This is a genomic window from Streptomyces tibetensis, assembly GCF_007655005.1.
GTDB lineage: Bacteria > Actinomycetota > Actinomycetes > Streptomycetales > Streptomycetaceae > Streptomyces > Streptomyces tibetensis.
In genome coordinates this window covers 1-46,290 of sequence record NZ_SZVW01000038.1, presented here as the reverse complement: position 1 = coordinate 46,290, position 46,290 = coordinate 1, and the positions used below count along the sequence as shown (strand labels likewise).

43 protein-coding genes, 1 pseudogene and 1 riboswitch are annotated in these 46,290 nt (G+C 70.7%); of the genes and pseudogenes, 21 read left to right on the top strand and 23 right to left on the bottom strand.

All coding sequences use genetic code 11. From position 1 onward, the window contains the following. The coding region (locus FDO69_RS40300; RefSeq protein WP_145475629.1) for an ATP-binding SpoIIE family protein phosphatase at window positions 1-1,131 on the top strand (1,131 nt) is incomplete at its 5' end. Window positions 1,132-1,140: 9 nt separating this feature from the next. On the opposite strand, the gene FDO69_RS41700 is transcribed toward FDO69_RS40300, so the two are convergent. Then, entirely contained in the window at window positions 1,141-1,446 is a 306-nt protein-coding gene (locus FDO69_RS41700) for a cupin domain-containing protein (RefSeq protein WP_234388313.1), read from the bottom strand. Here FDO69_RS41700 and FDO69_RS42610 point away from each other — a divergent pair. The 3 genes and pseudogenes from FDO69_RS42610 to FDO69_RS40280 all read left to right on the top strand — a co-directional run. After that, window positions 1,445-1,616 (top strand): annotated as a pseudogene (locus tag FDO69_RS42610) (NAD-dependent epimerase); the annotation flags it as partial. The gene FDO69_RS41700 and the pseudogene FDO69_RS42610 sit on opposite strands and share 2 nt — an antisense overlap. Window positions 1,617-1,996: 380 nt before the next feature. Continuing rightward, window positions 1,997-2,188 carry a hypothetical protein gene (locus tag FDO69_RS40285; protein WP_234388312.1) on the top strand — a complete coding sequence of 64 codons (192 nt, stop codon included), beginning with the start codon at window positions 1,997-1,999 and terminating at the stop codon, window positions 2,186-2,188. A gap of 81 nt (window positions 2,189-2,269) precedes the next feature. Next, a complete protein-coding gene (locus tag FDO69_RS40280; RefSeq protein WP_104789066.1) occupies window positions 2,270-2,623 on the top strand; it encodes a cupin domain-containing protein in 354 nt (117 codons plus the stop codon). 243 nt (window positions 2,624-2,866) lie between these two features. Here the strand turns inward: FDO69_RS40280 and FDO69_RS42605 are convergent, their stop codons facing one another. The 10 genes from FDO69_RS42605 to FDO69_RS40235 form a co-directional block, all read right to left on the bottom strand. Next, entirely contained in the window at window positions 2,867-3,304 is a 438-nt protein-coding gene (locus tag FDO69_RS42605; protein WP_240806350.1) for an HAD family hydrolase, read from the bottom strand. Beyond that, complete coding sequence (locus FDO69_RS42600) at window positions 3,301-3,621, bottom strand: HAD family hydrolase (RefSeq protein ID WP_240806349.1); 321 nt, start codon at window positions 3,619-3,621, stop codon at window positions 3,301-3,303. Before FDO69_RS42600 ends, FDO69_RS42605 begins: the two co-directional genes overlap by 4 nt. A gap of 114 nt (window positions 3,622-3,735) precedes the next feature. Continuing rightward, complete coding sequence (solA, locus tag FDO69_RS40270; protein WP_104789063.1) at window positions 3,736-4,887, bottom strand: N-methyl-L-tryptophan oxidase; 1,152 nt, start codon at window positions 4,885-4,887, stop codon at window positions 3,736-3,738. 166 nt (window positions 4,888-5,053) lie between these two features. Then, on the bottom strand, window positions 5,054-6,112 hold the full coding sequence (locus FDO69_RS40265; RefSeq protein ID WP_104789060.1) for a tartrate dehydrogenase: 1,059 nt from the start codon (window positions 6,110-6,112) through the stop codon (window positions 5,054-5,056). Between the two features lie 73 nt (window positions 6,113-6,185). Further along, the gene (locus FDO69_RS40260; protein ID WP_104789057.1) at window positions 6,186-7,070 is read right to left on the bottom strand and encodes a LysR family transcriptional regulator; all 885 of its coding nucleotides are present in this window, start codon (window positions 7,068-7,070) and stop codon (window positions 6,186-6,188) included. 420 nt (window positions 7,071-7,490) lie between these two features. After that, a complete protein-coding gene (locus tag FDO69_RS40255; protein ID WP_104789054.1) occupies window positions 7,491-8,792 on the bottom strand; it encodes a poly(ethylene terephthalate) hydrolase family protein in 1,302 nt (433 codons plus the stop codon). A 170-nt stretch (window positions 8,793-8,962) separates the two neighbouring features. Further along, window positions 8,963-9,670 carry a GNAT family N-acetyltransferase gene (locus FDO69_RS40250; RefSeq protein WP_104789051.1) on the bottom strand — a complete coding sequence of 236 codons (708 nt, stop codon included), beginning with the start codon at window positions 9,668-9,670 and terminating at the stop codon, window positions 8,963-8,965. 110 nt (window positions 9,671-9,780) lie between these two features. Then, the gene (locus tag FDO69_RS40245) at window positions 9,781-10,635 is read right to left on the bottom strand and encodes a GDSL-type esterase/lipase family protein (RefSeq protein WP_104789048.1); all 855 of its coding nucleotides are present in this window, start codon (window positions 10,633-10,635) and stop codon (window positions 9,781-9,783) included. Between the two features lie 37 nt (window positions 10,636-10,672). Next, window positions 10,673-11,764: a rhamnogalacturonan acetylesterase gene (locus FDO69_RS40240; RefSeq protein ID WP_234388311.1), complete on the bottom strand. Its 1,092-nt coding sequence runs from the start codon at window positions 11,762-11,764 to the stop codon at window positions 10,673-10,675. A gap of 85 nt (window positions 11,765-11,849) precedes the next feature. After that, window positions 11,850-12,899 (bottom strand): glycosyl hydrolase 53 family protein, encoded by a 1,050-nt coding sequence (locus tag FDO69_RS40235; protein ID WP_104789045.1) that lies wholly within the window; start codon window positions 12,897-12,899, stop codon window positions 11,850-11,852. 437 nt (window positions 12,900-13,336) lie between these two features. Between FDO69_RS40235 and FDO69_RS40230 the strand changes: the two genes are divergently transcribed. The 4 genes from FDO69_RS40230 to FDO69_RS40215 all read left to right on the top strand — a co-directional run bounded on the left by FDO69_RS40230 (window position 13,337) and on the right by FDO69_RS40215 (window position 19,539). Next, a complete protein-coding gene (locus FDO69_RS40230; protein ID WP_104789042.1) occupies window positions 13,337-15,238 on the top strand; it encodes a rhamnogalacturonan lyase in 1,902 nt (633 codons plus the stop codon). Between the two features lie 142 nt (window positions 15,239-15,380). Next, window positions 15,381-17,576: an MMPL family transporter gene (locus tag FDO69_RS40225; RefSeq protein ID WP_104789039.1), complete on the top strand. Its 2,196-nt coding sequence runs from the start codon at window positions 15,381-15,383 to the stop codon at window positions 17,574-17,576. A gap of 80 nt (window positions 17,577-17,656) precedes the next feature. After that, entirely contained in the window at window positions 17,657-18,838 is a 1,182-nt protein-coding gene (locus FDO69_RS40220; protein WP_234388310.1) for a sensor histidine kinase, read from the top strand. Between the two features lie 23 nt (window positions 18,839-18,861). After that, window positions 18,862-19,539: a response regulator gene (locus FDO69_RS40215; protein ID WP_104789035.1), complete on the top strand. Its 678-nt coding sequence runs from the start codon at window positions 18,862-18,864 to the stop codon at window positions 19,537-19,539. A 23-nt stretch (window positions 19,540-19,562) separates the two neighbouring features. Here the strand turns inward: FDO69_RS40215 and FDO69_RS40210 are convergent, their stop codons facing one another. Both FDO69_RS40210 and FDO69_RS40205 read right to left on the bottom strand, forming a co-directional pair. Beyond that, a complete protein-coding gene (locus FDO69_RS40210; RefSeq protein WP_170321019.1) occupies window positions 19,563-20,696 on the bottom strand; it encodes an acyltransferase family protein in 1,134 nt (377 codons plus the stop codon). Window positions 20,697-20,841: 145 nt separating this feature from the next. Next, entirely contained in the window at window positions 20,842-21,324 is a 483-nt protein-coding gene (locus FDO69_RS40205) for a MarR family winged helix-turn-helix transcriptional regulator (RefSeq protein ID WP_104789031.1), read from the bottom strand. Window positions 21,325-21,447: 123 nt separating this feature from the next. Between FDO69_RS40205 and FDO69_RS40200 the strand changes: the two genes are divergently transcribed. Beyond that, window positions 21,448-22,809, top strand: a complete 1,362-nt coding sequence (locus FDO69_RS40200; protein ID WP_104789029.1) for a pyridoxal phosphate-dependent decarboxylase family protein — start codon at window positions 21,448-21,450, stop codon at window positions 22,807-22,809. A 16-nt stretch (window positions 22,810-22,825) separates the two neighbouring features. On the opposite strand, the gene FDO69_RS40195 is transcribed toward FDO69_RS40200, so the two are convergent. From FDO69_RS40195 to FDO69_RS40175, 5 genes are all read right to left on the bottom strand, one after another. Continuing rightward, entirely contained in the window at window positions 22,826-24,568 is a 1,743-nt protein-coding gene (locus FDO69_RS40195; RefSeq protein ID WP_104789027.1) for an amylo-alpha-1,6-glucosidase, read from the bottom strand. A gap of 33 nt (window positions 24,569-24,601) precedes the next feature. Further along, on the bottom strand, window positions 24,602-25,420 hold the full coding sequence (locus tag FDO69_RS40190; protein WP_170321017.1) for a carbohydrate ABC transporter permease: 819 nt from the start codon (window positions 25,418-25,420) through the stop codon (window positions 24,602-24,604). After that, window positions 25,417-26,400, bottom strand: coding sequence for a carbohydrate ABC transporter permease (locus FDO69_RS40185; protein ID WP_104789080.1), 984 nt, complete (start codon window positions 26,398-26,400; stop codon window positions 25,417-25,419). Before FDO69_RS40185 ends, FDO69_RS40190 begins: the two co-directional genes overlap by 4 nt. Before the next feature lie 10 nt (window positions 26,401-26,410). Next, window positions 26,411-27,652, bottom strand: coding sequence for a sugar ABC transporter substrate-binding protein (locus FDO69_RS40180; RefSeq protein WP_104789024.1), 1,242 nt, complete (start codon window positions 27,650-27,652; stop codon window positions 26,411-26,413). A 126-nt stretch (window positions 27,653-27,778) separates the two neighbouring features. Continuing rightward, window positions 27,779-28,801 (bottom strand): LacI family DNA-binding transcriptional regulator, encoded by a 1,023-nt coding sequence (locus tag FDO69_RS40175; protein WP_104789022.1) that lies wholly within the window; start codon window positions 28,799-28,801, stop codon window positions 27,779-27,781. Window positions 28,802-29,195: 394 nt separating this feature from the next. Here FDO69_RS40175 and FDO69_RS40170 point away from each other — a divergent pair, with 394 nt between their 5' ends. Next, entirely contained in the window at window positions 29,196-32,849 is a 3,654-nt protein-coding gene (locus FDO69_RS40170; RefSeq protein WP_104789019.1) for a LamG-like jellyroll fold domain-containing protein, read from the top strand. 57 nt (window positions 32,850-32,906) lie between these two features. Here FDO69_RS40170 and folE read toward each other — a convergent pair whose 3' ends face one another. Then, entirely contained in the window at window positions 32,907-33,563 is a 657-nt protein-coding gene (folE, locus tag FDO69_RS40165) for a GTP cyclohydrolase I (protein WP_104789076.1), read from the bottom strand. Between the two features lie 160 nt (window positions 33,564-33,723). On the opposite strand from folE, the gene FDO69_RS40160 reads away from it, so the two are divergent. The 4 genes from FDO69_RS40160 (at window position 33,724) to FDO69_RS40145 (ending at window position 36,737) form a co-directional block, all read left to right on the top strand. After that, the gene (locus FDO69_RS40160) at window positions 33,724-34,476 is read left to right on the top strand and encodes a helix-turn-helix transcriptional regulator (protein WP_199838365.1); all 753 of its coding nucleotides are present in this window, start codon (window positions 33,724-33,726) and stop codon (window positions 34,474-34,476) included. 158 nt (window positions 34,477-34,634) lie between these two features. Beyond that, window positions 34,635-35,582: an MIP/aquaporin family protein gene (locus FDO69_RS40155; RefSeq protein ID WP_104789015.1), complete on the top strand. Its 948-nt coding sequence runs from the start codon at window positions 34,635-34,637 to the stop codon at window positions 35,580-35,582. A 134-nt stretch (window positions 35,583-35,716) separates the two neighbouring features. Continuing rightward, window positions 35,717-36,115 (top strand): hypothetical protein, encoded by a 399-nt coding sequence (locus FDO69_RS40150; protein ID WP_104789013.1) that lies wholly within the window; start codon window positions 35,717-35,719, stop codon window positions 36,113-36,115. A gap of 31 nt (window positions 36,116-36,146) precedes the next feature. Then, window positions 36,147-36,737, top strand: a complete 591-nt coding sequence (locus tag FDO69_RS40145) for a histidine phosphatase family protein (protein WP_104789011.1) — start codon at window positions 36,147-36,149, stop codon at window positions 36,735-36,737. A gap of 40 nt (window positions 36,738-36,777) precedes the next feature. On the opposite strand, the gene FDO69_RS40140 is transcribed toward FDO69_RS40145, so the two are convergent. Beyond that, the gene (locus FDO69_RS40140; protein ID WP_104789009.1) at window positions 36,778-37,536 is read right to left on the bottom strand and encodes a CbtA family protein; all 759 of its coding nucleotides are present in this window, start codon (window positions 37,534-37,536) and stop codon (window positions 36,778-36,780) included. Between the two features lie 21 nt (window positions 37,537-37,557). After that, window positions 37,558-37,779: a CbtB domain-containing protein gene (locus FDO69_RS40135; RefSeq protein ID WP_104789007.1), complete on the bottom strand. Its 222-nt coding sequence runs from the start codon at window positions 37,777-37,779 to the stop codon at window positions 37,558-37,560. Between the two features lie 36 nt (window positions 37,780-37,815). Further along, a riboswitch (cobalamin riboswitch) is annotated at window positions 37,816-37,967 on the bottom strand. Between the two features lie 192 nt (window positions 37,968-38,159). Between FDO69_RS40135 and FDO69_RS40130 the strand changes: the two genes are divergently transcribed. Continuing rightward, a complete protein-coding gene (locus FDO69_RS40130; protein ID WP_104789074.1) occupies window positions 38,160-39,542 on the top strand; it encodes a glycoside hydrolase family 43 protein in 1,383 nt (460 codons plus the stop codon). A gap of 105 nt (window positions 39,543-39,647) precedes the next feature. Here the strand turns inward: FDO69_RS40130 and FDO69_RS40125 are convergent, their stop codons facing one another. After that, on the bottom strand, window positions 39,648-40,508 hold the full coding sequence (locus FDO69_RS40125; RefSeq protein WP_104789005.1) for a UbiA family prenyltransferase: 861 nt from the start codon (window positions 40,506-40,508) through the stop codon (window positions 39,648-39,650). A gap of 46 nt (window positions 40,509-40,554) precedes the next feature. On the opposite strand from FDO69_RS40125, the gene FDO69_RS40120 reads away from it, so the two are divergent. From FDO69_RS40120 to FDO69_RS40100, 5 genes are all read left to right on the top strand, one after another. After that, a complete protein-coding gene (locus FDO69_RS40120) occupies window positions 40,555-41,691 on the top strand; it encodes a type III polyketide synthase (protein WP_104789003.1) in 1,137 nt (378 codons plus the stop codon). A 4-nt stretch (window positions 41,692-41,695) separates the two neighbouring features. Next, window positions 41,696-42,211 (top strand): isoprenylcysteine carboxyl methyltransferase family protein, encoded by a 516-nt coding sequence (locus tag FDO69_RS40115; protein ID WP_104789001.1) that lies wholly within the window; start codon window positions 41,696-41,698, stop codon window positions 42,209-42,211. Next, entirely contained in the window at window positions 42,208-43,239 is a 1,032-nt protein-coding gene (locus FDO69_RS40110) for an NAD(P)/FAD-dependent oxidoreductase (RefSeq protein ID WP_104788999.1), read from the top strand. The genes FDO69_RS40115 and FDO69_RS40110 overlap by 4 nt, the downstream gene beginning before the upstream one ends. A gap of 231 nt (window positions 43,240-43,470) precedes the next feature. Next, the gene (locus tag FDO69_RS40105) at window positions 43,471-43,854 is read left to right on the top strand and encodes a hypothetical protein (RefSeq protein ID WP_104788997.1); all 384 of its coding nucleotides are present in this window, start codon (window positions 43,471-43,473) and stop codon (window positions 43,852-43,854) included. A gap of 59 nt (window positions 43,855-43,913) precedes the next feature. Continuing rightward, entirely contained in the window at window positions 43,914-44,642 is a 729-nt protein-coding gene (locus tag FDO69_RS40100; RefSeq protein WP_104789072.1) for an SDR family NAD(P)-dependent oxidoreductase, read from the top strand. Between the two features lie 118 nt (window positions 44,643-44,760). On the opposite strand, the gene FDO69_RS40095 is transcribed toward FDO69_RS40100, so the two are convergent. Then, entirely contained in the window at window positions 44,761-44,937 is a 177-nt protein-coding gene (locus FDO69_RS40095; RefSeq protein WP_420878586.1) for a hypothetical protein, read from the bottom strand. A gap of 317 nt (window positions 44,938-45,254) precedes the next feature. Here FDO69_RS40095 and ppk2 point away from each other — a divergent pair, with 317 nt between their 5' ends. Next, on the top strand, window positions 45,255-46,211 hold the full coding sequence (gene ppk2 / locus FDO69_RS40085; protein WP_170321016.1) for a polyphosphate kinase 2: 957 nt from the start codon (window positions 45,255-45,257) through the stop codon (window positions 46,209-46,211). The last annotated feature ends 79 nt before the right edge of the window (window positions 46,212-46,290 follow it).

Here is a 46,290-nt window from a genome sequence, read left to right as displayed (position 1 = left end):
TGCCCGGCGCCGACATCCTCCTGGCCTGGGTCACCATCACCCCGGCCATCCGCGAAGGGCGTGGGCGGCGACTGGTTCGATGTGATTCCGCTGCCCGGTGCCCGGGTCGCGCTGGTGGTCGGGGACGTGGTGGGGCATGGTCTTCATGCCGCGGCGACGATGGGGCGGCTACGCACCGCGGTGCACAACTTCTCCGCCCTGGACCTGCCCCCGGACGAGCTCCTGGGGCACCTGGACGAGCTGGTCGCGCGAATCGACGGCGCTGGAGACGGAGCCACGGAGCGGGACGGCGAGAGCGTCTCGGGCGCCACCTGCCTCTACGCCATCTACGACCCGGCCTCCGGGATGTGCTCCCTGGCCCGGTCGGGGCATCCGGAGCCGGCCCTGGTACGTCCCGACGGCACCGTGGAGTTCCTGCCGGTGCCCGGTTCTCCGCCGCTCGGTGTGGGCGGCGGCCTGCCCTTCGAGACCGCCGAACTCGCCCTTCCCGAGGGCTCCCGGCTGGTCCTGTACACGGACGGTCTGATCGAGGACCGGGAGCGGGGCATCGACACCGGTCTCGAGGCACTGCGTGAGGCGCTGGCACGCTCGGGCCGGGCTCCCGAGGAGACGTGTCAGGACGTCCTCGACGCGCTGCTTCCGGCTCGGTCGAGCGACGACATCGCCCTGCTCGTCGCCCGCACCCGGCTGCTGGATCCTTCCCAGGTCGCCGAGTGGGAGGTGCCCGGTGACCCGGCGGGCGTCCGGGCGGAGGTCACCGGGCGGCTGGGAAGCTGGGGACTGGAGGAGATGGCGTTCACAACCGAGTTGATCGTCAGCGAATTGGTCACCAACGCCATCCGCTACGGCATCGAACCCATCCGGCTCCGGGTGCTGCACGACGGCGACAGCCTGATCTGCGAGGTCGCCGACGGCAGCAGCACCTCACCGCATCTGCGTCGGGCCGCGATCACCGACGAGGGCGGACGGGGTCTGTTCCTCGTCGCCCAGTTCGCCCGGCGGTGGGGCACCCGCTACCTGGTACGCGGCAAGGTGATCTGGACCGAACAGTCCACCCGGAGCCCGGCCGCCGAGCCCGAGGAGATGTCGGCCGACGCACTGCTGGAGCAGTGGGAGGACGCGGCCTGGTGAGTCGCCGTGTCACAGGCCGATGCTGTAGACCTTGCGGATCGTCTCCTTCACGTCCCAGTGACCGGACCAGCCCTTGGGCTGGACGACGACGTCACCGGCGGCGATCTCGAAGGTCTTCCCCGTGGCGCCGTCGGTGGTGACGGCGCGGCCGCCGGCTCGACGTCCACAGCCTGTTCGACGTCGTCGACGAGCTGGGCTTCGACGGGTGGATCGGCTGCGAGTACAACCCTCGCGCCGGATGCGAGGCCGATATCGCTCGCCCGGGCCGGCCGGGGCGAGACCGTCCTGACCGTCGCCGCGCACGGCCGTCTGCATGAGCGCCGACGTGGACACGCTCCGCGCGCTGCTCGAAGCGGCCCGGACACAGTCGGCGGCCGGTGCCCACCTGATGACCGTCTCCATGCGGCCGGGGCAAGCCGGACGCGGCCGCTTCCGGCTTCCTGTCCGGCATCATCCGCGTGCCGCTCGCGGGCGTCCCGGCCATCCGGCAGGACATCCCGAGCTGATGGGCACGCTGCGGGCAGGGCGCCGGCCCGGCTCAGGAGTGCGGGAGCATACGGCGGCGGTCTCAGCATCCCTGGGCCGACGGGCCGTCGACGCCGCCCACAAGCCCGCCGCTTTACATAATGTCTGAATATCATGCCCGTAACCGACAGATCGCCCGTCGGCTCCGTGCGGGACTGCGGAGACACTCGGTGGACCGCAACGGTCGCACCATCCACGCCGCCGGGGTGCAGGCCCGTTCGAGCATCATGCCCGGGCGAGTTCGATCCGGTGCCTGCCGAAGTCGCCCATCAGGTCGCCTTCGGCTGTCGGCACGCCCTTGGAAGGCGCTGGGTCGGGTGTCGCGGGCTTTACCGGCCCCGTGACCGCCCAACTCGGACACATCGGGTCCGCTGAGGCCACCGGCATCAGCATGGAGGCCCTCGCCGCCAGCCGATGCGTGGCCGGACTCGCGCATCACAGGGACCTGTTGCCCGCCGAGACGCTCGCCGATCCGCTGCGCGCCGAGACCGTGGCCGGCAGCCGTCCGGCCCTGGTCCGAGAGGCGCGATGAGCCTGGTCGAACTCGGCCCGGTGACGCTTGACATGTCCGGTCCCGATGTGCGCAATTACCAGAACCAGTAGAGGAAGAAGCATGTCGCTCCTGAAGACCATCGATACCGACCCCTCCTTTGCTCCCCTCGAGTCCGGCCCGCTGCCGGAGCGCCTGATCTCCGGCAACCCGACTTACAAGACCTGGGCCCAGGACGCCGCCCGCGGGGAAACGATCAAAACGGGCGTCTGGGAGGCCACGCCCGGCGAGACGCACTCGATCAAGGGCGAGACCTTCGAGTTCTGCCACATCCTCTCCGGCGTCATCGAACTCACGCCGGAAGGCGGCGAGCCGGTGGTCTACAAGGCAGGCGACAGCTTTGTCATGAAGCCGGGCTTCGTCGGCGTCTGGAAGACCATCGAAACCGTGCGCAAGATCTACCTGACCGTGTCGTAACGCCGATGCCGGGCGATGGGACCGGGCGGCTGTCGCCCGGTCCCATCCGTACTGCTCGGCGCCGCCGCGCAGGCAGCAGGCGTCTTCCAGCGCCTCGCGCAAGCGGCCAGAAGGCGAGTAGCAGGCGGGGGGCGTCTTGTCGACCACGTGTCCCCGCCGCTGGAACGCGCAGGGCACATGGGCGGCCGCGCGAGACCGGGGGCGCACCTGGAAGGCGCTGGGTGAGTGGTCGTGCGTCGCGCGTCAGATGCCGAGCATCTGGTTGAGCTCGTCCAGGGACTTGACCGTCACATAGTCGTAGCCGTGGGTGACCGGGTCGCAGCCGCGGTCCAGGAGGACCAGGTTGCGGAAGCCCATGTCGTGCATCGGCATCAGGTCGTAGCGGGTGTGCGAGGAGACATGCACGAAGTCCTCGGGGGACGCGTCGAGCCGGTCGAGCATGTACTCGAAGGCGGCGTACCGGGGCTTGTAGAAGCCGGCCTGCTCCGCGGTGAATACCCCGTGGAAGTCCGCGCCGAGCCGGGGCACGCTGTCCGCGAGGAAGGAGTCGTCCGCGTTGGAGAGGATGACCAGCTTGTAGTGCTCGCCCATCTTCTTGAGCGGCTCGGGGATGTCGGCGTGCGGGCCCCAGCTGCGGACGCCGTCGGCGAACCGCTTGCCCGCGTCCGGGGCGGCCTTCACGCCCCACTTGCGGCAGACCCGCTCGAAGGCGTCCTGCAGCGTAACCGCTTGCCCGCGTCCGGGGCGGCCTTCACGCCCCACTTGCGGCAGACCCGCTCGAAGGCGTCCTGCAGCGTCTGCTCGTAGGGGTAGTACTCGCCGCGGACCTGGTCGTAGCGGTAGCCGCGGAACTCCTTGACGAACTGGTCCCACTGCTCGGCCGGGATCTGGTCGCCGACGAGCTCACGCGTGATGGGGGTCATCGGCCACTCGATCAACGTGCCGTAACAGTCGAACGAGACGTACTTCGGGCGGAATTGGAACGAGGGAATGGGCATGGAAGTGCTCCGTTCTCTTGCTTCGGGGAACTGGTTGCGGCCGACCCGGCCCTTCTCGGGCATGCTCTGCCAGAGATGTGCGGGTGGGGGGATGCCGTCGACCATCGCCGGGGGTCAGGCGGCGCCGACTCCTGCCGGAGCGAGGAAGTCGATGGGGTGCTCCGTGGTGCCGTCGAGTGCCAGGTCGGCGGCGATCTCTCCCATCGCGGGCGAGAACTTGAAGCCGCTGCCGGAGAATCCGGCCATGACGATGATGTCGTCCTGGCCGGGGAGATGGCCGACGAGCGGGTACCCGGACGGCGAACCAGGCGGATTCGTGTAGCCCTCCATGTAGGCCGACGTCCTGATGGGGTCGGGGTTCAGGTCCGGCATGAGTTCGCGGATGAGTTCGTGGAAGGCGTTGAGTTCTTCGGGGCGGACCGTACGGTCGAGCCGTTCGGGCTCGGGCACCGGCGCGTGGTACCTGAAGGACAGACCGAGTTTGACGGAGATGCCGTCGGGCGACGGGATGCCGAAGCAGTCATGGGGTGTGCCGCGCAAGAAGGCGGGAGCGCCGCCCGCGAACCAGTCGTGGCGGGTGGGCAGGTGCCAGGAGCAGATCACCCGGCGAACCTCGACGATCCGTGGGAGGTTCGGGAGCAGGGTGTTGATCCAGGGGCCCACGGTCACCACGGCGGCGTCCACGTGGTCCCTGCCGTGGTCGGTGACGATGTGCACCCCGCCTCCAGATGCGGGGACGACCTCCCGCACCGGGGTGTAGCGGTGCAACCGGGCGCCCAGCTGTTCGGCACGCCCCGCGGCGGCCTGGATCGACGCCTCCGGCCTGATGATGGAGCCCTGCCGGTCGAGGACGGCGGTGTGTCCGTCCGGGAGACAATGCTGCGGGTAGCGACGGGCGAGGGCGTCCTGGTCCAGTACCTCGTGATCCAGACCATGGGCGGCGCTGGCGGAGAGGAGGAGTTGCATGTCCCGTGAGGCGGTCTCTCCCATCACGAGGCAGCCGCTGCGGCGTCGCAACGACCGGCTCGTCTCCGCCTGGAGCTGCTCCCACAGCCCGTCCGCGAGCTTCAGCAGCGGGGTGTATCTTGCGTCGCCGAGGTGGACCGCTCGGAACATGCGGCTCTCGCCCCCGGCCGCTCCACGGTCGTGCCCCGGCGCGTACCGGTCGTAGCCGATGACCTCGGCTCCGCGGGTGGCCAGCCGCCACATGGCCTGGCTGCCCATACTGCCGGCACCGATCACGGCGACGCGCTTCGGGATGCGCATGAGGTCGCTCCTTTCGAGGGTGTGGTCTGGGTGGTACTCGGGCCGCGGCACGGTGCGGGCACTGGGGGACCGTTCGTGTTCAGCGCTGGGAATGGCGTTCCCTTTCCGCCCAGGAAACCTGCAGGTCAACCCATGCTTTGTGCACGTTGAGGCAGAGGGAGACGGCTCAGAGGAGCTCGATCAGCTTGTCGGTGAACTCGGCGGTGGTCGCGGTTCCGCCCAAGTCACGGGTGCGGACGTCGGTCTTGGCCAGGACCGAGGTGATCGCGTCCGTGATGTCCCTGGCCGCGGCGGGATGGCCGAGGTGGTCGAGCATCATGGCCGCGGACCAGATCGCGCCCAGCGGGTTGGCGATGCCCTGGCCCGCGATGTCGGGCGCGGAGCCGTGCACCGGCTCGAACATCGAGGGGAAGTCCCGCTCGGGGTTGAGGTTGGCCGCCGGGGCGACGCCGATGGATCCGGCGACCGCGGCCGCGAGGTCGCTGAGGATGTCGCCGAAGAGGTTGGAGGCGACGACGACGTCGAAGCGGGCCGGCTCGAGGACGAACTTGGCCGCGAGCGCGTCGATGTGCTCCTGGTCCCAGGCGACCTGCGGGAACGAGGCGGCCCGCTCGGTGACGAGTTGGTCCCAGAACGGCATGGTGTGCACGATGCCGTTCGACTTGGTCGCGGAGGTCAGGCGGCCGCCGCGCTCGGAGGCGAGCGTGAAGGCGTAGTCCAGCACGCGGGTGACGCCGGCCCGGGTGAACACGGCCTCCTGCACGGCGATCTCGTCCGGGAAGCCGCGGTTGAGCCGGCCGCCGACCTCGCTGTACTCGCCTTCCATGTTCTCGCGCACGACGACGAAGTCGACCTCACCCGGCCGGGCACCGCGCACCGGGCTTTCGATGCCTTCGAAGACACGGATGGGCCGGAGGTTGACGTACTGGCGGAAGCTGCGCCGGATGGGGATCAGCAGCCCCCACAGCGAGACATGGTCGGGCACCCCGGGGTATCCCACCGCGCCCAGCAGGATCGCGTCCTGGTGGCGCAGCTGGTCGATCCCGTCGGCGGGCATCATGGCGCCCTCCCGCAGGTACCGCTCGCACGACCAGTCGTACGAGGTGTAGGACAGGCTGAAGCCGTGGCGGCGGCCGAGAACATCGAGCACCTGCTGCGCCGGGGGCAGGACCTCGGCGCCGATGCCGTCGCCGGGGATCAGGGCAATGCGGTGGTTCGTCGTCATGCCGTTGATTGCAGCAAGGCGGTCCGTGAGGCGTCCAAGACGCAAAGGGGATCTCCCTTATAAGCGGTGCCTATCAGCTCTGGCCTGCGGAGTTTGCGGCCGTGACGAACGCGGCGGCCGCGGGCGACAGGCTGCCGCGGCGGCTGACGAGGGCGATGTCCAAGGTGCTCTCCGGCTCGATGTCGAGGACGCGGGCGCCCAGTCGCCGGGCCAGGTCCCGCCAGGCATCCGTGACCACCGCGAGCCCCACCCCTGCCAGTACCAGGGGCATGAGGGACACCCGGTGCTCGGTCTCCGCGGCGACGGTGAACTCGATGCCCTGCTCCCGCAGCGCGTCGACGTAGGCGCGCATCCCGGTGCCCGACTGCCCGACGATCAGTCGCTGTCCCGCGAGCTCCCGGCATTCCACCGCTGTCCGGCCGGAGAACGGTCCGTCGGCCGGCACCACCAGCACAAGACGCTGCCGCCCCAGCGCATGTGAGACGACCCCCTTGTCGGAGACCGGGCCGGCGGAGGCCAGGAGCCCCAACTCCACGGCCCCGGTGCGCACCATGTCGATCACATCACGCGACGTGAACGCCGCATGGATGGCCACAGAGACGCCGGGATACCGGTGGCTGAAGGCCCTCACCAAGGTCGTCAGCGGCTCCACCGCCTGCGACGGCATCGACGCCATGTCCAGGCGCCCCTCACTCAGTTCATGCACCGCCGCGACACTCGCCCGCGCCGTCTCCAGACTCCGCACGGCCTCACGGGCAGGCTCGATCAGGGCCCTTCCAGCCTCCGTCAGCACGGCCCTGCGCCCGATGCGATGGAAGAGCTCGGAGCCGAGATCACGCTCCAGTGCCCGCACGGCCTGCGACAGCGACGGCTGCGACACGTACAGAGCCGACGCCGCACGGTTGAACCCCCCACGATCAACAATCGCGAGGAAGTACTCCAGCTGCCGAATGTCCATACGCGCCTCTGTCCCTCAAGAGATCAACCGACGACTCACATGGTCACGACCATGGTTGCGTGAAGGATCACCTCGACGAGGTACGGACCGCCGATGCACCGGCCGCAATCGTCACGGAAGCGCGCTCACAGCCAACTGAAGCACTCAATGAATCGCTGCGGCGCTCAGGCGCAGCCGTTCCCGGCCCAAGGGTCGAAAACAGGCACGGCTCCTGGTGGATCGGGTCGTGCAGGTGTCGACGGAAAACCCCGTTCGACGGGAATCCTGTGCGCACCGCCACCTGTCTTCCGGCGGACCGGTTGCAGGAAATTCCGCCGCACTTCTGATAAGTCGTATGGCCGTTCGGAGGAGCCGAAGTGCCGGGTCCACCCACCCGGCACTTCGACTCGGCCGGTCCTCAGCGGCCGGAATCGGTCCGCGTCACCCGACGGTCCAGCGCTGGTTCGCCCCGCCGTTGCAGTTCCACAGGACCGCCTGGGTCCCGTTGGCGGTGCCGGAATTGGACGCGTCCAGGCACAGGCCGGAGCGGGCGCTGGTGATCGTGCCGTTCGCGTTGAACTCCCAGCGTTGGTTCTGGCCGCCGTGGCAGTCCCAGATGACCGCCCGGGTGCCCGGAGAGGTTCCCGAGGCCTCGGCGTCCAGGCACTTGCCGCCGTACACCCGCAGCTCGCCGGCGGCCGTGCGCGTCCACTTCTGGCCGGCGCGGTCCAGGCAGTCCCACAGCTGCACCTGGGTGCCGTTGGTCTGCGACGAGTTCGGCACGTCCAGGCAGCGGCCGGAACCGGCGCCGACGACCTTGGTGCCGCTCGGCGGCTCCGGGGTCGTGCCGCCCGGCGGAACGTAGGGGCACTTGGTCTTCGAGCGGGAGATCTGGCTGCGGTCCGCCAACGACGGGCACAGGAACTGGGTGTAGCGGGTGTCGTTGTCGAGGAAGATCTTGAGCCAGGGGATGGTACGGCGTGTCACGTTGGAGTTGCCCCAGGTGGGGAAGCCGTGGCCGCCGGTGGTGAGCTCGACGAAGGCGCTCTGCGTGCCGGCCGGCATGCCTGCGTAGAGGCCGTCGAGGTAGGAGGGGGTGACCGTGCCGTCGTCCCGGGCGCCCATGATCATCGTCGGGACGCGCAGGTCGGACAGGTTCTGCGAGGGTGAGAAGGGTGCGAGGGGAAGGGCCGCCTTCAGGGACGGCCGCCGCACCGCCGCGCTGATGGCGCCGCCGCCGCCCATGGAGTGGCCGAGCACGCCCAGCCGGCTCGGGTCGACGCGGTCGCGCACCGGGCTCTTCTGGGTGAGGTAGTCCAGCGCAGCGAGGAGCTGGGTTCCGCGGGCGGTGTCGAAGTCGTTGGGGCTGTTGGTGTCGATGCCGATGACGACGAACCCGAAAGAGGCGAGCCAGTGCCCCATCCAGGCGCCTTCGGCGCTCCACCGGGCGGTGTAGCCGGGCACGGCGGCGATCGCGCCCCAGGTGCCCTGGCTGGTGTCCGTCGGATAGTAGATCTTGCCGCCGTTGAAGCCGTTGCCGGGCGACACGGTCGTCTCGGCGGTGGCGAACGTGCCCCGTTGGGCGGCGACACTGCTGACCGTGGGGTCCGGGCCCCGCTGGTACGGGTTGTCCGCGGCCGCTGCCGGCTGGATCGAGACGAGTGTGGCGAGCAGGCCGGTCACGGCCGCGGCCAGGGCGGCCCTCAGCCCGACCGTCCTGCTTCTGCGCAGGGGTGTCCGCATGGTCCTGTTCCTCCTTGCCCACGCCTCTCCGGGGAGGGCGGGGTGGTACGCGACGAGTGGGGGGTGCGCGAACAGGTGCTGTGAAACTTTGGGAGCGTTCCCAGGTGCGGTGAGCGTAGGTAAGCCCTGATGTGCCGTCAAACATGCTTTCGGGATCGCAGATCGACGCCTCACGGAGTGCGGAAGCCGCGGAACGTCACATGCTTGCGGGTCTCGAAACCGAGCCGTTCGTAGAGCGCGAGCGCGCCACTGTTCGCCTCGGCCACGTGCAGGAAGGGACGTTCGCCACGAGCCACGATGCGCGCGATGTGCGCGCGCAGCAGGCGGACCGCGTGGCCCCGCCCACGGGCCTCGGGCGCGGTACAGACGGCACTGATCTCGGTCCATCCGGGAGGCCTCAGCCGCTCCCCCACCATCGCCACCAGCGCACCGTCCTCGCGGATGCCGAGGTAGGTGCCGAGTTCGTGCGTGCGGGGCCAGAAGGGCCCCGGCCGGGTGCGCTCGACGAGGTCGAGCATCTCGGGCACGTCCTTGGCACCGAGTTCGACCATGTCGCGGTCGAACCCGTGGTGTGAGGGATCCGGGCCGCTGTCGCGGGCCCAGATCATCTGGCGGCCCTCGAGGACGAAGACCGGATCCCAGTCGGGCGGCGGTATCGCCGGGCAGCTGAACATGTCGGCGAACTCGCCCGGTCCCAGCAGCTTGGCAAGGTCGGCCCATGCCGCCGCGTCCGGCTCGGCCGGTACCGCCGAGAAGGTCGCGACTCCGGGTACGTAGGTGGCGGCGCCGCCGAGCCGGCGGGCGAGATGTGCGTGGTGCCCGCGGAGGGACTCGCCCACCGGGTCGTCCAGTGCGGTGACGTCGCTGAGTCCCGTCATCGTGCTGCGCCTTTCCTGCCCTCGCCGCAGCCGGTCGGCTCGTGGACCGGCACGGCGTCTTCGGATGCCGGCAGCCATGCTAGTCAGCCCCTCCCGAGCGGCTGTCGGCGTCACCTGAGATACGCGGCCAGCGGGAGGTTCTGCCGGCGCACGTCACCGGCGACGAGTCCGGCGATCCGCTGCGCGCCGTACGTCTCGAAGTGGGTGTGGTCGTTGCAGAAGAAGGCGCCCACGGGGCCTGATCCGTAGTCGCCGTTGTGCGGGCAGAAGCGCAGGCTGTTGTAGAGCGAGACGCTGAGCGAGTGCAGGTCGACGACCGGCGCCCCGGTGGCGGACCCGACGGCGAAGGTCTCGTTCACGAAGCCGCGGTTCTTCGTCGCCGTGCTTCCGGAGCAGGTGATGGCGGCGACCGGCGTGAGCAGCACCGGGTGTGCCCCCCGAGCCAGTGCGGCCTGCACCATCGTGGTCATCAGCTGTCGGTAGCGGGCCGGGCCGACGTGCCGGGGGCAGGTCGACGAGGAGTCGTTGATGCCGAACTGGATGAACAGGTAGTCACCCGCCTTCATCCCGGTGCTCGCGTTCAGCATCGACTGCCAGCGTGAGGAGTAGGTACCGGACGTGAGACGGCACTCGCCGTCCGAGCCCTTGGTGCTGCTGACGTTCCCCTCGTACATCCAGGTCTGGATGCTGCGGCCGCCCACGGCCTGGTTTCTGACGGTGACGTCGGCGTTGAACAGGGCGTCGAACTGGCTGCCCCAGCCGACCGGGCAGCGGGCGGAGCCCGGGTTGGCCATGGTCGAGTCGCCGGCCAGCCATGCCGTGACCGGGGCGGCCGCTCGGGCGGCGGGGGCAGCGGAGCCGGAGCAGCGCGACGTGGCGCCTTCGGCCGCTGAGGCCGCACCCAGTCCGAGGCTCGACAGGGCGATCACCAGCACGGCGGTGATGACGGTACGTAAGTTCTTCATCGGTTCCCTCCCGGGGACGGGCCTTCCCGTGCGTCGGTCAGCGCAGGTGGGCGGCGAGTGGCAGGTTCTGCTCCCGGACGGCCTGGAGCAGCAGCCCGCCCATCTGGGTCGCGCCGTACTGCGAGAAGTGGGTGTTGTCCGTGACGCCGTCCACGGAGGAGCGGAGGAAGAGCTGTGCGGAGGCGGACGGTCCGAGGGATTCGACCAGCGTCTTGCTCCGGGCGGTCAGGTCGATCACCGGTACCCGCTGCGCCGCACCGACCGCGCGCATCTCGGCGGGCAGGTTCACGCCGATGCCGTTGACGTGCAGTGCCGTGGAGGTCAGTCGGTTGCCGTCGAACAGCCGGCGGACCGGTGGGGTCACCAGGACCGGGACACCGCCCTTGCCGCGGACCCGCGAGATCATGGTGGTGAGGTTGTTCCGGTAGGCGGACGCGCTGGTCTGCTTGTCGTTGTGACCGAACTGGATGAAGACCGGGTCGTTCGCCTTGACCTTGGCCAGCAGCGCGGGCAGGAGCGCCGAGTTGCTGACGAAGCTTCCCGAACTCTCGCCGGAGTCGCCGTAGTTGGCGATGGCCGCACCAGGACGTACCGCGGATGTGATCATCTGCCCCCAGCCGGTGTACGGAGCGGCCGGCTGGTCGCACACGGTCGAGTCACCCGCCAGGTAGGCGACCAGTGACTGTGAGGCCGGCTTCACCGAGACGGCCGAGACCTGAGGGCCGGAGCCCGTGAAGCGGAGGTCGAGGCCGGGGTTGCCGGTGCCGCCCTGGCCGGTCGGCTGTCCCTCCGGCTGGCGCACGTTGACGGTGAACGAGTAGGTGGCGACGGCTCCGGCCGTCGTTCTCGTGGCCGGGAGCATCAGCCGCCGGGCCTCGGCCCACATCTCGGTCTGTCCGGCGGACGCGCCGCCGATGGAGACCGTGACGTCGTAGTTGCCCGGTGCGACGCCGTAGTGGCAGGTGATCGCCGAGGTGCCGGAACAGCCGGCCGGCAGTGCCTGCGGCGCGGCGGCAGCGCGCTGGGCCACCCCTGAGCCTGCCAGGGCCGCCAGAGTCAGCAGGCCCGCCGCCGCCAACCGGGCGCCGTGTCCGCCACTGCGCCCTAATGGCATGTTCATTACAGTCATGAGTCCGTCCTTCGTCGCACGGAGAGGTCCGGGTCGGGGTGAGGGCACAGGGGAGCCACGCACCGCCTTGGTTCGAACACGCCGCTCAGGCCTCGGTGAAGCCGTTCATGATGGAAGTGGGCCGCTTGCTGGCGGAGTCCCAGGCACCCATGGTGTAGCCGGTGAACGGGGACATGCACTCCGGTTCCCAGTAGAAGATGCCCTGCCCACCCGCGGCCTTCAGCGCCTTGGTGTAGGCGACCAGCGCGGCCCGGGTGGAGGAGGCCCGGTCCACCCGACCACCGAACTCGCTCTGCAGGAACGGTTTTCCGTAGGCGGCGGAGATCTTCCGCATGTTGTCCACGATGCCCGGTGCGACATCGGCGCTGCCGTAGGAGGAGAACACGGACATGTCCCACTTGCCGCCGTTGGCGGCGAAGCGACTGAAGAACGTCGTCATCACGTCGTACTTCTGCGGCTGGGCCAGGTGGATGCACACCGTCGAGTTCGGCGACACGGCTTTGACCTGGCTGTAGGCCGCGTTGAGCAGGCCGGTCATCTGAGCCGGGCTGGAGACGCTGCCCACGGGCCGGCAGATCCCGCTGTTGATCTCGTTGCCGATCTGCACCCAGGCGGGCAGCACGCCGTTGGTCTTCATGACGGTCATCGTCTGGTTCACGTACGAGCTCATGGCGGTGAGCATCTGGGTGTAACCCATGTTCTTCCAGGCGGCGGGCGGGTTCTGCACACCGACGGAGTTCCAGGTGTCGCCGAACATGTAGTCCAGCATGATCGACATGCCGGAGGCCTTGACCCGCTTGGCGAAGGCGGCGACCTCGCTGATGGCGCAGTGGCCGTTGGCCGGGTCGCCGGACGGGTTGACGAACGTACGGAGCCGGACGGCCGTGATGCCGTACCCCTTGAGAATGCTCAGCAGATCCTGTGTCTGCCCACTCGCGTTCTTCCAGGAGTAGCCGCGAGCCTCCATCTGCGGCACCCAGCTGATGTCGACGCCCTTGACGAAGCCGGCGGCGGCGTGGGCCGGCGTCTCCAGTTCGGCGAGCGCGGCCGCGGTGGCGAGGGCGCCGGCGGTCGCGGTGGTTGCCCTGAGCAGCGTCCGGCGGCTGATCCGGGCGGGAGCAGGATTCCGGGGCATGGTCGCTCCTCCCTGCCCGCCGGCCGCGCATGGGGCGTCGCGGCCGGCGGGCAGCGGGTCGTGGGGGGTGGGTGTTCCGGGACTGGGGTGTTCCGCCTGCACATGCTGGGAGCGTTCACAACCTGATCCGGCCACGAGACACTCCCTCCTCGAAGGGGGAAGACTGCAGGTGCGGGAATCCACGAACTGCCGTGCTCAGTGCCTGAGTCCAGGCGGGTCGACCGATTCGACTGCCCTCGGCCACGGTTTGCCGTGGGGCGTCCCCCGCAGTGTTCTCGTGCCGCCGCCCGCCTGTCAATCCATGGCGCGCGAGAAACTCACGGATCCGAACAGGGCCGAACAGCAGACTGGACACAATCCTTGACGAGGCATCAGCCCGTTCTTACGCTCCCTCCTCATGGGAGCGTTCCCATACCCCCCACGCACCGGAGGCCACCGTGACCGACTCGCACCGGCGTCCCCGCACCGCGCCACGACCGTGGCGATCACTCCACCGGCCGGGCGGCCGGCTCGTCGGCGGTCTGTCCGCCGCCGCGCTGGCCTTGTCCGCGCTCGTCGCACTGCCGCAGACCGCCCAAGCGGCGACCGCCCGGCAGGTCGAGAAGCTCGACCGCGGCCTGTCCAGCGTGCACACCGGCAGCGGCAACCTGGTGTCATGGCGGTGGCTGGCGACCGACCCGAACGACGTGTCCTTCAACGTCTACCGCGGCGGCACCAGACTCAACTCCTCTCCCATCACCGCCTCGACGACCTACTTCGACTCGGGCGCAACGGCCTCGGCCGACTACACCGTTCGCGCGGTGGTCAACGGCACCGAGCAGGCCGCGTCCGCGCCCGCGGTCCAGTTCCGCACGGGCTACAAGGACGTGCCGATCTCCCCGCCCGCGGGCGGCACCGCCCCGGGCAACTCGGCCTACACCTACGAGGCCAACGACGCCTCCGTGGGTGACCTCGACGGCGACGGCGCCCTGGACCTGGTCCTGAAGTGGCAGCCCACCAACGCCAAGGACAACTCGCAGTCCGGCTACACCGGCAACACCATCGTCGACGGCATCAAGCTCGACGGCACCCGGCTGTGGCGTATCGACCTGGGCCGCAACATCCGCTCCGGCGCGCACTACACGCAGTTCCAGGTGTACGACTACGACGGCGACGGCAAGGCCGAGGTCGCCATGAAGACCGCCGACGGCACCCGGGACGGCACCGGCGCGGTCATCGGCAACTCCGCTGCCGACCACCGCAACTCCAGCGGCTACGTCCTGTCCGGGCCCGAGTTCCTGACGATGTTCAACGGCCAGACGGGCAAGGCGATGCAGACCGTGGACTACGTCCCGGGCCGCGGCACCGTGTCCTCCTGGGGCGACAACTACGGCAACCGCGTCGACCGCTTCCTCGCCGGCACCGCCTACCTCGACGGAGCCCGCCCCTCGCTGATCATGGCGCGCGGTTACTACACCCGTACGGTGATAGCCGCCTGGGACTGGCGCAACGGCTCCTTCACCCGCCGCTGGACCTTCGACACGGCCTCCTCCAGCAACAGCGGCAAGGGCTACGACGGCCAGGGCAACCACAGCCTGTCCGTCGCCGACGTCGACGCCGACGGCAAGGACGAGATCGTCTACGGCGCGATGACCGTCGACGACAACGGCAGCGGCCTGTGGACCACCCGGCTCGGCCACGGTGACGCCGGCCATGTCGGCGACCTCAACCCCTCCCGTCCCGGCCTGGAGTACTTCAAGGTCTCCGAGGACTCCAGCAAGCCGGGCTCCTGGATGGCCGACGCCCGCACGGGCGAGCGGCTGTGGCAGACGGCGTCGGGCTCGGACAACGGCCGGGGCGTCGCCGCCGACATCTACGCCGGCAGTGCGGGCGCCGAGGCCTGGTCCGCCACCGACACCACCTTGCGCTCCGCCACCGGCGCCTCCCTCGGCCGGGAGCCCTCCAGCGTCAACTTCCTGTCCTGGTGGGACGGCGACCCCGTCCGCGAGCTCCTCGACGGCACCCGCATCGACAAGTACGGCACTTCGGGCGACACCCGGCTGCTCACCGGCTCCGGTGTCGCGTCCAACAACGGCACCAAGTCCACCCCGGCTCTGTCCGGCGACATCCTCGGCGACTGGCGCGAGGAGGTCGTCTGGCGCACCAGCGACAACAAGGCGCTGCGCATCTACTCCACCCCGAACCAGACCAACACGAAGATCACGACCCTGCTCCACGACACCCAGTACCGCACGGCCCTGGCCTGGCAGAACACCGCCTACAACCAGCCTCCGCACCCGAGCTTCTTCATCGGCAACGCCATGCCGACGGCACCCCGGCCGACGGTCTACACACCCTGACCCGCCCTGATCGAGCTCTTGCCCCTACTGCGATCGCAGTAGGGGCAAGTGTCTGCGATCGGGCAACGACGAGAGGCCGGCGGACTGCGAGCGTGGCGGTGTGCCGGGATTCCGGCCCGTGTTCCTCTGGAAAGGCTCGTCGATGTCCCCTCTCGCCCGCTGGTGCCACCGGCACCGGCTCGCCGTCGTCCTGGCCTGGGTGGGCCTGCTGATCGCCCTCGGTGGGGCGGTCGGCGCGGCCGGCAGCAGCTTCGGCAACAGTCCGCTGTCGCAGGACACCGACTCGGCCAGGGCGACGGCTCTGCTCCAGAAGGGCGCGAGCAGCGCGGCGGGCAAGAGCGGCAGGGTCGTCTGGCAGGTGAGTGACGGCAAGGTCACCGACGGCGCGGCCGAGCGGTCCATGAGCGGAGCCCTGAAGCGCATCGCCGACGCCCCGGGCGTCGCCTCGGTGACCGACCCCTACACGCCCGCCGGCCGGGCCCAGCTCAGCGAGGACGGCAGGACGGCGTACGCGACGGTCGCGTTCGACGACGGCGTGGACGACGCCCGGATCGACCATGTGAAGAACCTCGCGACGGCCCCGGAGTCGGGGAGTCTGCACATCGCTCTCAACGGGCAGGCGTTCACCGTCAACCCGGAGCCGAACGCGGTCGCCGACGCCATGGGCATCGTGCTCGCCTTCATCGTGCTGCTGTTCGTCTTCCGGGCGGTCTGGGTGGCGGCCCTGCCCATCATCACGGCCGTCGCCGGCGTCGGCACCTCCGCGGTCACGGTGATGCTGCTCAGCCACGTCATCACGCTCTCCGACACCACGCTGACGCTGGGTTCGCTGATCGGCCTGGGCGTGGGCATCGACTACGCCCTGTTCATCGTCAACCGGCACCGCGGCAACCTGACGGCGGGCATGAGCGTGGCCGAGTCGGTCGCCAAGTCCCTCAACACCTCCGGCCGGGCCGTGGTGTTCGCCGGTCTGACCGTCGTCGTCGCGCTGCTGGGCATGCTCACCCTGAACGTCGGCATCATCAACGGTATGGCGATCGGCGCGGCCATCACCGTCGTGCTGACCGTACTGGCCGCCATCACCCTGCTGCCGGCGCTGCTTAGCCTGATCGGCACGAGGATCCTGGGCCGCGCCGGGCGTCGCGTCCGCGCCGGACACGGAGGAGTCCCGGCGGGCGGCACTGGGCTGTGGGGCCGCTGGGCCGAGCGCGTCCAGGCACGGCCCAAGGTACTGGGCCTGGTCGGGCTCGTGGTGCTCGCGGCCCTCGCGTTGCCGACGCTGTCCCTGCGGCTGGGCGCGTCCGACGACGGCAACCTGCCCGCGTCCTCGACGAACCGTCAGGCGTACGACATGATCGCGGACGGTTTCGGCCCGGGCTTCAACGGTCCGCTCCTCCTCGCGATCCAGGCCCCCACCGCCGCCGACAAGGCGGCCCAGGCGGAGTTGGTCACCGCTCTGGAGCGGGTCGACGGTGTCGCCGGTGTCGGCGCGGCGCCCATGAAGGAGGGGCAGACCGTCGGGGTGGTCTCCGTCGTCCCGACGACCTCGCCGCAGTCGGAGGCCACCTCCGACCTGATCCACCACCTGCGTGACGACGTCATCCCGGAGGCGGAGCGGGGGACGTCCATGAGGGTCTATGTGGGGGGAGTCACCGCGAGCAACGACGACTTCGCGTCGGTGCTGATGGGCAAGCTGCCGGTGTTCGTGCTGGTGATCGCCGTGCTCGGTTTCCTGCTGCTGACGGTCGCCTTCCGCAGCCTGCTCATTCCGGCGGTCGGCGCGCTGCTGAACATCCTCAGCATCGGGGTGGCCTTCGGCGCGATCGTGGTGGTCTTCCAGTACGGCTTCGGCGCCGGGCTCCTCGGGCTCGGTGCCGCGGGGCCGATCGAGTCGTTCGTACCGATCCTGGTCGTCGGCATCATGTTCGGCCTGTCCATGGACTACCAGGTCTTCCTGGTCAGCCGGATGCGCGAGGAATGGGCGCACACCGGTGACAGCCACCGCGCCGTCCGGGTCGGGCAGGCGGAGACCGGCAAGGTGATCGCCGTCGCCGCCGCCATCATGGTCTGTGTCTTCGGCTCGTTCGTGTTCGGCGGCATGCGGGTCATCTCCGAGTTCGGCGTCAGCCTGGCGGTGGCCGTGGCACTGGACGCCCTGCTGATCCGCATGGTCGTCGTGCCGGCGCTCATGCACCTGTGCGGACGGGCCAACTGGTGGCTGCCCCGCCGGCTGGACCGGGCACTGCCCCGCGTCTCGGTCGAGGGCCCCGCACAGGAGCCGGCTCGACCGGCCCGGGCGGTCCGTGAGCCGGAGACGGCCGGCTTCCACGGCGGCTGAAGAGCATCGGCGTACGGCGCCGACCGGGCGGCGGGCTGGGCCGCCGCCCGGTCGGCGCTGCGTAGAGTGAGGGAGTGCAGGTGGCAGTAGTGAGTCAGCGGTTGCCGGTCCGTCATGAACGGATCCGGGACGCGCTTCCGGCCGTGGTGCTGGTTCTGGTGGGCACGGCGGCGACCGCCGCGGGCGAGGGCGGTGTCGGCTGGCACGCACCCCGGCCGGCCGGGACGGCCTGGATGGCACTGGCCTGTGCGCCGCTCGTCTTCCGCAGCCGGTGGCCGCTACCGGTCGTGATCGCCTCGCTGGCCGTCGATCTGGCCCACCTGTGCGTGGCGCCGGACTTCTCCATGACTCCGGCGGCGAGCCTGGTCGCGCTCTACACCCTCGCCACCCGGAGCAGCCGGCGCACCGCCTGGATCACCGGCCTCATCGCGTCGGTCCTGATCACGGCCGTCTATGCGGTCGCCGAGTCCGAGCCGCCCCTCGCGGGCGCCAGTCTGCTCCACTTCGACTTCGCGATCGCGGCCACCGCGCTGGGCGACGCCGTCCGCACCCGCCGTCGGCACCTCGCCGAGGTCGAGGCGCGAGCCGAACGGGCCGAGCGCAGCCGTGAGCAGGAGGCGCGGCGGCGGGTCACCGAGGAGCGGGTCCGTATCGCCCGGGAACTGCACGACGTCGTGGCCCACCACATCACCCTGGTGAACGCGCAGGCCGGCGTGGCGCACCATCTCATGCGCCACGATCCCGACCGCGCGTACGAGGCGCTGGCCCACATCAAGGACAACAGCCGGGCCGCGCTCGACGAACTGCGCGCCACCGTGGGCCTGTTGCGCCAGCCCGACGACGGGCCCGACTCCCGCGCGCCGATCCCGGGACTAAACGATCTGGACGCCCTGGTCGGTGGTGTGCGGACGGGCGGACTGTCCGTGGAGGTGAGGTGCACCGGCACATCCCGGCCCGTGGCGCCCGCCACGGAACTGACCGCTTACCGCATCGTCCAGGAAGCGCTCACCAACACCCACAAGCACGCGTCGGCGACGCGGGCGGAGGTGGAGCTGGACTACGGACCGGACCGGTTGCGGGTCATGGTGACGGACGACGGCAGGCCCGGCGCCGTCCAGGGCCCCGGCTCCGGTCACGGCCTGATCGGCATGCACGAGCGCGCGACCGCCATCGGCGGCACGGTCACCGCGGGTCCGTTGCCGGACGGTGGCTTCCGGGTCGTCGCCGAACTCCCCCTCGCTCTCGCCCCCACATCCGTCTGACCCTCACGAGGTACGAGTCACCCATGACGATCCGCGTCCTGCTCGCCGACGACCAGGCCCTGCTGCGGGGCACCTTCCGGCTGCTCATCGAGGCGCAGCCGGACATGGAGGTGGTCGCCGAGGCGTCGAACGGTGGGGAGGCGGTGCGGCTGGCCCGGTCCGCGCGGGCCGATGTGGTGGTGATGGACATCCGGATGCCCGAGGTCGACGGCATCGAGGCCACCCGGCTCATCGGCCGGGACGAGGATCTGGCCGGGGTGAAGGTGCTGGTGCTCACCACGTTCGAGGTGGACGAGTTCGTCGTCGAGGCACTGCGGGCCGGTGCGAGCGGCTTCCTCGGCAAGGGGGTCGAACCGGCCGAACTCCTCCAGGCGATCCGGCTGGTCGCGGCCGGTGAGGCGCTGCTCTCACCGGCCGCGACCAAGGGCCTGATCGCCCGGTTCCTCTCGCAGCCCTCCCCCGGCGGCCTCGCCGATCCCGAACGGCTGGCCACGCTGACGCCCCGGGAGCGCCAGGTCATGCAGCTGGTGGCCACGGGCCTGTCCAACGACGAGATCGCCGAGCGGCTCTTCGTCACCCCGGTGACCGTCAAGACCCACGCCAACCGGGCCATGGCCAAGCTCGGCGCCCGGGACAGAGCCCAACTCGTGGTCATGGCCTACGAGAGCGGGCTGGTCCGCGCCGGGGAGACTCGGACCTGACCGTCACCGGCACCGGCCTCGCGTCACGCTCCGGTGGGTGCGGCGCGCGGCGCCTCGGCTGCGTCCCGCCGGAACGCCCACTCCAGGCGGGGCTCCAGTACGCAGCGGAACAGCCGCCGCACGGGCGGGGTGCACAGGGCGGTCATGACGCAGGCTGCCACGAGGGTGACCGTGATCTCGCCGACGGGACGATGGATCCAGTCGGGGCCGAACCAGCCGAAGTGTTTGGCCCCCTGGACGGCGAAGCCGTGCAGCAGGTAGCCGTACAGCGTGCCCGCGCCGAGGGCGGTGAACCATGTGCGCCGTCCCGGGACCCAGGCGAGGAAGCAGGCGACGAGGAGCAGGGAGCAGCCGAAGAGGGCCAGGGTCATCACGGGCCCGTACCAGCCGGGGGCGCCCAGTTCCTCGGCGCTGGAGCGGTGGAAGAGCCAGGCGTAATCCCACCGGGGCGTGATCCAGTACGCCCCGGCGAGGGCGCCGGCGACGACGGGCAGGGACAGCAGGCGCATCTCCCGCCGGCGCACCAGCCGGAAGTGCTCCGGCTTCAGCAGCAGACCGAGCACGAAGTAGGGCAGGAACTGCAGGACGCGCTGGAGATCGAGGTCGTCGCCGATGGACGGCGAGAGGGTCGCCAGGGCCGCGATGACGAGGGCGACCGGCAGCGGCCACCGCAGGAGCTTCCAGACCGGGGTGGTCAGTCGCCAGATGAACAGGGCGGCCAGGAACCACGTCAGGTACAGGGGGCTCAGCAGGCTGATGGCGCGGTCGGGATCGCCGCTCGTCCAGCGGGTGTAGTAGGTGTACGCCACCTCGAAGACGACGTACGGCACGACCACGGTGGTGACCAGGCGTTTGATCCGCTCCGGGCCGGCGTCGAAGCGGCGTGAGAAGTAGCCGGAGATGACGATGAACGCCGGCATGTGGAGGGCGTAGACGAGGGTGTAGAGCGCGGTGACGGCGCGGCTGCCGTCGCGCAGCGGCTCCCAGGCGTGTCCGATGGCCACCAGGACGATGGCCAGGTACTTGGCGTTGTCGAAGAACGAGTCTCTGGGCTTGGCCGCGGGGGCCGCCGGCCGGTCGCCGGTCGCCCGGCCGCTCGCGGCACGGGGGACTTCGGGTGGGGAGTGCCGTGTCTCTCGGTCGCCGCGCGGGGGCAGCGTGCGCGGGCCGGCGTTTCCTTGCGGTTGAAGCCCGAACAGACCAGAACACCTCTTACTTCGTCGCGTGTTGGTGGATCCCTCCTCCGATCACATCACGAAAGTTCATCGATTGCGTAATCGTGCAACCGTGACACCCGGACGGTCAGGCGTCGCGCAGCGCCTTCTCGATCTCGCCGAGCGAGCGGGTCAGCCTCCCGTAGTCGGCGGGGGTCACCGGGGCCACGAAGTACCGCTCGACGACCGACGCGTGGATCGCGGCCGCCCGGAGGAACACCGTACGACCCTGCCCGGTCGGCTCGACCAGGACGCTTCTGCGGTCTCCGGGAGCCGGCACGCGCCGCACCAGGCCGGTTCCCTCCATGCGGTCGATCAGGCGGGTGATGCCGCTGCTGGTGAGTGTGAGGTCATCGGCGAGCCTGCGCTGCGAGATCTCCTCGTCCGGATGCCGGCAGAGCCGGATGAGGACCTCGAACATCGTGTGGCTGATCTCGCACTCCTTGCGCAGAGCCGTGTCGATCCGCTGTTCCAGTCGGGTGGCGGCCTTGATCAGCAGGCCGAAGTCGTGCACGAGCGGGCTGTCGGCGGCTCGTGCGGCTTCGTCGTTCTCTCGTTTCGCGGTGTCCACCCGGCCGACTTTAGTGCTTCTTCACCTACTGCCATCTCAATTACTGAGCAATCAATTGCTGAGCAGTCAACGAACTCTTAGGGTGGGGCCCACCACCCAGCACGTCGACAGAGAGGGAAGTCAGTGGACCTTCAGCACTGGCTCGGCCGGGCCAACGACGCGATACAGCAGTGGGCCGACACCTTCGGCCCCTATGAGCAGCACCCGTCCCTCCTCGTCGACGACGATCGTTTCGCCGCCTCCTTCGAGGAGCTGACCGGGAGGCTGAAGGAGAACTATCCCTTCTTCCACCCGCGCTACGCGGGCCAGATGCTCAAGCCCCCGCACCCGGCGGCCATCGTCGGTCACCTCACCACGATGCTGATCAACCCCAACAACCACGCCCTGGACGGCGGCCCCGCCACCGCCCGCATGGAACGCGAGGCCGTCGCGCAACTGGCCACGATGTTCGGCTTCGACACCCACCTCGGCCACCTCACCACCAGCGGTACGATCGCCAACCTCGAGGCCCTCTTCGTCGCCCGCGAGCTCCACCCCGGCCGAGGGATCGCCTACAGCGCCGACGCCCACTACACCCACGGCCGCATGTGCCACGTCCTCGGCATGAAGGGGTACCCGATCCCGGCCGACGACCGCGGCCGCATCAGCCTCGACGCGCTCGAGGACATCCTGCGGACGGGAGAGGTCGGCACCGTCGTGCTCACCGTCGGCACCACCGGCCTCGGAGCGGTCGACCCGGTCCACGACGCCCTCGCTCTCAAGGAGCGCTACGGCGTCCGGCTCCACGTCGACGCGGCGTACGGCGGCTTCTTCACCCTGCTCGCCGGCGTCGACGGCCCGGAGGGGCTCCCGCCGCAGCCGTGGCACGCGATCGCCCGGTGTGACTCGATCGTCGTCGATCCGCACAAGCACGGCCTCCAGCCCTACGGCTGCGGCGCCGTCCTCTTCCGCGACCCCGAGGTGGGCCGCTTCTACCTGCACGACTCGCCGTACACCTACTTCACCTCCAACGAGCTGCACCTCGGCGAGATCAGCCTGGAGTGCTCCCGTGCCGGCGCCTCGGCCGCGGCCCTGTGGCTCACCTTCCAGGTGCTCCCGCCCACGCCCGACGGACTGGGCCGCGTCCTCGGGGCCGGCCGGCGGGCCGCCCTGCGCTGGGCCGACCTGATCACCGCCTCGGACGAGCTGGAGCTGTACCAGCAGCCCGAGTTGGACATCGTCGGCTACTTTCCCGCGGTGGATCCCGCCGCCCTCAGCGCGGTCGACGCGGCGTCGGCGCGTGTCCTGGCCGAGGGCATGACCGGACCCGATCCCGTGTTCCTGAGCACCCTCAAGGCCGACCGGGACGCCTTCACGGCACGCCACCCGCAGGTCACCGCCGACGCCGACGGCGCCCGCATCCTGCGCAGCGTCCTGATGAAGCCGGAGTCCGAGGACCATGTGCAGCGCCTCCATGACCGGGTTGCGCGTCTCGCCCGGTCATGAGCGCCGCCCACGGGGGTCACGTCAGATCGTGGTCACCTCGGAGCGCGTACGCCTCCGCGAGGAGGAGGTAGCTGCTGGCGGTCCAGGTGTAGGCACGGTCGCGCAGGCCCGTCCCGGCGAGGGCGTCGAAGTTCTCCGCGAAGCCGTGGGCCTCGCACAGGGCACGGAAGCGGCTGCTGATGTCGTCCGCCAGGCGGTGGTGTCCGGCGCGGCGCAGGCCGTCCTCGACGAGGACGGTGGCGGGGGCCCAGATGGGGCCGCGCCAGTAGCCGTCGTCGAGGTAGTGGGGGGAGGTGGGCAGTTCGGTGGCGAGACCGTACGGCGTCAGGTGGGCCTTGATGTGGTCGGCCAGGGCGCCGCTGACGGGGGCCGGCAGATGCTCGCCGAGCACGATGGGCATGAGGTCGAGGAGACTGGCGCTGCTCCAGGTGTCCCCCGTACCGACGCCCCGGGCGACGAACCGGTCGTCTCTCCAGAGCTGGTCCAGCAGTGCCGCCTGGGTCTCCTGGGCTGCTCGCGCCCAGCGGCGGGCCTCGTCGCCCCGGCCCAACTCCTCGGCCAGATTTTCGAGTTCGTGCAGCTGGAGGACGAGGAAGGCGGACAGGTCGGCGGTCTCGACCACCCGCTCGGGGTCGAAGGTGGTGGCGTTGTCCCAGCCGCTGTCGTTGCCGTGCTGGTAGTGGGGGAAGGCGGAGCCTGGGGCGCGTCGGGCGGTGAGCCAGAAGTTCGTCCAGCGTTCCAGCCGCTGGTAGGTCTCGCCCAGTTCGGCCGGGCCGGGGGGCGTCGGCAGGCGGCGGCGCAGATGGCCGAAGGCCCAGCCGTGGATGGGCGGTTTGACGAAGTTGTAGAGGACCTCGGAGTGGGCCACCGAGTCGGGAAGGGCGCCGCTGCCGTCCTGGTGGTCGAAAGGCAGTGCGAACTGGTCCCGTGCCAGTTCCGGGCAACCGGGCGCCAGGGCAAGGGCGTTGAAGCAGTGGTCCCAGCTCCACACCTTGTCCATCCAGTGCTTGGACATCAGCACCGCGGGCCGGGTGACCCGACCGGTCGGATTCACGGTGGCCGACCAGACGACGTAGGCGGCCAGTTCGGCGGCCGGAGTGGCGGACGAGCGCCAGGGAGCCACCACGTCCACGAACCGGGCGAACGAGTCCCGCGCGCATGCCGCGATGTCGTCGAAGGCCGCCGCGGACGTGTACGCCGGGCGGGCGGCCTCGAGTTCCTCGATGGCGATCTCCCAGGTCCCGTCCGCCGCCGCGGCCGTGGCGAGACCGCGCTCGGCGCTGCCCAGCGTCTCGGCCCCGGTCGCGTCGAGGGTGCCGGACAGCGCGGTGACGCGGTACCGGCGTCCCGTCTCGTAGGACGTGAACACGTGGGCGCCGACCGCGGCGTCGTGGAAGAAGTAGGTCCCGCCGAACGGCGTCAGGGTCGGTGCGGCTGCCCGCACGGCCATGCCCAGGCCGCTCCCCCGCAGTCGCACGGTGTCCGGCGACTCGTAGGCGAGGTCGACGCGCCCGCCCGCGCCGGTCCAGCTGAGCAGGCCCGGTCTGGCCTCCACGCGGGTCTCCGCCCGGTCTGCGGTGACCGGGTCGAGGGGTGTCAGGCTCAGGACGGCGTGCATGCCGTTCTGATGGGAGACGAGGTGGAGATCCTCGGCGTACGTCTTCTCCGCCACCACGGGCGAGATGCCGAACCAGGATCCGAACGTGCTGAACGGGATGTCGTGGACGGAGAAGGCCGGGCCGGAGCGGTCGGCGGTCATGTGGTGTCACTCGTTTCTCGAGCAGGGGGAAGGTCAGTCCTTGACCGCGCCGGCCGTCACGCCGGCGGCGACGTAGCGCTGGGCCAGGACGAGGATGACCGCGGCGGGCAGCGAGGCCACGACGGCGGTGGCCATGATGGCGTTCCACTCCTGGTTGTTGTTGCCGATGTAGTGGTAGATGCCGAGGGTGATCGGCTCGTGCGCCCCTCCGTTGACGAGGGTGCCGGCGAAGACGAAGTCGGACCAGGACCACAGGAACGCGAACAGCGAGACCGTGACCACGGCGTTGCGGCTCATCGGCAGGACGATCGACCAGAAGGTGCGCACGGGCCCGGCGCCGTCCGTCCGGGCCGCCTGGAGCATTTCGCCCGGGATGCCGGACATGAACGCGGTGAAGATGAGCACCGCGAAGGGGACGGCAAGGGTGGAGTCGGCGACGATCAGCCCGGGGACGGACTGGAGCAGGCCCAGTTGCAGGTAGATGGCGTAGAAGCCCATCGCCATGATGATGCCGGGGATCATCTGCGCGGCGAGGAGGAGGAAGCTCAGCGCTCCTCCGCCGCGCGGGCGCAGTTTGGCCAGGGCGTAACCGGCGGGGGCGGACAGGGCCACGGTGAGGGCGACGGTGCCCAGGCCGATGACCAGGCTGGTGCCGAGGTAGGGCAACTGCTCGTCGAGGACGGTGCGGTAGCCGGCGAGGGTGCCGTGGACGGGGAACAGGTCGGGCGGGGACTTGCGCATGTCCTGGTCGCGGGTGAGGGAGACGTTCAGCATCCAGTAGACCGGGAAGAGCATGATCGCGGTCAGCAGGACGCCGACGGTCGTCTTTCCCCAGGTGCGTCGGCTTGTCATGAATATGCCTGCTTTCGCTGGACCCTCATGTAGAGGAGGCCGAACGCCAGGGCGGCCACCACCAGCAGGTTGCCGACGGCCGCGCCCGGGCCGAAGGCGGGCAGCAGATTGCCGAAGCCGAGCTGGTAGGACCAGGTGGCGAAGGTCGTGGAGGCGTCGGCGGGGCCTCCCTTGGTCATGATCCAGATGATGTCGAAGACCTTGAGCGTGTAGACCAGCCCGAGGAGCAAGGTGATCGCGGACACGGGGCGCAGCAGCGGGAAGGTGATGCTCCAGAAGCGGCGCCAGGCTCCCGCCCCGTCGAGGGCGGCCGCCTCGTACAGGCCGGAGGGGATGGACTGCAGGCCGCTGTAGAGCACGACCAGGTTGAACGGGACGCCGATCCAGATGTTCGCGATGATCACCGAGGTGAGCGACCAGGACGGTGACGTCAGCCAGTTGACGGGGTCGAGACCGAGGGCGTGCAAGGCCGCGTTGACGATGCCGGAGTCGCTGTTGAGCATCCACGACCAGGTCGAGGCCGACACGATCAGCGGCAGCAGCCAGGGGACGAGGAACAGGGCCCGCAGGGTCGCCGAGAGCCGGAAGTGCTGATTGAAGAAGACCGCGAGGGCCAGTCCGATGGCGTACTGGAAGGCCAGGCACACGCCGGTGAAGACCACGGTGTGGAGCAGGGCCGGGGCGAAGGTCGGGTCGTCGAAGACCTTGCGGTAGTTCTCCAGGCCGGTGAACGGGGCGTCGCCCTGGACGAAGGAGCGGACGGTGTAGTTGCGCAGGCTCAGGTCGAGGTTGCGGTAGAGCGGATAGGCGTAGAAGAGGGCGAGGTAGAGGGTCACCGGGGTGAGGAAGGCCCAGGCGGCCCACTGCGGGGAGACGGGCCGGCGGCGTTCCGTGGTGCGGGCCGGGGGTGGGGCGGCGTGGGCCGCCCCGTTCCGCAGCCGCACGGACCGGTGCTCCGGCGGATGGACGGTCTGCTTCATCGGACCCACATCACTTGACCGCGGCCTGCGCCGAGGTCAGCGCGTCCTTGGGCGACTTGGACCCGCTGAGGGCGGACTGCACGGCCTTCCACATCTGCTCGGAGATCTTGGGGTACTTGGTGCCCAGGTCGTCACTGGTGCGGCCCTTGGCCGCCTTGACCGCGTCGACCCACGGCCCCAGCGCGGGGTCGGCCGCCACCTGCTTGTTCCGGACCTCTTCGGTGGGGGCGACGTAGGAGAGGGTGGTGTCGGTGTCGTACAGGTTGGTATTGCTGGTCAGGCAGGCCGTGAGCTTGCTCGTGGTGGCGTAGCGGCCGGTGTCGCTCTGGACGGGGACGGTGACGAACTCGCCTCCCGTCGGGGCCGCGGCGTTGCCGCCGCCGGTGGCCGGGATGGGCAGGACGCCGTAGTCGAAGCCTGCCTTCTTGGCGGCCGCGAGCTGCCAGGTGCCGTTCTCGGCGAAGGCGTAGTCGCCGCTCGCGAACTCCTGCCAGCTGGTGGTCTGGGTGTTGTTGAGCACGGAGTTGGGGGCGTAGCCCTTGTCCAGCCAGCCCTTCCACAGGGACAGCGCGGAGACGGCCGCGGGCGAGTCGAGGTCGGTGAGGGCGGCGCCGGAGCCCCAGAACCACGGCAGGAACTGGAAACTGCCCTCCTCGGTGCCGATCGCGGAGAAGGTGATGCCCTTCTTGCCCGCCTTCTTGGTCTTCTCCAGGGCTGTCGTCAGCGACTTCCAGTCCTTGATGGAGGCGACGTCGACACCGGCCTCCTTCAGGACCTTCTTGTTGTAGTAGAGCGCGAGGGTGTTGGCGCCGATCGGGGTGCCGTGGGTCTTGCCGTCCGACTGGCCGGCCGCGAGGAGGTTGGGGTCCACGGTGGAGGTGTCGAGCTTGTTCTCGTCGGTCGTGGTGAGCACGCCCGCCTCGGCGAGGGTGGACACCACCGGGTTGTCGACGATGAGGACGTCCGGGGAGTTGCCCTGCTGGGCCGCGAGCAGCGTCTTGTTGGCCAGGTCGCTGGTGTCGAAACCGGTCCGCTTGACCTTCACGCCGGCCTTGCTGCCGCAGGCGTCCAGCAGCTTCACCCACGCCGAGCCCTTGGCGAACTGCGGGTACGGGTCCCAGATGGTGTAGGTGCCGCTGTCCGCACCCTTGGTGTCGGTACTCCCCGAGCCGGAGGAGCAGGCGGTGCCGGCCGCGGCGAGGACGGTCGACAGGGCCACTGCGGCGAGGCGCCGTCTGGAGGTGCTGTGCATCGCTGGTTCCTTCGTTCTGGGCACAGGGGTGCCGTGGCGGGGGCGATGTGGAGGAAGCGGGCACACCGGAGGGAGGCGGTGAGGGGGTGTGCTCGAAGAAGAGGGGAGAGGAACGGGGTGAGGAGGTCAGGGCTGTGGGGAGCCGGTGGCGGGACCGGTACTGGCCCGCAGCGAGATGGGGGGTGTCAGCAGGTGGTGCCGAGCGGCGGCGCCGGGCTGGTCGAGCCGCTCCACGAGTAGTTCGACGGCCCGCCGGCCCAGTTCCTCCGCCGGGACGTCCGCGGCGGTGAGCTGCGGGGTCACCGTCTCCGCCCACCGGCTCGCCACCACCCCGGTGACGGAGAAGTCGCGCGGCACATGGCGGCCGGCCCGGGCCAGTCCTCGGTACAGACCGCCCAGCGCGGCCTCGTTCAGGGTGACCAGGGCGGTGGTGTCCGGGTCGTCGCGCAAAATCTGTTCCAGGCAGGCCTCGCCGGAGGCGGCGTCGTCGCCGCAGCAGTACGTGCGCACAGTCAGCCCGCGTTCGGCCGCAGCCTTGGTGAAGCCGTCGAGGCCGTGGTGTGCCGATTCGTACCCGGCGCGCAGCAGCTGCTCGGGGCGGTTGACGAAGGCGACCCTGCGGTGGCCCAGGTCCGCGAGGTGGCGGACGCATGCCGCCGCCAGCGCCGTGTGGTCCAGGCCGACCCACCAGCCGCTCTCCGGGTGGGCGGTGCGGCCGATGGCGACGGCCGGGAAGTCGAGCGCGGCGAGGTGGTCGGCCCGGTCGTCCTCCAGTCTGATCTCCATCAGGATGGCGCCGTCGACCCGCCGCTCCCCCAGCAGCCGCTGGAAGGACCGGTCGCTGTCCACACCGCTCGGTGACAGCAGCACGTCGTAGTCGTAGGCCGCGGCGGCCTCCACGACACTGCCGATGAAGTCCAGCTGCATGCCGGTGTAGTGGTTGCCGGCCGGCGGGAAGACGAGGCCGATGGTGCTGGTCCGTCCGTTGGCCAGGGCGCGGGCGCTGGCGCTGGGCCGGTAGCCCAGTTCGTCGACGACCTGCTGGATCTTTCGGCGGGTGTCCTCCGAGACCGGGCGCTTGCCGCTGAGTGCGTACGACACGGTGCTCCGCGAGACTCCGGCTCGCTTGGCGATCTCCCCGATGTTCACGGCAACTCCTGGCTCGTCGAACCGGTTCGCATGGCAGGAAGGTAGGAACCGTCCCGACTGCTGTCAATACCTGGGACGCACTTCGCTGGCCGGTCGGGTGTCCGCCCTGAATCCTCGTGTCACAGGCATTGCTGCCCCGGGGTGCCGGTGCTAGCTTCGCGAACCGGTTCGATGCATCGTCCCGTTCGGTCACGGTGGGACAGACCCTCATGCCCTCATCCGTGCACCGGCGTACCCCCCATCCGACGCTCCCCCTACCCCCTGCACGCACCACCTGCACGCGCTACGGATCGAACCGGTTCGACGGACGTGTGGACCCCACCGCTGCTCGCCGAAGCGGCGACACGACCCGACACGACGCGACGCGACGACACGACGACTGAGGACGCCATCCATGCCATCCGCTGACAGATTCACGCGGCGCCGTGCCCCGGCCGCCGTGGCGCTGACCCTCGGGGCGGGCCTGCTGGCCGCACCGGCCGCCCCCGCGCAGGCCGCCGAGGCACCGCAGCCCGCTGCGCACTACTCCTTCGACCAGGACGACCTCGCCTCCGGGAAGATCACCGACAGCTCCGGCAACGGCCTGACGGCGACCCTGGTGAACGCCTCCACCGCCCGCTCGGTCGACGGCACAGTGGGAGGCAGGGCGCTGTCCCTGCCCGGCGGTGCTCCCTCCTCCGACGGCGCGTACGTCCGCCTGCCCCGCCAGGTGCTCGCCGGAACGACCGACCTGACGGTCTCCGCCCGCGTGAAGTGGAGCGGTGACACGTCGCCCTGGCAGCGGATCTTCGACCTGGGCACGGACACCACCAAGTACCTCTTCAGCACGCCCTACAACGGCAGCGGGCTCTTCCAGACCTCCGTGACCACCGGGGGCGGAGGCGCGGAGACCCAGGTCCGCGGCTACGCGAGCCTGCCCGCCGACGAGTGGCGGACGGTCACCGTCACCCTCGACACCACCGCCGGCCGGCTCACCACCTACCTCGACGGCCTGGCGGTCTCCTCCGCCGCGACCGGCATCAAGGCGGGAGACCTGCTGGACGGTTCGGCCACCGCCGCCGGGTACATAGGCAAGTCGCTCTATCCGGACCCGCTGCTCCGGGGCGCGATCGACGACTTCACCGTGTGGCACGCGGCGCTGAGCCCCGAGCAGGTGGCCGGTACGGTCGGTGCCGTGCCGACCCTCCAGCAGCTCTCCAAGACCTCCTTCGAGGCACGCACCACGACCGGGACCGCCCCGTCGCTCCCCGCCGCCGTCCGCGCCTCGTTCTCCGACGGCTACGACCGCGACACGCCCGTCACCTGGGACGCCGTGCCCTCCGACAAGTACGCCGCGCCGGGCACCTTCACGGTCGCCGGAACCGCGGCCGGGCGCGCGGTGAAGGCCACCGTCACCGTGGTCCGCGAGGGCGAGCTCACCGTCGACCTCGGCTCGGACACCGGCGCGTTCCACGGCGGCGCCTCCGGCACCCTCTACGGCGTGTACGGGCCGGACGTCCCCACCAACAACCTCATGGAGGGCATGGGCCTGCGCACGGTCTCCACCAAGGCGCAGGACGGTCCGCAGCACCCCGGCGCCGACGCCCTGGAGGTGGTGAAGCCGCTGGCCGACTCCACCGACGGTGATGTGTACATCTACATGACCGACATCCACCGCGGCTTCCCCTACGAGTGGCCGGGCGACACACCCGCGCAGAAGCTCAAGCTGTACGAGGAGAAGATGGCCAAGCAGGTCGACCAGGTGCTCCGGCTGCCGAAGCAGTACCAGGACAACATCGTCTTCGTCCCGTTCAACGAGCCCGAGGGCAACATGTTCGGTACCGGCGAGTGGAGTTACAACAAGGTCAGCTGGCTGAACGACCCCGACGACTACTTCGCCGCCTGGGACTCCGCGTACAAGCTCATCAAAACCAGGATGCCCGGCGCCCGCATCGCCGGGCCCAACACCAGCATCCTCTACGACCAGGTCAAGGGCTTTCTCACCCACACCCTGGCCGCCGGCACCCTCCCGGACGTCATCACCTGGCACGAGCTGAGCCACCCGGAGGCGGTGCGCCAGAGCGTCGCCAAGTACCGGGCCTGGGAGAAGGACCTGTTCGAGGGCACCGACCGGGAAGGCACCCAACTCCCGATCAACATCAACGAGTACGCGTTCAACTACCACACCTCGGTGCCGGGCCAGATGATCCAGTGGGTGTCCGCGATCGAGGAGTCCAAGGTCGACGCCGACATCGCCTACTGGAACATCGACGGCAACCTGTCGGACTCCGCGGTGCAGTCGAACCGCGGCAACGGGCAGTGGTGGCTGCTGAACTCGTACGCCTCGATGAGCGGCCACACGGTGAAGGTGACCCCGCCGTTCCCGGGCGAGAACTACACCATGCAGGGTGTCGCCACCCTCGACGAGAAGAAGAAGCAGTCCCGGCTGATCTTCGGTGGGTCCACCGGCAAGGGCCACGTCACCTTCGCGGGCGTCCCGGAGAAGGTCTTCGGCAAGCGCGTGCACGCCTGGGTGCGGGAGATCGAGTGGAGCGGGCAGGTCGGCGACTCGTCCGGTCCGAAGCTCCTCGCCGAGACGAACCTGACGGTCGGGGGTGACGGAAGGGTCGCCCTCGACTTCGGCGACGGCGTCCTGCCGAAGCTGAAGGAGTCCTCGGCCTACGAGGTCGTCCTCAGCCCGGCCGGGGAGGCGAAGGGCACGCAGGCACCGCCCGTGCGCTGGCAGTCCTCGTACGAGGCCGAGGACGCCGCGCACACCGGCTCCGGCTGGTCGAAGAACGGCCCGGAGGGCTCACCGCGTGACGTGTCGAAGTTCTACACCTCCGGCGGCTACGACGTCGGCGGCCTGCGCACCGGCACGGACGTCACACTCGACTTCACCGTGGACGTGCCCGAGGACGGCACGTACGACTTGAGTGTCTTCGCCAACTCCCTCAACACCTACGACAAGGTCGAGGAGCAGGGCCCCACCAACGTCTTCCTGCGCGTGGACGGCAAGGCGGCCGGCGAGCAGGAACTGCACCTGCCGCTCGGCTACAAGTGGGTCGTGTGGGACCACGCCGACACCAGGGTCGAGCTCACCAAGGGCAAGCACACCCTGACGCTCGCCGCGAAGAGCGCCGACGGCAAGCGCGCGACGAAGGGCGACGCCATCGTCGACCGCCTGACGCTCTCCCTCCCCCGCGCCTCAACGGACACGCAGGTGTACGAAGGCGAACTGGCATGGCCTGCCGGCGGGGCACGGCCGGTGTACGACCTTCCGAAGCCGGCGGCCACCGGCTCGGGCGCGGTCCGGCTCGCGAAGGACCAGAGCGCGACGTTCTGGGTCTACTCACCCGCCGACCGCGAGGCCACCCTCCGGGTCGACACCCTCGGCGGTACGGGCGCCCGGCTCTCCGTCAACGGCCACGACGTCCTGCGCCTGGCCAAGGGCCGGAGCACTGCGGCGGTCTCCCTGTCCGGCGGCGTCAACAAGGTGACGGTGACCGGCGGCCCGGCCACGACCCTCGTCGACCGCCTCACGGTCACCCCGACCGAGGGGACGCTGCCGGCGCGCACCTACGAAGCCGGGGCCGCGACGCTCGCCGGTTCGGCCACGCTCGCCCCGCTGTCCCTCGCCACCGACGGGACCGCGATCACGGGCATCGGCGGCGCCCCCGGCAACGGCAACACGGCGACGTTCACCGTCACAGCGGACCGGGCCGGCCTGTACGCGCTGCGCGTCCGCTACTCCAACCCCGAACAGTCCGAGGCCACCCACTACAACCCCGACCCGCTCGCCCGCCACGCCGACATCAGCGTCAACGGCGGCCCGGCCCATCGCGTCGGCTTCCCGCACAGCTTCCACGAGAACAACTTCTGGGAGCTGACCGTCCCAGTCCAGCTGAAGAAGGGCAAGAACACGATCGGCTTCCGCTCCGAGGAACTGCCGAACTTCGACGGCACCTCCTACGCCTCGGACACCTTCCCCGGCGTGCTGCTCCGCTCGCGCTATGCGCCGCTGATCGACCGGATCACCGTCGCGCCCTATGCGCGAGAGGTGCGATGACCCGCTGACGCGCGGCGCCCGCGACCGTCCCCGACGGACGCGGGCGCCGCGCCGCGCTCACTTGGCCACCCCCGTCAGAGCGAGGAACTCACTGCGGGAGCGGGCGTCGGAGCGCAGGAGGCCGAGCAGGGTGGAGGTCAGGGTGTCGGAGCCGGTGGCCTGCACACCGCGCAGCGTCATGCAGGAGTGCTCGGCCTCGATGACCACGCCCACGCCCTTGGGCTCCAGATGGGTCTGCAGCCAGTCGGCGACCTGCTTGGTCAGTCGCTCCTGGACCTGGGGGCGGCAGGCGAAGTGCTCGACGACGCGCGCCAGTTTGGACAGGCCCAGGATGCGGGCCCCGGGCAGGTAGCCGACGTGCGCGGTGCCGACCACCGGCAGCAGGTGGTGTTCGCAGACGGTGCGGACCGGAATGCGCCGGGCGAGGACGAGTTCGTCGTAGCCCTCGTCGTTGGGGAACGTGGTCAGGTCGAAGGGGCGTGGGCTGAAGAGTTCGGCGTAGGCGCGGGCCATCCGGCCGGGTGTGCCGCGCAGGCTCTCCGAGGCCGTGCAGATGCCGAGGGCCTCCAGGAACCGGCCTGCCGCGACCTCGGCGGCGGCCAGGTCGATCCCCTCGGGTTCGTGGACCACCCGCAGGACGGGCCGTACGGGTGCCGTCGCTTCTCCGTCGTAGGGCTCCGTCCGGGCGGAGACCGGCGCGGAGTGCTCCGTCATGCCGGCTGCCTCCGATACCGAGTGCGGTGAGAGCGGGACCATGGTGACCTCCAGAGTTTCACCAACAAGTTTTTCCTTTATTCCGTGTCGGGTCAAGGTGTGCAGACCACGACGCCCGAACGGCTCTCGCACCCACATGTGTGGGAGTTACCGTGGTCGTGTGGCTTCCGACCCGCCCGCGCAGGCCGATCCGGCCGGCAGCGCCATCGATTCCGTCAGCGTCCTGAGCGAGGACTCACGCCGGCGCATGTTCGCCTTCATCCGGCGGGCCAGGCGTCCCGTCACCCGTGACGAGGCCGCCGCCAGCGTCGGCATCTCCCGCAAACTCGCCGCCTTCCACCTCGACAAGCTGGTCGACGCCGGTCTGCTGCGCGCCCGCTACGAAGCGCCGGGCGGCACCCGCAAGGTCGGCAGGCAGCCGAAGGTGTACGAGCCCACCGGCGAGCAGATCACCGTGAACATCCCCGATCGGCGGCACGAACTGCTGGCCGACCTGCTCCTGGACGCCGTCCTGACCGAGCAGACCGGTGAAACCGCCGCGCAGGCCGCGATGCGCGCCGCGCGGCAGCGCGGCCGGCAGGTGGGCGAGGCCGCACGGCACGAGAGCCGCCCGGGCCGGCTCGGCCCCGAGCGGGGGCTGACCACCTGCGAGCGCCTGCTGGACCAGTACGGCTACGAGCCCGTACGGGAAACGCCGACCCGTATCCGGCTGCGCAACTGCCCCTTCCATCCGCTGGCCGCCAGGGCACCGGATCTGGTGTGCGGCATGAACCAGGCGTTCCTCAGCGGCTACCTCGAGGGCCTGGAGGTCAACGGCGTCCGCGCGGCGCTGGCACCGGAACCCGGGGAGTGCTGCGTCCGGCTCGGCTCCGGGGACAACGAGTCCGCCGAGGAGACTCCCATGGAGCACTGAGGGTCATCGGGGCCGCGCACCGTTGCCCGTCGCGCGCCCGGCGGGCAGGGTGAGCGAGCCGCCGGAGGGTCTTCTGCGGTTGCCGCGCGCCGTGCGCCGGGTTACCACGTGATTACCGCGCGTCATCCGCGACCGCAGCGACCCCAGGGAGAAATCACATGGCAGTGGAGATCAAACCTCTGGTGAAGCCCTCCAGGCTCAGACGTCGCGCAGGGCTGGCGGGCGAGTGCCTGGCGGAGTTCCTCGGGACGTTCGTCCTCATCTCCTTCGGGTGCGGCGTGGTGGCCATGACGGTGGCGGCGCTGCCCGGCTCGGGCCGTACCGAGGGGCCCACCATCTTCTTCCTCGGCGCCGGGGACTGGCTCCTGATCACCTGGGGCTGGTGCATGGCCGTGATCCTCGGCATCTACGTGGCCGGCGGCGTCAGCGGAGCGCACATCAACCCGGCGGTCACCCTGGCCTTCGCCGTCCGCCGTAAGTTCCCCTGGGTCAAGGTCGTTCCCTACTGGGTGTCCCAGGTGCTCGGCGCCCTGGCGGGGGCGGCCCTGGTCTACGCCGTGTACCACGACGCCATCAACGCCTTCGACGCCGCCTTCAAGGGGCCGAAGACCGACGGGAAGACCCTCGCCTCGTTCTCGATCTTCGCCACGTTCCCGGCGCCCTACTTCAACGGCGGCATCTGGGGTCCGCTGATCGACCAGATCGTCGGCACCGCCTTCCTGGTCATGCTGGTCGTGGCGATCATCGACCTGCGCAACACGGCCGTGAAGGCGAATCTCGGCCCGGTGGTGATCGGCTTCGTCGTGGCGGCCATCGGCATGTCCTACGGGGCGAACGCGGGATACGCCATCAACCCGGCCCGCGACTTCGGCCCTCGCCTGTTCACCTGGATGGCGGGCTGGGACGGGCTGGCCTTTCCCGGCAGCCTCGCCGGGGCGTTCAGCGGCTACTGGTGGATCCCCATCGTCGGGCCGCTCGTCGGCGGTGTGATCGGCGTACTGGTGTACGACCTGTTCATCGGCGACGTACTGCACGCCCGTGCGCAGCAGGGCGAGGAGCCGGAGCCCGGGCGGACACGTGGCACCACCTCCGCCGACGAGGAGTGAGCGGGCATCGGCCGCGGCCGGGACTGCGGCCGATGCTAGATTTCTCTGGGCGTCCGCCCGGGAGCGGCGCGGATCGCCTGCCGTACAGGCGAACCGGCCCAGGGCAGGGCCCGTATCGGATGGTGGCACGATCCATGACTGACCCGCAGGAGCTCCCCGGCGGGGCCGACGCTCCCCTTCCGCGGATCCTCGGCAACACCGGGTCGCTCGCCGCGGCCGCCCCGGAAGCGACCGGCGCCCTGTGGCGGCTGGCCGAACCCGGCCGGCAACTGGACGCCAACCTCGTCCGCGTACCGCCCCGGGGGTCCATCGACGCCCACGCCGAGCCCGACCTCGACGTCCTGCTGCTCGTCGTCGCGGGAGACGGCACGCTCGGCTCCGCGGTCGGGCCGCACCCGGTGGAGCCCGGCAGCCTCGTCTGGCTGCCGCACGGCAGTGTCCGCAGCGTGACCGCGGGCGTGGGCGGCCTTTCGTACGTGACCGTGCACCGCCGCCGCCCCGGTATGCAGATCCAGGGCAGGCCCCGGGCGTGACCGCAGTAGCGGGCAGGAGGCGCACGGCCGGATGACCAGCCGAGTCGTCCTCGTCTCGCCGGCGATGAACCGGTCCCTGCGGCAGGCCCGTTTCGACGCCGGGGGTGCGCTCGACGAGGGCGGGCGGGAGCGGGCCTCGGCGGCGGCCGGCTCGCTGCCCTCGGCCGCCCGGGTGGTCGTCTCCCCCAGTGCGCGCTGCCGGCAGACCGCCGGGGCGCTGGGACTGGACGCGGCCGAGGCGGCCGGACTCACGGGGCTGGATGTGGGGCGGTGGCGCGGCCGGACCCTCGACGAGGTGGCCGTCGCCGAACCGGAGGCGGTGGGGCGGTGGCTGACCGATCCCTCCAGCGCACCCCACGGCGGGGAGTCGGTACGGGACGCGTGCGCGCGGGTCGCCGCCTGGCTGGACGGCCTCCGTGACACGGACGGGCGCACGCTCGCCGTGGTCGAGCCGGACGTCGTCCGGGCGGCCGTGGTCCACGTGCTGGGCCTGCCGGCGGCGGGATTCTGGCGGCTGGACGTGCCGCCGCTGACCGCGACGGAGCTCAGCGGCCGGGCCGGGCGCTGGAACCTGCGGCTCGGGCGCCCGCTGGACGTACCGGAAGCCGGCGCGGAGCAGTGAGTCGCGCCGGCTCTCCGGGAACGCCGGTTCAGGCAGGCCGTCAGGGTGCGGCGACCGGCCGGGCCGGGGCGGTGGCCGTCGCGGGCCCGGGGTTCAGCAACCGCTCGGCCAACTCGCCGAAGAGCAGCCCGAATCCGGCCCAGAGAGTGGTCTGGACGGCCAGCGCGCAGAGGCGGAACCGCCACAGCACGGTCGCCGGGAAGTCGGCCGGCACCTCGTTGACGGCGGGCAGGAACGCGTACGCGAGCCCGACCGCGAGAACGAACGCGGCCACCGCGACGACCGTCGCCCACCAGGTGCCCAGGCCCGGCGCGAGGCGCTTGCCGAGGAGGGTGGCGGCGATCGCCAGCAGGACGCCGAGCAGCATCATCAGGAAGTACAGGGTGGTCCGCTTGCCGATGGTGCCGGGGTCGCCGACGGCCGGTGGGTTGGCCGGATACTTCAGGAACGGTACGACGTAGACGGAGAGCAGGGCGCCGCCGGACAGCAGCAGCGCCGTGGCGCGTGGACCGAAGCGGCCCACCCGGCCGAGCGCGAAACAGTAGGCCAGAGCTGCGATGCCGCCTAAGGCGACCCCGTAGAAGAGGACGCCGGTGGCCAGGCCGGCAGTGGACTGCAGGCCGCGGGAGACGAGTTCGACCTCGTGCCCGTGAGCGGGGGCGTGAGCCTCTTCGAAGCCGATCGCCCGGTCGACGAGCGGTTCACCGAGGAAGTAGGCGACGGTCAGGGCGAGTACGCCGGCGGCGAGACCCGCGAGCATGCCGCGCACGAGCAGATTTCTCACGAGGGTGGAGTTCATGAGGGATGCGGCTCCGCGGCGTCAGTGGCAGGGGAAGCCGAGCAGGTGGCGTGCGTCGTGCACCCACTCGTGGACGTCCTCGCCGGAGACGACGGAGGTGGCGCCCTGTTCGGCGCCGACGAAGTAGAGCAGGACCAACATCAGGATGCCGAAGAAGACCACCCAGGGGACGATCGCGCCGATCGGCAGCTTGGCGGGGAGGGCGGGGGTGGTGTCCGTCGGCTGGGCGACATGCTGCGCCATGGCGGGTCCTCCTCGGGGAGCTCGCGTCCCCTGTCGGTGGTGCACGGGACGACGGCTACGGGTCTGACTCGCCCCCGTCTCGTCCAGGAGAGGGAGCACACAGTGGCGCGACCGTGCCGGATTCCCACCGGCTTCCGTCCTGCCGTCGTCGATTCGCACCGACCGTACCGCTCGACCGGTACATGACCAATGCCCAGCCGTCAGCCGAGGCCGGCTCTCACCCAACGCTTACCTGCGACCGACGCAACCATTGACGGTGACATGACGGGACCTCTACGTTCCCCACCGACACCGCGAACGTCGTTCGACATAACGAACAAATGCGGTGACGGGAAGGACAGCTCCTCAGTTCGGCTCCCCCACGCCCCTTGGAGATGCAGATGAGAGCAAACCCCCACCTCTCCCGCCGCGGCCTCCTGGGCATGACCGCCGCCGCGCCGCTCGCGCTGACCCTCTGCACCGGCACCGGCACCGCGCACGCCGCGGACTCGGCGTACGCGATGGTCTACTTCACCGAGTCGACCAAACTCGGTGACGGCACCGACTACGGCCTGCACCTCGCCGTCAGTTCCGACGGGCTCGAGTGGACTCCACTCAACCAGAACAACCCCCTGGTCACCCCCACCGCGGGAGCTCTCGGGCTGCGCGACCCGTTCCTGATGCGCAAACAGGACGGTACGTTCGTCGTGCTCGCCACCGACCTCAAGGGCACCGACTGGAACTACAACAGCCAGTACATCCACGTCTGGGACTCGGCCGACCTGCGCACCTTCACCGGCTACCGGCGACTGAAACTGCATGACATGGCCACCCACAGCTGGGCCCCCGAGGCGTTCTGGGACGCGGGCCGGCGGCAGTACGCGGTGATCTACTCCTCGGTGAACTCCAGCGGCCACAACGTGATCATGGTCAACCACACCACCGACTTCGCGACCGCCTCCGCCCCGCAGGTCTTCTTCGACCCCGGCTACGACGTCATCGACGGCGACATGGCCGTCGGCGTGAACGGCTACAACTACCTCTGGTTCAAGAGGAACCAGACGCTGGTGGGCGCCAGATCCACCACCCTGAACCCGGGCAGCTTCACCGAGTTCGGCACGGGCGTGGCGCACGGCGGCACCGAGGCACCGACCCTGGTGAAGTCCCTCACGTCCGGCACCTGGTGGCTGTGGGGCGACACCTACACGCCCAACGGCGTCTTCTACGCCTGGCAATCCGCCGGTCTAGCCTCCGGCACCTGGACGGCCCTCGACCAGAGGACCTACACCCAGCCGGTCAACTCCAAGCACTGCGGCATCGCGCCGATCACCACGGCCGAGTACGGCAACCTGCTCGCGAAGTGGGGCGCGCCAGGCTGGAACCGGCTCAAGTCCTACAACTTCCCGGCCCGGTACGTCCGCCACTCCGACTACCTGGGCCGTATCGACGAGTACCCGATCGACCCGTACAAGGACTCCCTGTGGACCTTGGTCCCGGGGCTCGCCGACGGCTCCGGGGTCTCCTTCCGGTCCGTCAACCAGCCGACCCGCTACCTGCGGCACTACGACTACGCGCTCCGCCTCGACGTCAACGACGGCACGCCGACGTTCGCCGCGGACGCGACCTTCCACCGCACCGCGGGCCTGGCGGACGCGAACTGGGCCTCCTTCCGTTCCCACAATTACCCGACCCGCTACATCCGCCACGCCGACTACGCCCTGCGCATCGACCCGGTCTCCACGACGACCGACCGGCAGGACGCGACCTTCCGCGTGGGCTACTGAACACGGGGCACCGCCGAACCGACGCCACTCAAACACGAACTCCCGCCATGGACACACGGCACCGGGTACGCCCGCACAGGGCCCTCACGAGCCGGCCTTCGACGGTTACGTCATGTCCGGCCCGCGCAGGAGGAGTTGGGTCACGGCCATGCCCGCCACGATGACAGCCGCCCGGAACGGCCACCGACTGCGGTCATCGCAGGGCAGGGCCGTGCCCGCCACCGAGACGGCGACGGCCGCCCCCGCCAGCACCCAGGCCGGGCGCCCCACGCCTCCGGGCGGGCCGGTGACCAGCACGCAGACGGCTGCGAGCATCAGGGACGGGGCCAGCCATCGGCAGGCCCTGCGGCCCAGCCTCTGCGGCAGGCCGCGCACCCCGGTCGCGAGATCGTCCTGGATGTCCGGAAGCACGTTGACCAGGTGCGCCCCCACCCCCAGCAGGGCCCCGGCCACCATCGCCCACCAGGCGGGCCAGGACGGCGACGGCAGGCCGAGGGTGACGAACGCCGGCAGCGAGCCGAAGGCGACGGCGTAGGGCAGCGGGGAGAGCGGCGTGTGCTTGAACAGCAGGTTGTAACTCCAGGCAGTGGCGACCATGGCGAGGTGCGCCACTCCCGCGACGGCTCCGCTCAGCAGGGACAGCGGCACGCACAGGGCCAGGGCCGCCCCCGCTGCGACGGCCGCGGCCCCGAGCGGGAGTTCACCGGTGGCCACCGGCTTGTCGCCGCGCCCGCTGGCCGCGTCGCGCCGGGCGTCGGCCGCGTCGTTGCACCAGCCCACCGAGAGCTGGCCCGCCAGCACGGCAGTCGCCACCGCGGCCGAACCCGCCGCGCCCCGGCCGGCCGCGACGGCCAGCACCGTCGCGAACACCGTCACGGCGAGCGCCGGTTCCAGGTGGCAGGAGCGCAGCAGCGCCGGGACGCGGCGTGTCGCTCGGGGAAGGACGGGTGACGGGTGTAGAGACACACAGGCAAGATAAATGGACAAACGGGGCGAGAGAGGCTTTATCGATATGCGTGTCCCTGTGACGGCCGAAGACCTCCCCGCCTCACCCGGCACGTTGCACGAGAAGGCCCGGCCCCCTGCGGGGACCACGATCACGGCGGTCCACACGGCGCTGCCCGCGCACCGTTACGCCCAGGACGACCTCACCGAGCCGATCGGCGATCTGTGCCTGGCTCCGGGTGCCGACCGCGCCCTGCTGCGCCGTCTGCACGCGTCCGCCGGAGTCCGCGCGCGGCACCTCGCGCTGCCGATCGAACGGTATGCCGCCCTGCGCGACTTCGGGGAGGCCAACGACGCCTGGATGGCGGCCGGTATCGAGCTGGGCGAAGAGGCCCTCACCGGCGCGCTGGAGGAAGCGGGACTCGAACCGGCCGATGTCGACCTCCTGGTGTGCACCTCCGTCACCGGCATCGCCGCCCCCTCGCTCGATGCCCGGCTGGCCGGACGTCTGGGCCTGCGACCCGACGTCAAGAGGGTGCCGGTCTTCGGACTGGGATGCGTGGCGGGCGCGGCAGGTCTGGCCCGGCTGCACGACTACCTGCGAGGGCATCCCGGTGGGACGGCCGTGCTGCTCACCGTCGAACTGTGCTCGCTGACCCTTCAGCGACAGGACGATTCCCAGGCCAACCTCGTGGCCGGCGCCCTGTTCGGGGACGGCGCCGCGGCACTCGTCGCCCGTGCCGGCACATCCGCCGGGCCGGACGCCGCCGGCCCCACGGTGGTCGCCACGCGCAGCCGGCTGTATCCGGACACCGAGCAGCTCCTCGGCTGGAGCATCGGCACGACCGGGTTCCGCGTCGTGATCGGTGCCGGCATCCCCGGCATCGTACGGAGCCACTTCGGTCGGCACCTGCGCGGTTTCCTGGCGGACCACGGCCTCACCGTCGAGGACATCGGAACCTGGGTGTGCCATCCGGGAGGGCCCAAGGTGCTCTCCGCCGTCGCCGACACACTCGATCTGCCGGACAACGCCCTGGCCTCCGCCTGGAACTCGCTGGCGGCCGTGGGGAACATGTCCTCCGTCTCCGTCCTGCACATCCTGCAGACCATCCGGGAATCCGCCCCGCCCGAGCCCGGCAGCTGGGGCCTGCTCATGGCGATGGGCCCCGGGTTCTGCTCCGAACTCGTCCTGCTGCGCTGGTGACCTCATGACGTGGTACGTCCTTCTCCTCCTGGCTATCGGCGCCGAACGCCTCGCCGAACTGGCCGTGGCCCGGCGCAACGCGTCCTGGACCCTGGCCCGCGCCGGTGTCGAGCACGGCCGCGGCCACTACCCGGCCATGGTCACCCTGCACACCGGGCTGATCGTGTGCTGCCTCCTCGAACCCGCCCTCGCCGACCGGCCCTTCGTGCCCTCGCTCGGCATGCCCATGCTCGTCTTCGTGGTGCTGGCCCAGGCGTTGCGCTGGTGGTGCGTCATGACGCTCGGGCCGTACTGGAACACCCGGGTCATCGTCGTCCCCGGGGCGCGTCTGGTCGGCACCGGGCCCTACCGGTTCCTGCGCCACCCCAACTACGTGGCCGTCGTCGTGGAGATCGCCGCCCTGCCGCTGGTGCACGGCGCGTGGCTGAGCGCGCTGGTGTTCACCGTGGCCAACGCGTGGTTGCTGACCGTCCGCATCCGCTGCGAGAACGCGGCCCTCACCCGGGCCGTGCCCGCATGAGAGACACCCTCGACATGGTGATCGCCGGGGGCGGGCCCGCGGGCCTGGCGACCGCTCTGCACGCCGCCCGCGCCGGCTTCGACGTCGTCGTCGCGGAGCCCCGCCCCGCACCGGTCGACAAGGCCTGCGGCGAGGGCCTGATGCCCGGCGCCGTCCGAGCCCTCCGCGCCCTCGGTCTGGAGGTCCCCGGCCGGCCGATCACCGGCATCCGCTATGTCCAGGGACCCCGGCGGGTCCAGGCGGACTTCCGGCGGGGTCCGGGCCTCGGCACGCGCCGCACCGGCCTGCACGACGTACTGCACCGGGCCGTCACCGACGCCGGGGTGCCCGTACTGCCCCTGCGCGTGGAAGCGGTACGGCAGGACGCCACGGGCGTGACGGTGCCGGGCACGGGTCTGCGCGCCCGGTGGCTCGTGGCCGCGGACGGGCTGCACTCACCGGTGCGCCGGTCGCTCGGCCTGGAGATGAGGACTCGTGGCGAACCCAGGTACGGACTGCGTCGGCACTACGCGGTGCCGCCGTGGGCGTCCTACGTCGAGGTGCACTGGGGGCCGCACGGGGAGGCGTACGTCACCCCGTTGAGCCCCTCACTGGTCGGCGTGGCGCTCCTGACGTCCCGGCGGGGTTCCTTCGACACCCAGCTGGCGGCCTTTCCCGAGTTGGCCGCCCGTCTGGCCCCTGCGGCGGCCGTGACCGCGGTGCGGGGCGCGGGACCGTTGCGCCAGCGGGTGCGCACCCGCTGCCACGGCCGGGTGCTGCTCGTCGGTGACGCCGCCGGCTACATCGACGCCCTCACCGGCGAAGGCATCTCCCTGGCCCTCACGGGCGCGCAGGCCCTCGTCACGAACGTGCGCCGCGGGACGCCGGACCGCTACGAGGCGGACTGGAACCGTGCCACCCGCCGGCACCGGCTGCTGACGGACCTCCTGGTGAGGGTCCGCCAGCGGCCCGCCCTCGCGCCGGTCATCATGCCCACCGCGGCGCGCCTGCCCCGGGTCTTCACGGCGGCCGTGAACGCACTGGCGTAGGGCTTGCCCCCCTTCATCGCCGGTGCCGACGCCGGCCGGTCACAGGTCGTGGCCCGAGTCGAGGCGGTCGGTGGCCGTGCCGGACGGAGTTGTCGGCGAATCGGCCCCGCCCGGGCCCGTCCTCGCGCCGCTCTCCCGGCTCCGGTCCTGACAGATGTCAGGCACCGCGGCGTCCCCGAGTTGCCTAGGGTGCGGGGCGATGGGTCCCGCCACGGCAGCGAAAGGAACGTCATGCGCAAGACGACCGCGGCACTCGCCGTCGCCGGAGCACTCGCCCTCGTGATCACCACCTCCCAGAGCGCCGCGGCCGACGGGCACGGCAAGGGCTGGTACGGCGTGTGGGCGGACGGGGTCAACGTCCGCGACATCAACGAGGGCAACTGCATCCACGCCCCGAGCACCTCGAACTGCCCCACGGTCATCGGCCGCATCAACTCCTGGGACGAGGTTCTGGTGTACTGCCAGGTCCCGGGGCAGTCGGTCGGCGGCAACCCGTACTGGCTGATGGTCCAGCCGCGGGGGTGGACCAAGTACGGGATCGTGTCCAGCTACTACGTCGAGAACAGCACCGACTGGATCGACGGGGTACCCGGGATCAACGGCTGTGTGATCTGAGACGTGTCTCCTCGCGGGACGCGAATCCTGTGGAAGGAGGCAGGCTCATGCGAGGAACGGTGCGCCGGATCCTGGTGACCGGGTCCGCGGAGGGCCTGGGGCGGGCCACGGCAGAGGCGTTGGTGGCCGCCGGACACGACGTGGTGGTGCACGCCCGCAATCCGGAGCGGGCGAAGGTATTGGATGAGCTGGCCGACCGTGGGGCACACGTCGTGGTGGGCGACTTCGCCGAGCGTGACGCCGTGCGGCGGGTCGCCGACGAGCTGACCGCCTCGCCGCCGCTCGACGCCGTCGTCCACAACGCCGGGGTGTGGAGCGGACCCGCGGTCATGCCGGTCAACATCGTCGCGCCCTATCTGCTGACCGCCCTGCTGCGCGGGCCGCGCCGGCTGGTGTACCTGAGCAGCGGCTCGCATCTCGGCGGGCGCCCGTCGGCACTGGACGGGACCGACTGGCGGGGCGAGAGCGCGGGGTCGTACGCCGACAGCAAGCTGTTCGTGACGGCGCTGGCGGCCGCGGTGGCCCGGCTGCGCCCCGGAGCGCCGAGCAACGCCGTGGATCCCGGCTGGGTGCCGACCAGGATGGGCGGGCCGGGCGCCCCGGACGACCTCGAGCTCGGCCACCAGACGCAGGAGTGGCTGGCGTCGAGCGACGACTCGGAGGCCCTGACGACCGGCGGGTACTGGTACCACGGCCGGCGGTTGCAGCCGCATGACGCCGTCCACGACGAGGCGTTCCAGGACCGTCTCGTGCGGGCCCTGGCCGAGGAGACGGGTACCGCGCTCTGAGCACGGGCCCACCCTCGGCCAGGGCTGCGCCGAGCGTGTCCGTCTGCGGGCGCCCGCTCCCCGGACGGCCGGGCAGCCGAAGCGGCAGAGGACACCGGGTTCCACTACCGGGTGTGAGTCAGCGGAGCCGGGGCGTCAGGCGGTAGGTGCCGGACGGCAGCCGGTAGGAGGCCACGCCGTCCGCGTGTCCGGTGAAGCGGACGCCGTCCGCCCGGGCCAGCGGGGTCCGGCCCTCGCGGACGGCGTCCGCGGAGAGGGCCGGCAGGCGCAGGGCGGCCTCGCTGTTCGCGGGCACGACCGCCTCGTACGACAGCCCGGCACCGGCAGGGCGGAGGCGTCGACCAGGGGGGCCGGGAGATCGGCCGGAACGCCGCGCGCCTGCTGCGGGAGCGGATCACGGACCGCGGCAAGCCGTCGGTGCAGGTCAAACTGTCCCCCACGCTGGTCGAACGGCGGACCACGGCCAGGCCCGGAGCGTAGCCGCGCAGCACCTCACATGGGCGGGGCCGGGCGGGGCACCCGTGTATGCGTTCACCAGCGACGGGAGCCGTACCCGCACGACGTGCACCGTACGCTCGGTGCCGACCTGCGAGCCGAACGGGGAGTCGAGTGATGAGCGCCGAAGACGCGGACAGGCTGCTGGACGGGCTGACCGTGGACACCAGCCGACGGGAGCAGCCGATCGTGCTGGACGGTGACGGGCGCCCCATCCGCACCTGGCGGGAGAACTATCCCTACGACCGGAAAGTGGGCCGCAAGGAGTACGAGCGGACCAAGCGCATCCTGCAGATAGAGCTGCTCAAGCTGCAGCGCTGGGTCAAGGACACCGGGGCACGCCTGATCGTCGTGTGCGAGGGACGCGACGCGGCGGGCAAGGGCGGAACGATTCAGCGGCTCACCGAGCGACTCAACCCGCGCGGCGCACGCGTCGTCGCCCTGGACAAGCCCACCGAACGCGAGTCGGGCCAGTGGTACTTCCAGCGGTACATCGCGCATCTGCCGACGGCCGGGGAGATCGTCCTTTTCGACCGCTCCTGGTACAACCGGGCCGGCGTGGAACGCGTGATGGGCTATTGCTCCAAGGACGAGTACGAGTTGTTCCTCGACCAGTGCCCGGCCTTCGAGCGGATGCTGGTGGACGACGGGATCCTGTTGGTGAAGTTCTGGTTCTCGGTGTCGCGCTCCGAGCAGCGCACGCGCTTCGCGATCCGGCAGGTCGATCCGGTGCGCCAGTGGAAGCTCTCCCCCACCGACCTGGCCTCGCTGGACCTCTGGGACGACTACACCGAGGCGAAGGTGGACATGTTCCGCGCCACGGACACCGCGCACGCCCCCTGGACCGTCGTCAAGAGCAACGACAAGCGGCGCGCCCGGCTGGAGACCATGCGCAGTCTGCTGTCGCGCGTCGACTACGCGAGCAAGGACCGCGATGCGGTGGGCATGCCCGATCCCCTCATCGTGGGCGCCGCCGACACCCTGCTGGAGCCGGGTGAGGAGGACACCACGCTGTCGCCCACTCCGCTGTACCCGGGCGCCGAGGGGCCCGGCAAGCACCCCGAGACCGGCTGACGCATCGGGCCCCTCCCCCCGGTTGGCGGTTTCTAGGGATCGTCGCAACACATGATCGGTTGTGTCAGACGGCGAGCAG

Excerpts from the sequence above, each read along its gene's own strand:
- FDO69_RS40120 (WP_104789003.1), top strand. The coding sequence starts at position 40,555 with ATGCGTGTCCCTGTGACGGCCGAAGACCTCCCCGCCTCACCCGGCACG.
- FDO69_RS40260 (WP_104789057.1), bottom strand. The coding sequence starts at position 7,070 with ATGGACATTCGGCAGCTGGAGTACTTCCTCGCGATTGTTGATCGTGGG.
- FDO69_RS40255 (WP_104789054.1), bottom strand. The coding sequence starts at position 8,792 with ATGCGGACACCCCTGCGCAGAAGCAGGACGGTCGGGCTGAGGGCCGCC.
- FDO69_RS40110 (WP_104788999.1), top strand. The coding sequence starts at position 42,208 with ATGAGAGACACCCTCGACATGGTGATCGCCGGGGGCGGGCCCGCGGGC.
- FDO69_RS40185 (WP_104789080.1), bottom strand. The coding sequence starts at position 26,400 with ATGAAGCAGACCGTCCATCCGCCGGAGCACCGGTCCGTGCGGCTGCGG.
- FDO69_RS40180 (WP_104789024.1), bottom strand. The coding sequence starts at position 27,652 with ATGCACAGCACCTCCAGACGGCGCCTCGCCGCAGTGGCCCTGTCGACC.
- FDO69_RS41700 (WP_234388313.1), bottom strand. The coding sequence starts at position 1,446 with ATGCAGACGGCCGTGCGCGGCGACGGTCAGGACGGTCTCGCCCCGGCC.
- FDO69_RS40150 (WP_104789013.1), top strand. The coding sequence starts at position 35,717 with ATGACTGACCCGCAGGAGCTCCCCGGCGGGGCCGACGCTCCCCTTCCG.
- FDO69_RS40130 (WP_104789074.1), top strand. The coding sequence starts at position 38,160 with ATGAGAGCAAACCCCCACCTCTCCCGCCGCGGCCTCCTGGGCATGACC.
- solA (WP_104789063.1), bottom strand. The coding sequence starts at position 4,887 with ATGCGCATCCCGAAGCGCGTCGCCGTGATCGGTGCCGGCAGTATGGGC.
- FDO69_RS40245 (WP_104789048.1), bottom strand. The coding sequence starts at position 10,635 with ATGAAGAACTTACGTACCGTCATCACCGCCGTGCTGGTGATCGCCCTG.
- folE (WP_104789076.1), bottom strand. The coding sequence starts at position 33,563 with ATGACGGAGCACTCCGCGCCGGTCTCCGCCCGGACGGAGCCCTACGAC.
- FDO69_RS40280 (WP_104789066.1), top strand. The coding sequence starts at position 2,270 with ATGTCGCTCCTGAAGACCATCGATACCGACCCCTCCTTTGCTCCCCTC.
- FDO69_RS40135 (WP_104789007.1), bottom strand. The coding sequence starts at position 37,779 with ATGGCGCAGCATGTCGCCCAGCCGACGGACACCACCCCCGCCCTCCCC.
- FDO69_RS40140 (WP_104789009.1), bottom strand. The coding sequence starts at position 37,536 with ATGAACTCCACCCTCGTGAGAAATCTGCTCGTGCGCGGCATGCTCGCG.
- FDO69_RS40215 (WP_104789035.1), top strand. The coding sequence starts at position 18,862 with ATGACGATCCGCGTCCTGCTCGCCGACGACCAGGCCCTGCTGCGGGGC.
- ppk2 (WP_170321016.1), top strand. The coding sequence starts at position 45,255 with ATGAGCGCCGAAGACGCGGACAGGCTGCTGGACGGGCTGACCGTGGAC.
- FDO69_RS40105 (WP_104788997.1), top strand. The coding sequence starts at position 43,471 with ATGCGCAAGACGACCGCGGCACTCGCCGTCGCCGGAGCACTCGCCCTC.
- FDO69_RS40250 (WP_104789051.1), bottom strand. The coding sequence starts at position 9,670 with ATGACGGGACTCAGCGACGTCACCGCACTGGACGACCCGGTGGGCGAG.
- FDO69_RS40190 (WP_170321017.1), bottom strand. The coding sequence starts at position 25,420 with ATGACAAGCCGACGCACCTGGGGAAAGACGACCGTCGGCGTCCTGCTG.
- FDO69_RS40145 (WP_104789011.1), top strand. The coding sequence starts at position 36,147 with ATGACCAGCCGAGTCGTCCTCGTCTCGCCGGCGATGAACCGGTCCCTG.
- FDO69_RS40235 (WP_104789045.1), bottom strand. The coding sequence starts at position 12,899 with ATGCCCCGGAATCCTGCTCCCGCCCGGATCAGCCGCCGGACGCTGCTC.
- FDO69_RS40240 (WP_234388311.1), bottom strand. The coding sequence starts at position 11,764 with ATGACTGTAATGAACATGCCATTAGGGCGCAGTGGCGGACACGGCGCC.
- FDO69_RS40115 (WP_104789001.1), top strand. The coding sequence starts at position 41,696 with ATGACGTGGTACGTCCTTCTCCTCCTGGCTATCGGCGCCGAACGCCTC.
- FDO69_RS40195 (WP_104789027.1), bottom strand. The coding sequence starts at position 24,568 with ATGACCGCCGACCGCTCCGGCCCGGCCTTCTCCGTCCACGACATCCCG.
- FDO69_RS42600 (WP_240806349.1), bottom strand. The coding sequence starts at position 3,621 with ATGCCCATTCCCTCGTTCCAATTCCGCCCGAAGTACGTCTCGTTCGAC.
- FDO69_RS40265 (WP_104789060.1), bottom strand. The coding sequence starts at position 6,112 with ATGACGACGAACCACCGCATTGCCCTGATCCCCGGCGACGGCATCGGC.
- FDO69_RS40170 (WP_104789019.1), top strand. The coding sequence starts at position 29,196 with ATGCCATCCGCTGACAGATTCACGCGGCGCCGTGCCCCGGCCGCCGTG.
- FDO69_RS40225 (WP_104789039.1), top strand. The coding sequence starts at position 15,381 with ATGTCCCCTCTCGCCCGCTGGTGCCACCGGCACCGGCTCGCCGTCGTC.
- FDO69_RS40155 (WP_104789015.1), top strand. The coding sequence starts at position 34,635 with ATGGCAGTGGAGATCAAACCTCTGGTGAAGCCCTCCAGGCTCAGACGT.